Origin of the sequence: Clostridioides sp. ZZV14-6345 (assembly GCF_020657775.1) — a bacterium.
GTDB classification, from domain to species: Bacteria; Bacillota; Clostridia; order Peptostreptococcales; family Peptostreptococcaceae; genus Clostridioides; species Clostridioides difficile_D.
Genome location: NZ_JAGWCX010000031.1, coordinates 1 through 47306, shown reverse-complemented (window position 1 = coordinate 47306; position 47306 = coordinate 1). Strand labels below are relative to the sequence as shown.

General features: G+C 29.6%; 51 protein-coding genes. All 51 read right to left on the bottom strand.

Translation table 11 applies throughout. The features are described 5' to 3' along the window. Positions 1–58: 58 nt before the first annotated feature. Positions 59–1153 (bottom strand): hypothetical protein, encoded by a 1095-nt coding sequence (locus tag KGF39_RS10235; protein ID WP_227822227.1) that lies wholly within the window; start codon positions 1151–1153, stop codon positions 59–61. 424 nt (positions 1154–1577) lie between these two features. Continuing rightward, entirely contained in the window at positions 1578–2519 is a 942-nt protein-coding gene (locus tag KGF39_RS10230) for a transketolase family protein (protein ID WP_227822226.1), read from the bottom strand. Beyond that, positions 2512–3339, bottom strand: a complete 828-nt coding sequence (locus KGF39_RS10225) for a transketolase (protein ID WP_227822225.1) — start codon at positions 3337–3339, stop codon at positions 2512–2514. The genes KGF39_RS10230 and KGF39_RS10225 overlap by 8 nt, the downstream gene beginning before the upstream one ends. A 171-nt stretch (positions 3340–3510) precedes the next feature. Further along, entirely contained in the window at positions 3511–3894 is a 384-nt protein-coding gene (locus KGF39_RS10220) for a type II toxin-antitoxin system PemK/MazF family toxin (RefSeq protein WP_003421356.1), read from the bottom strand. Beyond that, positions 3863–4150 (bottom strand): ribbon-helix-helix protein, CopG family, encoded by a 288-nt coding sequence (locus tag KGF39_RS10215; RefSeq protein WP_054271906.1) that lies wholly within the window; start codon positions 4148–4150, stop codon positions 3863–3865. Before KGF39_RS10215 ends, KGF39_RS10220 begins: the two co-directional genes overlap by 32 nt. 32 nt (positions 4151–4182) lie before the next feature. Beyond that, positions 4183–5340, bottom strand: a complete 1158-nt coding sequence (alr, locus tag KGF39_RS10210; RefSeq protein ID WP_227822224.1) for an alanine racemase — start codon at positions 5338–5340, stop codon at positions 4183–4185. A gap of 14 nt (positions 5341–5354) precedes the next feature. After that, positions 5355–5945: a germination lipoprotein GerS gene (gene gerS, locus KGF39_RS10205; RefSeq protein ID WP_227822223.1), complete on the bottom strand. Its 591-nt coding sequence runs from the start codon at positions 5943–5945 to the stop codon at positions 5355–5357. A 20-nt stretch (positions 5946–5965) separates the two neighbouring features. Then, positions 5966–6427, bottom strand: a complete 462-nt coding sequence (locus KGF39_RS10200) for a CBS domain-containing protein (RefSeq protein WP_227822222.1) — start codon at positions 6425–6427, stop codon at positions 5966–5968. A gap of 14 nt (positions 6428–6441) precedes the next feature. Continuing rightward, positions 6442–6822 (bottom strand): holo-ACP synthase, encoded by a 381-nt coding sequence (gene acpS / locus KGF39_RS10195; protein WP_227822221.1) that lies wholly within the window; start codon positions 6820–6822, stop codon positions 6442–6444. Positions 6823–7281: 459 nt separating this feature from the next. After that, a complete protein-coding gene (gene atpC, locus KGF39_RS10190; RefSeq protein WP_054275322.1) occupies positions 7282–7542 on the bottom strand; it encodes an ATP synthase F1 subunit epsilon in 261 nt (86 codons plus the stop codon). Between the two features lie 2 nt (positions 7543–7544). Beyond that, entirely contained in the window at positions 7545–8939 is a 1395-nt protein-coding gene (gene atpD / locus KGF39_RS10185) for a F0F1 ATP synthase subunit beta (protein WP_227822220.1), read from the bottom strand. 12 nt (positions 8940–8951) lie between these two features. Beyond that, positions 8952–9830 carry an ATP synthase F1 subunit gamma gene (gene atpG / locus KGF39_RS10180; RefSeq protein WP_054275324.1) on the bottom strand — a complete coding sequence of 293 codons (879 nt, stop codon included), beginning with the start codon at positions 9828–9830 and terminating at the stop codon, positions 8952–8954. Positions 9831–9857: 27 nt separating this feature from the next. Next, positions 9858–11360 (bottom strand): F0F1 ATP synthase subunit alpha, encoded by a 1503-nt coding sequence (gene atpA / locus KGF39_RS10175; protein ID WP_227822219.1) that lies wholly within the window; start codon positions 11358–11360, stop codon positions 9858–9860. Positions 11361–11376: 16 nt separating this feature from the next. Then, on the bottom strand, positions 11377–11922 hold the full coding sequence (locus KGF39_RS10170; RefSeq protein WP_227822218.1) for a F0F1 ATP synthase subunit delta: 546 nt from the start codon (positions 11920–11922) through the stop codon (positions 11377–11379). After that, positions 11919–12416, bottom strand: a complete 498-nt coding sequence (gene atpF / locus KGF39_RS10165; protein WP_054275327.1) for a F0F1 ATP synthase subunit B — start codon at positions 12414–12416, stop codon at positions 11919–11921. Before atpF ends, KGF39_RS10170 begins: the two co-directional genes overlap by 4 nt. Before the next feature lie 122 nt (positions 12417–12538). Beyond that, on the bottom strand, positions 12539–12799 hold the full coding sequence (gene atpE, locus KGF39_RS10160; RefSeq protein ID WP_021386434.1) for an ATP synthase F0 subunit C: 261 nt from the start codon (positions 12797–12799) through the stop codon (positions 12539–12541). Positions 12800–12868: 69 nt separating this feature from the next. Further along, a complete protein-coding gene (locus tag KGF39_RS10155) occupies positions 12869–13573 on the bottom strand; it encodes a F0F1 ATP synthase subunit A (protein ID WP_054275328.1) in 705 nt (234 codons plus the stop codon). A gap of 2 nt (positions 13574–13575) precedes the next feature. After that, complete coding sequence (locus tag KGF39_RS10150; RefSeq protein WP_413927008.1) at positions 13576–13890, bottom strand: ATP synthase subunit I; 315 nt, start codon at positions 13888–13890, stop codon at positions 13576–13578. A gap of 76 nt (positions 13891–13966) precedes the next feature. Then, positions 13967–14194: an AtpZ/AtpI family protein gene (locus tag KGF39_RS10145; RefSeq protein ID WP_054275330.1), complete on the bottom strand. Its 228-nt coding sequence runs from the start codon at positions 14192–14194 to the stop codon at positions 13967–13969. Positions 14195–14378: 184 nt separating this feature from the next. Next, the gene (locus tag KGF39_RS10140) at positions 14379–14816 is read right to left on the bottom strand and encodes a deoxycytidylate deaminase (RefSeq protein WP_003421374.1); all 438 of its coding nucleotides are present in this window, start codon (positions 14814–14816) and stop codon (positions 14379–14381) included. Between the two features lie 225 nt (positions 14817–15041). Beyond that, positions 15042–15857: a selenium-dependent molybdenum cofactor biosynthesis protein YqeB gene (gene yqeB, locus KGF39_RS10135; protein ID WP_227822217.1), complete on the bottom strand. Its 816-nt coding sequence runs from the start codon at positions 15855–15857 to the stop codon at positions 15042–15044. A 308-nt stretch (positions 15858–16165) separates the two neighbouring features. Continuing rightward, complete coding sequence (gene upp, locus KGF39_RS10130) at positions 16166–16795, bottom strand: uracil phosphoribosyltransferase (RefSeq protein WP_003437840.1); 630 nt, start codon at positions 16793–16795, stop codon at positions 16166–16168. 35 nt (positions 16796–16830) lie between these two features. Continuing rightward, positions 16831–17283 carry a ribose 5-phosphate isomerase B gene (rpiB, locus tag KGF39_RS10125; RefSeq protein WP_227822216.1) on the bottom strand — a complete coding sequence of 151 codons (453 nt, stop codon included), beginning with the start codon at positions 17281–17283 and terminating at the stop codon, positions 16831–16833. Between the two features lie 16 nt (positions 17284–17299). Next, on the bottom strand, positions 17300–17749 hold the full coding sequence (locus KGF39_RS10120; protein WP_227822215.1) for a low molecular weight protein arginine phosphatase: 450 nt from the start codon (positions 17747–17749) through the stop codon (positions 17300–17302). A 16-nt stretch (positions 17750–17765) separates the two neighbouring features. Then, positions 17766–18806, bottom strand: coding sequence for an L-threonylcarbamoyladenylate synthase (locus KGF39_RS10115; protein ID WP_227822214.1), 1041 nt, complete (start codon positions 18804–18806; stop codon positions 17766–17768). Between the two features lie 28 nt (positions 18807–18834). Further along, on the bottom strand, positions 18835–19515 hold the full coding sequence (locus tag KGF39_RS10110) for a ZIP family metal transporter (RefSeq protein WP_227822213.1): 681 nt from the start codon (positions 19513–19515) through the stop codon (positions 18835–18837). A 128-nt stretch (positions 19516–19643) separates the two neighbouring features. Further along, complete coding sequence (prfA, locus tag KGF39_RS10105) at positions 19644–20708, bottom strand: peptide chain release factor 1 (RefSeq protein ID WP_107596175.1); 1065 nt, start codon at positions 20706–20708, stop codon at positions 19644–19646. Between the two features lie 43 nt (positions 20709–20751). Continuing rightward, the gene (gene prmC, locus KGF39_RS10100) at positions 20752–21603 is read right to left on the bottom strand and encodes a peptide chain release factor N(5)-glutamine methyltransferase (RefSeq protein ID WP_227822212.1); all 852 of its coding nucleotides are present in this window, start codon (positions 21601–21603) and stop codon (positions 20752–20754) included. Between the two features lie 17 nt (positions 21604–21620). Next, positions 21621–22514, bottom strand: a complete 894-nt coding sequence (locus KGF39_RS10095; RefSeq protein WP_227822211.1) for a DUF1385 domain-containing protein — start codon at positions 22512–22514, stop codon at positions 21621–21623. 144 nt (positions 22515–22658) lie between these two features. Beyond that, positions 22659–22859 carry a 50S ribosomal protein L31 gene (gene rpmE, locus KGF39_RS10090; RefSeq protein ID WP_003421397.1) on the bottom strand — a complete coding sequence of 67 codons (201 nt, stop codon included), beginning with the start codon at positions 22857–22859 and terminating at the stop codon, positions 22659–22661. A gap of 152 nt (positions 22860–23011) precedes the next feature. Beyond that, complete coding sequence (gene rho / locus KGF39_RS10085) at positions 23012–24616, bottom strand: transcription termination factor Rho (RefSeq protein WP_227822210.1); 1605 nt, start codon at positions 24614–24616, stop codon at positions 23012–23014. Between the two features lie 498 nt (positions 24617–25114). Further along, positions 25115–26080: a UTP--glucose-1-phosphate uridylyltransferase GalU gene (gene galU / locus KGF39_RS10080; protein WP_227822209.1), complete on the bottom strand. Its 966-nt coding sequence runs from the start codon at positions 26078–26080 to the stop codon at positions 25115–25117. A 113-nt stretch (positions 26081–26193) separates the two neighbouring features. Next, entirely contained in the window at positions 26194–28086 is a 1893-nt protein-coding gene (pepF, locus tag KGF39_RS10075; protein WP_054275341.1) for an oligoendopeptidase F, read from the bottom strand. Between the two features lie 350 nt (positions 28087–28436). Continuing rightward, a complete protein-coding gene (gene spoIIE, locus KGF39_RS10070; RefSeq protein ID WP_227822208.1) occupies positions 28437–30809 on the bottom strand; it encodes a stage II sporulation protein E in 2373 nt (790 codons plus the stop codon). 89 nt (positions 30810–30898) lie between these two features. Further along, complete coding sequence (locus KGF39_RS10065; RefSeq protein WP_227822207.1) at positions 30899–31819, bottom strand: Ppx/GppA phosphatase family protein; 921 nt, start codon at positions 31817–31819, stop codon at positions 30899–30901. Between the two features lie 111 nt (positions 31820–31930). Continuing rightward, the gene (locus KGF39_RS10060; RefSeq protein ID WP_227822206.1) at positions 31931–32215 is read right to left on the bottom strand and encodes a septum formation initiator family protein; all 285 of its coding nucleotides are present in this window, start codon (positions 32213–32215) and stop codon (positions 31931–31933) included. A 5-nt stretch (positions 32216–32220) separates the two neighbouring features. Beyond that, complete coding sequence (yabQ, locus tag KGF39_RS10055; protein ID WP_054275345.1) at positions 32221–32754, bottom strand: spore cortex biosynthesis protein YabQ; 534 nt, start codon at positions 32752–32754, stop codon at positions 32221–32223. Then, complete coding sequence (locus KGF39_RS10050; protein WP_054275346.1) at positions 32755–33009, bottom strand: YabP/YqfC family sporulation protein; 255 nt, start codon at positions 33007–33009, stop codon at positions 32755–32757. A 61-nt stretch (positions 33010–33070) separates the two neighbouring features. After that, positions 33071–33313 carry an RNA-binding S4 domain-containing protein gene (locus KGF39_RS10045; RefSeq protein ID WP_003421412.1) on the bottom strand — a complete coding sequence of 81 codons (243 nt, stop codon included), beginning with the start codon at positions 33311–33313 and terminating at the stop codon, positions 33071–33073. 71 nt (positions 33314–33384) lie between these two features. Further along, complete coding sequence (locus KGF39_RS10040; protein ID WP_003421415.1) at positions 33385–33663, bottom strand: HU family DNA-binding protein; 279 nt, start codon at positions 33661–33663, stop codon at positions 33385–33387. 88 nt (positions 33664–33751) lie between these two features. Continuing rightward, positions 33752–35200: a nucleoside triphosphate pyrophosphohydrolase gene (gene mazG, locus KGF39_RS10035; RefSeq protein WP_227822205.1), complete on the bottom strand. Its 1449-nt coding sequence runs from the start codon at positions 35198–35200 to the stop codon at positions 33752–33754. A 106-nt stretch (positions 35201–35306) separates the two neighbouring features. Further along, positions 35307–36920: a polysaccharide biosynthesis protein gene (locus tag KGF39_RS10030; RefSeq protein WP_227822204.1), complete on the bottom strand. Its 1614-nt coding sequence runs from the start codon at positions 36918–36920 to the stop codon at positions 35307–35309. A 119-nt stretch (positions 36921–37039) separates the two neighbouring features. Beyond that, a complete protein-coding gene (gene spoVT / locus KGF39_RS10025; protein ID WP_227822203.1) occupies positions 37040–37579 on the bottom strand; it encodes a stage V sporulation protein T in 540 nt (179 codons plus the stop codon). 122 nt (positions 37580–37701) lie between these two features. Then, positions 37702–38697: a peptidylprolyl isomerase gene (locus tag KGF39_RS10020; RefSeq protein ID WP_227822202.1), complete on the bottom strand. Its 996-nt coding sequence runs from the start codon at positions 38695–38697 to the stop codon at positions 37702–37704. Positions 38698–38727: 30 nt separating this feature from the next. Beyond that, the gene (mfd, locus tag KGF39_RS10015) at positions 38728–42114 is read right to left on the bottom strand and encodes a transcription-repair coupling factor (RefSeq protein WP_227822201.1); all 3387 of its coding nucleotides are present in this window, start codon (positions 42112–42114) and stop codon (positions 38728–38730) included. A 16-nt stretch (positions 42115–42130) separates the two neighbouring features. Next, positions 42131–42691, bottom strand: a complete 561-nt coding sequence (pth, locus tag KGF39_RS10010) for an aminoacyl-tRNA hydrolase (protein ID WP_054275351.1) — start codon at positions 42689–42691, stop codon at positions 42131–42133. A 13-nt stretch (positions 42692–42704) separates the two neighbouring features. Continuing rightward, positions 42705–43355 carry a prepilin peptidase gene (locus KGF39_RS10005; RefSeq protein ID WP_227822200.1) on the bottom strand — a complete coding sequence of 217 codons (651 nt, stop codon included), beginning with the start codon at positions 43353–43355 and terminating at the stop codon, positions 42705–42707. 103 nt (positions 43356–43458) lie between these two features. Beyond that, complete coding sequence (locus KGF39_RS10000; RefSeq protein WP_227822199.1) at positions 43459–44241, bottom strand: A24 family peptidase; 783 nt, start codon at positions 44239–44241, stop codon at positions 43459–43461. Then, a complete protein-coding gene (locus tag KGF39_RS09995) occupies positions 44222–45304 on the bottom strand; it encodes a type IV pilus twitching motility protein PilT (RefSeq protein WP_227822198.1) in 1083 nt (360 codons plus the stop codon). Before KGF39_RS09995 ends, KGF39_RS10000 begins: the two co-directional genes overlap by 20 nt. A 99-nt stretch (positions 45305–45403) precedes the next feature. After that, positions 45404–46942, bottom strand: a complete 1539-nt coding sequence (locus KGF39_RS09990; RefSeq protein WP_227822197.1) for a hypothetical protein — start codon at positions 46940–46942, stop codon at positions 45404–45406. A 20-nt stretch (positions 46943–46962) separates the two neighbouring features. Then, positions 46963–47178, bottom strand: coding sequence for a hypothetical protein (locus KGF39_RS09985; protein WP_227822196.1), 216 nt, complete (start codon positions 47176–47178; stop codon positions 46963–46965). Positions 47179–47306 lie beyond the last annotated feature (128 nt).

The window sequence follows — 47306 nt, the reverse complement described above, 5'->3', positions numbered from 1 at the left end:
CTATATGAAAACAATTAATTGTTTTCATATAGCTCTTTGGTTTACAATCTTAAAATATTTATTTGCCATTAACTCCTTCTTGATATCCAGATGTTTTTGTAATCTGTCTATAAAGAACACAAACCAGTATTATGACGCCCATATATCCAGTATATGGATATAAAATACCAACCAGCTTATCAAATGGTAGGAATCCACCTATAAGACCTAATATAGCTGTTATTAAAGTTATTAGCTTAAATTTAGGATGATTATCTTCTACAAATCTATTAGTTACTGACCATAATAAAGGTACAGCTGTTGTATATATACCTAATATAAGAATTATTGAGAATAAAACTCCAACTGTTGGTGAAATCTTATCAGCTAAGAATAATGAAGGTATTGCTTTTGAATATAAGCTTCCTATATCAGAAAGAATAGCTAAGTGCATCATTATAGCTGCTGCCATAAGTGCTACCCCACCTAATATACCACCACAAATAGCTTCTTTTTTATTAGCAGCACTTGCTCCTAATCCAGTTAAGAATGCCATAACAACAATTGTGTTATAAGTAGTATATATTACACCAGATAGGTAAGCATTTGGAACTGGTTTAGATATCTTCACAGTATTAAGAACTTGTGCAGCTTCTCCTATATTACCTATATTGTTAGCTAAACTTATACAACCAACTAAAAGTGTAAAGATTATTATTATAGGTCCTATTCCACCTAGTATCTTTGATAATTTATCAAGACCTAGTGAAACAGTTAATAATGCTACTATTGCCATACCTACTCTACCTACAAATGGGTTTAATCCATAGTATTCAGTTAAAGTTGCTCCTGCTCCTGAAATCATTACTACGAAAACACCAAATAAGAATAAAGGTCCAAACCACTCAAAGAATATTCCTAAATACTTACCACAATAAACACGATAAATTTTGATAGGTTCTTTAAGTTGAAGTTCTTTACCTTTTGACATAACTGAAGCACCCATCCATGAGAATAATACCATTGAAATTATCCCACCAATAATACCTGCAAAACCATAAAAAGAGAAGAATTGCATTATTTCCTGTCCTGTTGCAAATCCAGAACCGATTACTGTTGCTACATACGCACCTGCGAAACTGATGACTGTTTTAACATTTACTTTCTCTGACATATCTCAGTTACCTCCCCATGTGAAATTTTTTCATCTGCTTAAACAATTCGATAAACTACTTACAATTTCCTTTAACATAAAATACATGATACCTGTTTTATAGTTTTTTAGTATAATGACTTAAAACTTATAATATGTTTTTATACCACAAACCTCCTTTCATAATTTTCTTAGATTCTCTTTTATATAGGTGGTCATTATATATAAAATTAATTTCTCTATAAATTATATATTAGTCATATTTTTCTGAATAGTCAATATATATTTGAATATTTTCTCTATTTTTGTAAAAATTTGAATATTTTATTACAATTTTGATATATTGATATCATGTACAAAAAAGAGAGATATAAATTAATATAGTACTTTATACCTCTCCTTTAAATATATTATATTATTAACAAACATGAATAATTTACATCTCTTATATTCTTTTGGCAATAATAGCTTCTTTCACAACCTTTACTATGTCATCACAAGTTAATTCATATTTTTTTAACAATTCATTTGGAGCACCAGATTCGCCAAATGAATCTTTAATTCCAACTTTTTTTACGATAGCTGGATAAGACTCCCCTACTACCTCACTTACAGCAGAACCTAATCCTCCAATTATGCTATGTTCTTCTACAGTTACAATAGCATTCGTTTCTTTTGCTGATTTCAATATTAAATCTTTGTCTATAGGTTTTATTGTAGACATGTTTATAACTCTAGCACTTATACCTTCTTCTTGCAACTTTTCTTGTGCCAATAGAGCTTCATTTACCATAATTCCACAAGCTATAATTGATACATCCTTCCCATCTCTTAAGACTGCACCTTTTCCTATTTCAAATGTATAGTCTTCATCAAATAAAACCGGAACTGAACTTCTTCCTAGTCTAACATAAACAGGTCCATTATACTTAGCTATTTCAAAAATCATTTTCTCTGTTTCAACTCCATCAGCTGGAACAAGAACTGTCATATTTGGTATAGCTCTCATTATTGCAATATCTTCTACACTTTCGTGAGATGCTCCATCCTCTCCAACAGTAAGACCTGCATGAGTAGCACATATCTTTACATTTAGCTTTGGATAACAAACTGAATTTCTTATAATCTCAAAGGCTCTTCCTGTAGCAAACATAGCAAAAGTACTTGCAAAAGGTATTTTGCCAGCAGTCGATAATCCACAAGCAGCGCCTATTAAATTTTGTTCAGCTATACCCATATTAAAAAATCTATCTGGAAATGCTTTGTAGAAATCATGTGTTTTTGTAGATTTTGATAAATCTGCATCCAATACTACAACATTGTCATTTATTTGACCTAGTTTTACTAATGCTTTACCATATGCTTCTCTCGTAGCCATTTTACTCATTGTCAGCACCTCCTAATTCAAGTAATGCCTTTTCTAACTCCTCATCACTTGGAGCTGTCCCATGCCATCCTGCTTGATTTTCCATAAAAGATATTCCTTTGCCTTTTATGGTCTTTGCAATTATCATTGTAGGTTTTTTAACTGTTGATTTAGCCATATCAAGAGCAGCAAATATTTGGTCAAAATCATGCCCATCTATTTCAATTACATTCCACCCAAAAGCTTTAAATTTATCAACTATTGAACCTAAACTCATTACACTTTCTGTATCTCCATCTATTTGAAGTCCATTATTGTCTAAAAAAGCAATTAGATTATCAAGCTTATAATGTGCAGCACTCATAGCAGCTTCCCAAACAATCCCCTCTTGAACTTCACCATCACCAAGTAAAGTATATACATTCCATGGAGCATTATCCAGCTTTGATGCCATAGCCATACCACAAGCAACTGAAAAACCCTGACCTAAAGAACCTGTAGATATCTCTACTCCTGGTGTTACTTTCATATCTGGATGACCTTGTAACATCCTACCGATTTTCCTTAGCCCATTTAGTTCTTCCTTATCAAAATATCCTTTTTCAGCCAATGTAGCATATAATGCTGGTGCAGCATGTCCTTTTGATAATACAAATCTATCTCTATCCTCCATTTTAGGATTTGAAGAATCCACATTCATTTCATCAAAGTATAACGCAGTAAGTATTTCAACTACTGATAATGACCCTCCTGGATGTCCAGATTTGGCTCTATGTATCATTGAGACTATATCTCTTCTTATGATACGCGCAATCTCATTTAATCCTTTATGGTCTCTCATGCAATTACCTCCCTTGAGTTCGTAATTTTATATCAATTCCATATTATTATATCACTTTTATGCTATTTTTTTGCGTTATTTTTAATTTTATTAACATATCCCATTAAAATTAAACCCTAAGAAATATTTTCAAAGAAAAAAGGGATTGTCTAATAAAAGACAAATCCCTCTTTAAAAAGTAAATAATCCTAAACTTATTTGAAGTCCATCATCTACTTTTATCATCATATTTTCATCTAGACAACCAATTTTTTCCCTCAGCCTCTTTTTATCAATGGTTCTAATTTGCTCTAAAAGAATTACTGAGTCTTTATTAAGCCCATATTCATTGGAACTTATCTCTACATGAGTAGGTAATTTGGCTTTATTAATCTGAGATGTTATAGCTGATACTATAACTGTAGGACTATATTTATTACCTACATCATTTTGTATTATCAGAACAGGTCTAACGCCTCCCTGCTCTGAACCAACAACTGGACTTAAATCAGCGTAATATAAATCACCACGCTTTATTTCACAATTAGTACTCACCTTGGGCAATCTTCCCTTCATTTTTATCATCAGAAGATACTTCTTCAACTGTCATACCTAATTCAGCTAGTGACAGATTAATTTGACCCATTTCTCTATAACCCGTTTTCATAGATTCTTTAATATGAATTCTCTTTTTCTGAGTTATATAGAACTGAAAAGCAGCTTTTGCAAAATCTTCTCTGTTACTGTTCTCCATCTGAACTATACTATCAACTTCAGAAATCAGAGAATCTGGTAAAGTAACTTCTATTTTTTCTTTACTCTTATCGTACACAAAATCGCCTCCCAGATTATAATATCATGGTTTTATTTTAGCAAATAACTGTTTATTTGTACAAGCTCATTATTTTCCATATAAACACGGTCAACTCTTCTTGATATCATACATAACACTTCATAGTTTATAGTTCCTAAGTCTTTAGCTATACGCTCAGCTGTAACTTCGCCTTCTCCAAATAGTATAACCTCATCTCCAACTTTTATGTCTATATCTTTGTCAATTCTAACCATTATTTGATCCATACAAATTCTACCAACTACATCAAACACTTCTCCTTTAATAAGAACCTTAGGATTTTTTTGAATTCTAGTAAATCCATCTGCGTATCCAATTGGAACTGTAGCTATTGTTTCTTTACCAGTAGTTGTGTATTTTAGTCCATAACTTATTCCTACACCTGGTTCAACTTGTTTTATATGTCCGATTTTTGATTTTAATTTCATGGCTGGTCTTAATTCTAATCTATCTTTAAATACATCATCAGATGGATAATGACCATATAATATTATTCCTGCTCTTACCATATTTAATCTTAAATCAGGGCAATCCATAATGGCTGCACTGTTTGATACATGTTTTATAGCTATTTTTACACCAGCCTCATCCAACTTATCAGACATAAATTTATAATTATTAGCTTGTTTATAAGTGTACTCTTTACTTACTTCATCAGCTGTAGCAAAATGAGTAAACATACCTTCTAAATCTATATATTCTAATTTATTTAATTTTATTATTTCCTGTACTGACTCCTCATTAGGTTGGAAACCTATTCTAGTCATTCCTGAGTCTATCTTAACATGAACACAGGCTTTTTTCTCTAAAGATTTTGCAATTTCGTTTATCTTTTGTGCTGTTTCTAAAGAATAAACTGTCATAGTTATTTTATTTTTTATAGAATCTTCGAAAGCTTCGTCTGGAGTATATCCCAAGTTCAAAATAGGAAGTGTTATGCCATTTTGTCTAAGTTCAATTCCTTCAGCAGTTCTTGCCACTGCTAAATAATCTACCTTTTCTTTTTCTAGTAATTTTGCAACTTCTACTGCACCATGTCCATATGCATCAGCTTTTATTACTCCACAAACCTTAATATCTTCTTCTAATAAATTTTTAATATTGTTTAAGTTAAATCTTAAGTTATCTAGATTTATCTCTACCCATGTAGGCACTGTTATTTTTTGCATTTCTTTAGTCCCCCTTAGTTTCTGTATTCAAAATCTTTGTATTTTACTGTAAATCTTGGCACTCCCTCCTTATCCAATACTTCCATTTTTTCAGGACTTTTTGTGTCAGCATTTACATACAATACTTGCTTATTAAAATATTCATTATCCCCAGGAATAAAAGTCTCTAAAACCAAATGTCCTTTGGATAACTTTACTTTCATCTCTTCGTTTTGAAGATAGTTTTTTATAAAGTCTCCTATAAAAAGATATTGATTATTTTTTCCTGTATTAGGTAACTCCACTATATCACTAATATTTGGATTTTTAACTAATATTTTATCGCCTTGATACTCTATACTTTTCCCTTTTAAATGTTTTGGGGAAATTACTTCTAATTTATAGTTATCGGTTTTTTTATAAGTATGAATTAAAACATAATTGTGTGGGCTTCTATTTCCAACTACTTCTACTTCAGCTTTACAACTATAATAATTCATATCAGAAATCTGCTTTTGAAAATCTTTGTATACTTCTTCTTTTGTGGACTGTCGTTTTTGGCATCCTATTACAATTATAACCAGTGCCAAGAACATAATACATACTATGGTCCACTTTTTTCTCACATCACACCTCCTACTTCAGTTTATTCATTGTATAAAGCTTTTATTATATCATATCTACAAATTATACCTTTAAGTTTATTGTCATCATCTACTACAGGAACTCTGTTTATTGATTTTTTAATCATTATATTAGCTACATCATCAAACTTATCATCTTCATGAACCTTTATTATATCTTTAGACATAAGTTCTCCAACCTTATAAGCAGCTACTTGTTTTATATCTTTTTCTACCTTTTTTAAATCATCTAAGAAAATCAATCCTTGTAATAGATTTATATAGAGAGGTGCTTCTATATATTTTTCTTTTTTAAGAATATCTGTTTCAGAAATTATTCCAACAACTCTATTCTCTGAATCTACAACTGGCAGACCTCCTATTTTTTCTGCAATTAGCATATTGGCTACATCTGCTATACTATCATTTTGTTTTGCTACTATTACATCTGTTGTCATTATTTCTTTTGCTGTTTTATCCATCATAATGTAATCACTCCTTAGTCCTTAATTATGGTTATCGCATTTGCTACAGCATAATCTTTTGAATGTGATATTGAAACTTTTATTTCTAAAACATTATAATCTATGCACATTTTTGCTAGATTATTATAAGTTTTTACTATTGGTTTTCCCATCTCATTTCTGAGAACTTCTATATCTTTAAAGTTAAACACTCTAATCCCTGTACCTATAGATTTACTTATAGCTTCCTTAGCTGCGAAATTACCTGCTATACTTTCTGCTTTAAAATTCTTAGAATTAAAATACTCTATTTCTCTATATGTAAATATTTTCTCCAAAAACCTATTATTTTTTTCTACAGCTTTTCTTATTCTGTCAATTTCAATTATGTCTACACCAATATCAAATATATTCATTTTTCCTCCAGAAAATTTATAATACTTCTTTCAATAATTAATAATGAATTTATAAATTTACTATCAATAATACATATTATTATTTAGTTTATGTTACTTACCTTAATTTAATAATCATTATAATAAAACTGTAACTTTTAAAGTTATTTGTAATGAATATTATATACAAATCTATTATATTATTTATTATACTACACAACTAAGCAAATTTTTTAAATTTTATAAAAATTTTATATGTATTTCTTATATGAGGATATTTTCACTTGTATAAAAGCTATCTAAATCTTCTTTATCTTATTAATTACAACATAATTTTGCAGTAAATTCAAACATTTTGTGAATTTATTATCACTAAAAGATTACAATCTTATTGTTATTTTATTAACGCCGAAACGCAAAAAGTCATTTCACCCAAAATATTTTTGGTCAAAATGACTTTTTACATTCTAAATTAAATTACTAAATCCACTCAGCAGATTCTGTCAATATGACAGTTTTATCTTGAGCCACATTAACGAATCCTTCTGCTATTTTCGCCTCTTTAAAGCTTCCATCTTTTTTTATCTTTAAAGTTCCTACAGTTATACCTGAAACAAATGGTATATGACCTTTCAATACCCCTTTGTCTCCTTTTGTAGTTCTAACTACTATCATTTCAACGTCTCCATCATAAAAAGTATTATTTGGAGTTACAACCTTCAATGAAAATTCACTAGCCATGACTACATACTTCCCTTCGCTTTTTTAACAGCGTCTTCTATTGTCCCTACAAATAGGAATGCTGACTCTGGTAAGTCATCATGTTTACCTTCAAGAATTTCTTTAAATCCTCTTACAGTCTCTTTAACAGGAACATATTGACCTGGATTTCCTGTAAATTGCTCAGCAACTGTAAATGATTGAGATAAGAATCTTTGTATCTTTCTAGCACGTGCAACTATTAACTTATCTTCATCAGATAGTTCATCCATACCAAGTATAGCAATTATATCTTGAAGTTCTTTATATCTTTGAAGTATCGATTGTACACCTCTGGCTACTTCATAATGTTCTTTTCCTACTATACTAGGGTCAAGAATTCTTGATGTAGATTCAAGAGGGTCAACTGCCGGATATATACCCAATGATGATATTTGTCTTGATAAAACTGTTTTTGCATCTAAGTGAGAGAATGTTGTAGCTGGTGCTGGGTCAGTTAAGTCATCTGCTGGTACATATACTGCTTGAACAGATGTTATTGAGCCTTTTTTAGTTGACGTTATTCTCTCTTGAAGTGCACCCATTTCAGTAGCTAATGTTGGTTGATAACCAACAGCTGATGGCATACGTCCTAGAAGTGCTGAAACTTCTGAACCAGCTTGTGTGAAACGGAATATATTATCAACAAAAAGTAAAACGTCTTGTCCTTGCTCATCTCTAAAATGTTCTGCCATTGTAAGTCCAGTTAAGGCAACTCTCATTCTCGCTCCAGGTGGTTCATTCATCTGACCAAATACTAGAGCAGTTTTATTTATAACGCCAGACTCACTCATTTCTCCATAAAGGTCATTACCTTCTCTTGTTCTTTCTCCTACTCCTGAGAATACAGAAATACCACCATGTTGTTTAGCGATATTGTTTATAAGTTCTTGTATTAAAACTGTCTTTCCTACTCCTGCTCCTCCAAACAGACCTATTTTTCCACCTTTCAAATATGGCGCTAGTAAGTCAACTACCTTAATACCAGTTTCTAGTATTTCAGCTGTAGTTTCTAGTTCATCATATGCTGGTGCTGGTCTATGTATAGGTAATTTAGGTGCAGATTTTGGAGCTGGTTTTCCATCAACTGGTTTTCCAAGAACATTGAATATTCTACCTAAAGTTTCATCTCCAACAGGAACACTTATTGGTTCTCCTGTATCTACAACTTCCATACCTCTTACAAGTCCATCAGTTGCACTCATAGCTATACATCTTACAGTATCATCACCTATATGTTGAGCAACTTCTGCAACTATTTCTTTATCTCCTAACTTTATCACTAACGCATTTAATAAGTTAGGTAGGCTTTGTTCACTATCAAACTTAACATCTAGTACAGCTCCTACAATCTGTACTACTTTACCTACATTTGCCATTTCCTAACCTCCCTATTTTAGAGCTTCAACTCCGCCAACTATCTCTGTTATTTCTTGAGTTACAGCTGACTGTCTTGCTCTGTTATAACTTAACTCTAAATTAGATAGCATTTCATTTGCATTGTCTGTGGCCGATTCCATCGCAGTTCTTCGAGCACCTTGCTCTGAAGCAAAAGATTCCAAAATTCCACCATATACTGTACCTGATATAAACTGAGGTACAATATAACTTAAAACTGCTTCTGCTGATGGTATATATTGTACTTTTGATTTACTTTGTTTTTCTTCTTTTATTACAACGCCTTGTTCATCTGTATCTTTTTCAAAAACTAATGGAAGCAATTTTAAAATTTCAACTTCCTGTGATAAAGCTGACTTAAATTTTGTATAAGCAATATAAACCTCATCTACTTCACCTTTTTTATACAGGTCAATAATAGTTTGTGAAATTTCTATCGCATCTTCATATCCACAAGCTTCAACACTATTTATATCTTTTGCTATATTGTAGTTTCTTTTATTAAAAAATTCATGAGCTTTCTTTCCAACAGTAATAACTGTTTCCTTTTTACCTTCCATATGAGACACAGATTCCTTTAATACATTGGAATTGTATCCACCTGCAAGTCCTCTATCTCCAGCTACTACTATATAGCATTTGTTTTTTACTTCTCTTTCTTTTAAAAATTCATTTCTAACTCCACGTGTTGTTTGGGCAATATCTTTTACTGTATCGTACAAAGTATTAAAATATTCTCTTGAATTTTCAGCTTTTTCTTTTGCTTTTCTAAGCTTAGAAGATGCAACTAGTTCCATCGCTTTAGTTATTTGCTTTGTACTTTCAACACTTCCCATACGTGTTTTGATTGCTTTAATTCCAGCTCCTGCCAATTAATTTACCTCCTTTTTTAAAAAGGATTATACTTCAACAACAAACTTTTCTTTAAATTCATTTATTGCATCTGTTAAATCATGAGTGAAGTCATCTCCACTTAATATTTTTCTTGATATTTCTGGATAATTATTATCTACAAATGCATACAATTCTGATTCAAATCTAGCTATATTATCTATTGGAATATCCTCTAGATGATTATTTATAACAGCGTATATTATCATAACTTGATTTTCAACTTTTATTGGTTGATGCTCACCTTGTTTTAATATCTCAACGATTCTTTCACCTTGAGCAAGTCTCTTTTTAGTATCTTCATCTAAGTCAGAACCAAATTGTGAGAATGCTGCAAGTTCTCTATATTGTGAATATGCAAGTTTTAATGTACCTGCAACTTTTTTCATTGCTTTAATTTGCGCAGAACCACCAACCCTTGATACTGATATACCAGGGTCAACTGCTGGTCTTACACCTGAATAGAATAACTCTGGTTGTAAGTATATTTGACCATCTGTTATAGATATAACATTAGTTGGTATATATGCAGAAACGTCACCAGCTTGAGTTTCTATTATAGGTAAGGCAGTCATTGAACCTCCACCCAATTCATCAGATAACTTAGCTGCTCTTTCAAGTAATCTTGAATGTAAATAGAATACATCTCCAGGGTATGCCTCACGTCCTGGTGGTCTTCTAAGTAATAATGACATTTCTCTATATGCAACAGCTTGTTTACTTAAATCATCATACACTATAAGTACATGTTTTCCATTGTACATAAATTCTTCACCCATAGCTGCTCCAGCATATGGTGCTATATATTGAAGTGGTGCTGATTCAGATGCTGTTGCTGAAACTACTATTGTATAGTCTAAAGCTCCACCTTTTTCTAAAGAACTAACTAATTGAGCTATAGTAGAACGTTTTTGACCAATTGCTACATATATACAGATAACATCTTTTCCTTTTTGATTTAATATAGTGTCAATAACTATAGATGTTTTACCAGTTTGTCTGTCACCTATTATTAACTCTCTTTGACCTCTACCAATTGGTATCATTGAATCTATTGATTTAATTCCTGTTTGTAATGGTTCATAAACAGACCTTCTATCTATTATACCAGGTGCCTCAGATTCAACTGGTCTAGTTTTTGTATATGTTATAGGTCCTTTTCCATCTATTGGTTGACCTAGAGAGTTTACAACTCTACCTATTAAAGCTTCTCCAACTGGAACTTCAACTATTCTTCCAGTTCTCTTAACTATATCGCCTTCTTTTATTGTACTGTCATCTCCAAGTATAACAGCTCCAACTACTTCTTCTTCTAAGTTAAGTGCCATACCATATATTTCACCAGGGAACTCTAGTAACTCACCAGACATAGCTTTTTCTAGTCCATATACACTCGCTATACCGTCCCCAACTGTTAAAACACTACCTGTATCTGTCAACTCAACTTTATTCTCATAATTTTTTATTTGCTGTTTAATTATAGAACTTATTTCTTCAGGTTTTAAGTTCATGGGTTCACCACCATTCTTAAGATATTACTTCAGATAGCTTTTCTTTCATCTTATCTAGACGAGTTTTTACAGTGCCATCTATCTGCTCATTTCCAATTCTAACTAGAACTCCCCCTAGTATAGTCTTGTCAACGACATTTTCTATAGTAACATTTTTGTTGTATTGATTTGAAAGTTTAACTTCAAGTTCTTTAATATCTGTTTCACTCATTGGAATAGCACTTATTGCTACACCATCAATTACATTATTTTTCTTATTTAATAATTCTTTATAGGCTAATTCTATATCTTCTAAATATGATACTCTATCTTTGTCTACTAAAACTTTTAAAAAGTTTTTCATATTAAGACTTACTTCTTTACTAAAAATAATTTCTACCAAGTTTTTCTTCTCTGATTTTGAAACTAATGGTGATTTTAAAACTTTGTAGAAATCTTTACTAACTTTAGTCATCATATCTACTACTTTTTCTAATTCTTTAAATAATACATCAGTTGAATTTTCTTCTTCTCCTAATTGAAATAGGGCTTCGGCATATCTGTTTGCTATTACATTTATCATTTAGCTTCCCCTACCTCTTTTATAAAGTTTTCTATCAATTCCTCATGTTTAGATTTATCTAAATCTTTTTCAATAACCTTAGATGCTGCAAGTAGTGCTATGTTAGATATATCATTCTTGATTTCATTTATAACCTTTTGTCTTTCTTGTTCTATATCTTTGTTTGCTTTATTTTTTATATCAAGAGCATCTTTCTTTGCAGTATTTACTATATCATCTGATTTCTGCTCTGCTCTTATAGTTGCTTGTTTTATGATTTCTTGACCTTCATCTTTAGCAAAATTGATTTTTGACTCATATTCTTTTTTCAAAGCTAAACCTTCATTTTTTGCTTTTTCGCCTTCTGCCAAATCATTTTTAATATCATTTTCTCTTGATTCAATTATATTTAATACTGGCTTGAATAAAAGCTTTCTCAGAAGTAAAAATATTATAAAAGTATTAACAATTTGGAACACAAATTCCCATGTTATACCTACTAGTGCTTTTTCCATAATTATCCTCCTTTCCATAAATCATAACTACTTATAATCACGAGATGATAAAGTTCATCTCATGATTATAAGTTTGAGATGATTTACCTATAAACCTATCTCAAAATATTTAAGGACTAAATCTACATTCCTAAGTATTTAAAGAATGGATTTACGAATAGAAGTATTATTGATACAACCAAACCATATATTGCTGAAGACTCTGCTATAGCAACACCTAGTAATAAAGTTGAAGTTATATCACCTTTAGCTTCTGGTTGGTTTCCTACTGCTTCTGCAGCTTTACCTGCTGCTACACCTTGACCTATACCTGCACCTATACCTGTTGCAACTGCTATTCCTGCTCCTATTGCTGATGCTGCCGCTACTATTGCTGTTTCCATAATTATTTCCTCCTTAAAACTTTAAATTTTTAAATTATTTTATTTTTTATCTTAATATAAGTTGATTTCTTAATCTAGTTCTCCTGCACTTGATATAAACACCATTGTTAACATTATAAATATATATGCCTGTAACAATCCTGCAAATAAGTCAAAATACAAGTGTAATGGAACTGGTATTAATATCTGTCCAATTGGTATTGATAACCCTGGTATTAAACTAGATATAAAACCTAAAAGTTGATAAAACAGACCCATTATAATTGTTCCCCCTAAAATATTTCCAAATGGACGGAAACTTAATGATATTGGTCTAGCTAGCTCACCTATAATATTAATTGGCAACATTATGGCAAGTGGTTGAGCCAATTCTTTAAAGTATGATAACCCTTTAAATTTAACTCCTGCAAAATAAATCATAAAAAATGTAATCATTGCCCATGCAGCAGTTGTATCTAGGTCAGTTGTTGGTGATCTTAATCCAAGTAATGGGCTTAAATTTGAGCATGCGAAAAATAAAAACAAACTTCCTATGTATGGTATCATATATGGCATTCTTTTTATTGTATTCTTGCCCATAACATTTGTAACCATTTTAGCAAGACCACCTATTGCAAATTCTAAAAATATTTGGACTTTACTAGTTGGAACTTTTTTTAAGTTTCTAGTTAAAAAATAAGATGCTATCGCTAAAAAGGCCATTATTCCCCAACTTACTAGTATTGTTTCACTAATCTTAAAGTTTCCTATGAGATAATAATGCGCTTGATTCATACTTATGCCTCCTTCCTCTTTAATTTATTTATAAAGTTTTTTGATAATATGACAAACTTTGTACTCAATAATCCCAATGCTGTTCCGATTATATTTAAATGTGGTACCTTAGCTGAAGCAATTAGAACAACTGCCATTATAAATAACCTAATGGTATACTGTGCTGACGCATAAGCTTGTGCCTTTCCAGCAGGAAATGTCACTGATTTTTCCAGTGATATCGCCAATAACCTAAAATTTAACATAGCTATTATAGAGCCAAATATAAGTCCTAATAATACTGGTTTACTTAATGTTGATGTTATCAACATTAGCACAATTAAAACTACATCAAATATTACTATACCCTTTGTTACTGACCTTACCTGGTTAAGTAATTTTATATCCAATATATCACTTCCTTCGTGTATATACTATTAGAGTTTTATAAACACCACTAAAAGCACCTCCAACACCTAGCAATAAAAATATTATTGTCAGAACTGGAGTAGTATTTAATTTACTATCTAAAAATTTTCCTAAGAAAGTACATCCTAATATTGATATCACAATCATCAATCCTATTTGACTTATTAAACTAAACAACTTTGCAATTTCCATATGTGTATTTTTTTTACTCATAAATAGTATCCCTCATTATTACAAAATAAATAACATGTAATTAATCTATCTCATAAATTTATTTAATTATAAAATATATCTTACTACTAATTTGATGATTTTTCAAATACTTTCTTTTAACCATTTTATTTCAGTGTATTTCAGTGTCATAATTTGACATTTATTGTCACGCTAATTTTATCTACTAAAATTTTATGAGTTCTATCCCTGCTTCTTTTAATAATTCTGTAGACATATCATCTGGATAATCACCTTCATAAACAATTTTTAATATCCCTGCATTTATGCACATTTTTGCACACAAAACACAAGGTCTTGTAGTAACATACAAAGTTGCCCCATCCACACTAATACCATTATGAGCAGCTTGTATTATGGCATTTTGTTCAGCATGTAATGCTCTACACAATTCATGTCTTTCTCCTGAGGGAATATTTAATTCCTGCCTTTTACATCCAATATTTTCACAGTGTTCAAGATTTCTTGGGGAGCCATTATATCCAGTTGTTAATATTTGTTTGTCTCTTACAATGACAGCTCCTACTTGTCTTCTAATACAAGTTGAACGCTTTTTCACTACCTCTGCAATTTCCATGAAGTATTCATCCCATGATGGTCTCATAATTTACTTTTCTCCTCTTTGCTTATGTACTAGTCTTATATATTTATTAGATTTCAACCTAAATAAATACTTATTTTTATATTATATACACATGTTAATTGAATGTCCAATAAAAAAAGAGCATTTTTACCATTTAAATTTTAAATACCCGTTATATGCTCTCTTTAATCTATTAAATTTATTATATCATCTTAATAAAATATTAATAGCTTTATCTAATATAAATTAATTTTTTGGATAAATCCTACTGTTTAATATTGCTTCTAAAACCCCTCCAGCTATGCATCTAGCTTTATCTGATATTGTAAAAGCATTCTTAACTTCTTCTTTTCTAGGGTCTATGTCTAGTATTTTTAAATTTTTATTTACCTTTGCTCCATCTTTTAGTAATCCTCTAAGAACTCCAGATATTGTCGCTCTAACTTCATGTTTTTTTTCATAATCATTAATATAACAAAGTAAGTCTCCCTTTTCAACTACATCACCTATCTTACATACATTTTCTATTATTCCATTGTACTGTGAATGCATTACCCTCTCTTTTGAAAAACCTTTTATTGCTCCTGGTACTCCTGTATTTTCTTCTGCTCTTCCATTAGTTATTATTCTTCCTAGATTATGACCTCTCATTGTCTCTATAACAATATCTACATCTTCTCCTGCACAAAACCCAGGACCTAAGGCTATTGTAAGTGGTGCCATATCTTTAGTAGTACCTAAGTTTTTCTTAGCTAATATCCCATCAACCAAAACAATTGGATTTAGCTCAGATAATTTTTCTCCTTTGGGGTCTATAATCAATGCTACCTTACCTTGAGATAATGTTTCTTCTATTTCTTTTTCAGTATAGCAAAGTATACACTCTACGCCTTCAATGGTTACTTTTTTTTCATAAACAGCCTCACAAAAAGAAATTTGTCTTCTTATAGCTAATGGCTCTTCTATTTCTAAAGCAACTACTTTAAAACCACTGTTGTGTAATTTATGAATAACTGCTGTTGCTAAATCTCCAGCTCCTCTTACCACTATACAATTTTTCATGTATTACCACTCCCAATAATATTATTAATATTTCATTCTTAATTCAATTAATACATTTAACACATTTAATACATATCAATTTAATCGTAAGCAACTAACATGCCACATTAAAAAGAACTAATATTTTGTAGAATTCTATAAAATAGCTATTCTTTTTGAATTGGTAAAAACTTTTTATTCTCAATTCGAGAAATTTATCAATTCAAGAATTCCTATTTTGAGAAAAATACATAAAAAGGAACCTTCTTACATAAAATTATATACACTACATAAGAAAGTCCCTAATAAATATTTATGGTTATTTATTTTTATTTAGTTCCAAATAATCTATCTCCAGCATCACCAAGACCAGGAATTATATATCCATGTTCATTTAATCTTTCATCAACTGATGCAACATATATATCAACATCATCATGATATTTTTGTACTTCTGCTATACCTTCTGGTGCAGCTACTAAATTAGCTAATTTTATACTTTTAGCTCCTTTAGATTTAAGTAAATCTATAGCTGCTACAGCAGACCCTCCTGTTGCAAGCATAGGGTCAACTACTATTATATCTCTTTCTCCAATGTCTTGAGGAAGCTTACAATAATATTCAACTGGTTTTAATGTTTCTGGGTCTCTATATAGTCCTACATGTCCAACTTTTGCTGCTGGCATTAAGCTTACTAATCCATCTACCATTCCAAGACCTGCTCTTAAAATTGGAATTATTGCTAACTTTTTACCTGCAACTACTTTAGATGATGTTTTTTGAATAGGAGTTTCTATTTCTACATCTTTTAATGGTATATCTTTTGTTATTTCATATCCCATTAACATTGCAATTTCAGTTAAAAGTTCTCTAAAGTCTTTAGAACCAGTATTTTTATCTCTCATTAAAGTTAATTTATGTTGTATTAATGGATGGTTTGTCTCTACCACTTTACTCATTTTGATAATTCCTCCTGATAAAACTGTAATTTTTATTATTTATTGTGTTTTTCTTCTATTGATTTAATCATATTTACTCTTCTAGCATGTCTATCACCTTCAAAATCTGTATTAATCCATGCTTCAACTATTTCAAGTGCTAGACCTTTTCCTAAAACTCTTTCACCTAATGATAACATGTTTGCATCATTATGTGCTTTTGACATTTTTGCAGAAAATACATCTGATACAACTGCACATCTTATCCCAGGAACCTTATTAGCAGCTAGAGATATTCCTATTCCTGTACCACAACATAATATTCCATAATCTACTTCTTTATTTATAACTGCATTTGCAACTACTTCTCCATAAACAGGATAATCAACAGAATCTGTCGCATTATTAGTTCCATAATCTACACATTTTATACCTTTACCTTCTAAATAGTTTATTATTTCCTGTTTTAAATTATATCCTCCATGGTCACAACCTAATCCTATCTTCATTTGTTTATCCTCCGTTTTATATTTTTTTTACTATTTCGTTGACAGAATATATTATTTCTCTCATAGTATTTCTATAAGTATCTAAATTTCCTCCAAATGGGTCAGAAATATCTGACTCATTTTTATTTACAAACCCTTTAAAAGTATACACTTTTTCTCTGCATTTTGGAACTGCTTGTACTAAAATTTCTTTATGTGATTTAGTCATTGTTAGTATTATATCTGATTTATCGATTAATTCTTTGGTAATTACTTTACTTCTATGATTTGATAAGTCTATACCAATTTCTTTTAATGCGTCTATAGAATTTTTAGAAGCAGCCATTCCATCTACTGTAGATATACCTGCTGATGATATAGAATATTCTTCAATATTTTTTCCAGATTCTTTAATTGCTTTCTTTAATATAGCCTCAGCCATAGGACTTCTACAAGTATTCCCTGTACATACAATAAGTATATTCATATTTTACAACTCCCTTTTATGCCTTTATTACTCTGTATCCTGCTGCCTTCAGTAGTCTATTCATAATTGCTTGTCCAACACCAGTCTTAGGGAACTCCTCTGAGTATATGACATCAATACCCTTTTTATCCATTTCTATAAGGGCATCAAACAGATTACTTGCAACTTCCTCAAGAGAGCTTCCTAAATCTATTACTTCTCCATCATAAAACTCTCTGTTTCTACTAATACACATTACACCTGTCTTTAGACCTTTTTCTTTATTAGATTTTATCATATCATTAATCTTTGTTGCTACATTTTCTCTTTTTCCAGATATAATATATACATCTGCATTTGGAGAATAGTGTTTATATTTCATTCCAGGAGCTTTAGCTTTTTGATTATCTTCTTTTTTACTTAATGATGGGTCAAGCTTTACTTCTCCAAGAAGTTCCTCTAAAACTTCCTTGGTTATACTTCCTGGTCTCAGTATCATAGGAGTTTCTTCTGTTAGGTCTAATACAGTTGACTCCAAGCCAAAATTACAATCTCCTCCTAAAACTATTCCATCTACTCTTCCATTCATTTCTTCATATACGTGTTTTGCTTTTGTTGGAGATGGTCGACCTGATATATTTGCAGAAGGAGCTGCAATAGGTATACCAGATTCTTTTATTATTTCCCTGGCAATAACATTAGAAGGCATCCTTATTGCAACTGTATCAAGCCCACCACTAGTTCTATATGGAATTATATATTTCTTATTTAATATGATTGTTATAGGTCCTGGCCAAAGCTTTTCTATAACAAGCTTAGCTTTATCACTTATATCTTTGGCTAAATTATAGACCTCTTCTTTTTCATATATATGGACTATTAATGGATTATCACTTGGTCTCCCTTTAGCTTCATAAATCTTCTTTACTGCATTTTCATCTAACGCATTTGCACCTAGACCATACACTGTCTCAGTTGGAAAAATAACTGTTTTGCCCTCTCTAAGAAGTTTTGCTTGTATTTTTATTTCCTCATAATCAATATTATTTATATCAATATTACTTATAATAGTTTTCATCTTTTGTATGCCTGCTTTCATTTTAATTTTATATATAGTTTACAATCATTGTACCTAACAAAAAACCAATTATACAATACACACTTTTAGAATGTGGAAAAATTTCTTCCAATACAACATACATCATAGTACCTCCTGCTGTAGCAAGAAATACTCCTATAAGAGAAGTAAATACTCCTCCAAAATAAACACCTAAAAAACTTCCTAAGCCCATAGGCAATCCAGCTATTACAGTAAATAAAATAACTTTACTTAGTTTCATTTTATTACAAACTAAGCCCAATGCCATAGCCAATCCTTCTGGTATGTTATGTAGACCTATAACTATAGCAAGAGTAATACCCAAACTTTCAGTTGACATAAAAGAAGAACCAATGGCTAGTCCTTCTGGTAAATTATGTAGTAATATACTTATGAATATAAGATACCCAGATGCCATACTTCCAGATGCATCTAATTTTGTTTTTATGTACATAGTTATAAGAGCTCCAACAAATGTAAATATAACTGTGTTGATTATCCCCATTTTGTCCATTGATTCTTTCATCAAATCAAACACCACTACAGCCAACATTATTCCGCCAGATAATCCCATAAAGAAATTTAGATATTTATCAACTTCTCTTTTAAAAATAGCTGATATTACTCCTCCTAATCCTGTCCCTATAACACCTGCCAAAAGACCAATCATTGTTACTTTTAGTATCATATAACCCTCCTATACTTGTATATAACAATTATATACAGTAGAATATGATAACATGACCTAAAATGCAAAATAGCTGTTTCAAAATAGAAAATAATTTCTAGAAAGAAACAGCTTCTTTAAAACATTACTTATATTGCAGTCATTTTTTCTGTTTGGTCAACAGTAATTAAAGCATCTATCATTTCATCTATATCTCCATCTAAGAATGCATCTAGCTTATATAAAGTTAAATTTATTCTATGGTCACTTATTCTACCTTGAGGGAAATTATATGTTCTTATTCTTTCCGATCTGTCTCCTGTTCCAACTTGGCTTTTTCTTTCTGCTGCTATATCTTTGTGTTGTTCTGCCAATGCTTTATCGTAAAGTCTAGCTTTTAATATTTTTAAAGCTTGCTCTTTATTTTTTAATTGTGATTTTCCATCTTGACAAGATACTACCTCACCTGTAGGTATATGTGTTACCCTAACCGCAGAGTCAGTAGTGTTGACACTTTGCCCTCCATTACCTGAAGAACGGAAAACGTCTATTCTTAAATCATTTGGATTTATTTCAACTTCTACATCTTCAACTTCTGGTAATACTGCAACAGTAGAAGTTGATGTGTGTATTCTTCCACCAGATTCAGTTGATGGTATTCTTTGAACTCTATGAACTCCAGATTCATACTTTAATCTTGAGTAAGCACCTTTACCTTTTATCATAAAAGATACTTCTTTATATCCACCAACTCCAGTATCACTTGCACTTAATAATTCTATTTTCCATCTTCTTCTTTCAGCATATCTTGAATACATTCTAAATAAATCACCCGCAAACAGAGCTGCTTCATCTCCTCCAGCTCCACCTCTAATTTCAACTATAACGTTCTTGTCATCATTAGGGTCTTTAGGTAATAATAGTATTTTTATTTCGTCCTCTAGAGGTGCTACTTTTTCTTCCATCTCAGCTAACTCCATCTTAGCTAATTCTCTTAATTCCTCATCTGACTCTTCTTGTAAAATTTCTTTTGATTCTTTTATACTATCTAAAACACTTTTATACTCTCTGTATTTCATAACAATAGGCTCTAAGTCAGCATGCTCTTTTATATACTTTTGCCAAACTTTTTGATCATTTATTACATCAGGATCACCTATTTTTTCACTTAAGTCTTTATATGTATCTTCCAATACTTCTAATTTTTTTAACATACTTTCACCTCGATTAAATGTAACATATCAATTGTTGATTATATCATATATTGTAACCTATAACAACTCTATCAATGCCTTGAATATCCTTCTTTGTATATATTTTTTTATATCCATTACTTTTCATAATATTAATTACATCTTCAGCTTGATTATGACCAACTTCATATGCTAATATTCCACACCTATTTAAATATTTCTTCCCTTGTTCTGTTATTTTTCTATAAAAATCCAATCCATCTTCTCCACCTTCAAGAGCATTATATGGCTCATAATCTTTAACTTGTGTGTGCAGCGTTTCTATATCTTGTTTTTTAATATATGGAGGATTTGAAACTATTATATCAAATTTTATATTACTATCACTTATTGCTGTAAATAAATCGGAATTGATATACTTTATTTTTTCACCAACTTCATTTATAATAGCATTTTTTTTAGCTATTTCTAAGGCTATTTCTGATATATCAAAAGACATGATTTTAGAATTTTCAATGTACTTCGCCAAACTTACTGTAATAGCACCAGAACCAGTACCTATGTCTAGTATACTTACTTCTTTTCTTCCTTTACATATTTCAATTATTTCTTCTACTAAATTTTCTGTATCGGGTCTTGGAATCAATACACCTTCCTTAACAAAAAAGTCTAATCCCATAAACTCTCTATTTTCAACTATATATGCTATTGGTCTTCCATTTAATCTTTCCTTTGCAAAACCTATAAATTTTATTTCTTGTTCTTCAGTTAGCTCTTTATCCAGATTTAAGTGAATATATAGCCTGTCAACATCTCCTAATGCTTTTTGTAACAATAACTCTGTATCTAATCTTGGAGTGTCACTTATATCTTTAAATGTATCTGAATATTTAATAATTATATCTTTTATTGTCATAATAAATATCCTTTTCTTTAATCTACTACTGCCTTTAATGCTTCTAAGGCAACCTCTAATTGCTCATCATCAGGTTCTTTTGTTGTAAAATATTGCAACATCATTCCTGGATATGCAATAACTTTAGTAAATCCATTATCATATCTTCCAAGAATTCTAATTACTTCATAAGATAAACCTGCTACTATAGGCACACATATAATTCTCATAAATATTCTAAGGATTGGATTTGGCCAGCCGAAAAATGCAAACAATATTATTGATACAGCCATAACTATAAATAAAAAATTTGTACCACATCTAGGATGTAGCCTTTTAAATTTTCTAGCATTCTCTACTGTAAGTTCTAAATCATTTTCATAACAATATATAGATTTATGTTCTGCTCCATGATATTGAAATACTCTTTCTATATCCTTACTTCGTGAAATCAGTACTATATATGCAAATAATATAGCAATTCTTATGATTCCTTCTATTAAATTAAGCATAAAGTCATTAGGCATTACCTTAGAAAAAGCTCCTCCTACCAATGTAGGTATAAAAATAAATAATCCAGCAGAAAGTAGCATTGCTATGACTAATGAAAATATTATAATTATATCATTTGCCTTATCTTTAAAAATTTTCTTTATGAATAAATCAAATTTATCCTCTTCAGCCTCTTCCATAAAAAACTCTGAAGAAAAGTTTAAGCTTTTTATACCTTGAATCATTGTATCTATCATAACAAAAGAACCCCTAACAAAAGGTATCTTATCTATATTCTTATCTCTTACCCAACTTTTTATTCTATCTTCTTTTAATGCTATTTCTCCATCACTTTTTCTAACAGCTACTGCTCTTTTGTCTTTTGACTGCATCATTACACCTTCAATAACAGCTTGCCCACCTACAGCTTGTTTTGCCATCCACTCACCTCATTTTATTGTATTTAAAATACTCAATTTTACATATTTATTATTATAATACAAAAAGACAGTTTAAAGTAGAATATGAATGTTTTTTTGTAATAAAATAGGAGTTGGCTTCCTCCAACTCCACTTTTATAAAAATTAGTCCATTTTGAATCTTTTCTTGAATTTGTCGATTCTTCCACCTTTTTCTATGTTCTTTTGTTTTCCTGTATAGAATGGATGGCATTCTGAACATATTTCAACTTTTATTTCGTCCTTAGTTGAACCAGCAACAAATGTGTTCCCACAAGCACAACGCACTTCAACTGGATTGTATTTTGGTTGTATTTCCTTTTGCATTATAGTCACCTCTTCTCTTTATTTAAAAAAATTAATTATATTAACTTTCTTTTTACATTATCAACTACATTATTATAGCATAACTTATTATGCCATTCAAGTGATTTTTCTATTACTTTATATAATCTATATTTACATTTATATTACTGATTTTACAAATTCTTTATTGATTTTACAAACTCTTTATTGTCCTTAGTTCTTTTTATAAGCTCAATGACTTTGTCTGTAATTTCCATTACTGAATTATTACTCATTTCTCTTCTTAATCTCCAAAGAGCTGTCTTTTCTTCGTCATCAAGCAATAGGTCATCTCTTCTTGTACCAGACTTATAAATATCAATTGCAGGGAATATTCTTTTTTCAGCTAATTTTCTATCTAGGTGTAATTCCATATTTCCTGTACCTTTAAACTCCTCAAATATTACATCATCCATCCTAGAACCAGTTTCAACTAGTGCTGTTCCTAGTATTGTTAAAGAGCCACCTTGTCTAATGTTTCTAGCTGCCCCAAAGAACTTTTTAGGTCCATGAAGTGCACCAGGGTCAATACCTCCAGATAAAGTTCTACCTGTAGGAGATATTGTAAGGTTATACGCCCTTGCTAGTCTAGTTATACTATCTAGTAAGATTACTACATCTTTACCATGTTCAACTAATCTTTGAGCTCTATTTAGCACCATCTCTGCAACTTTGACATGATGACTTGATACTTGGTCAAAAGTAGAATATATAACATCTCCTTCAATCGATTCTTTCATATCAGTAACTTCCTCTGGTCTTTCATCTATAAGGAGTACTATAAGTTCAACATTTGGATGATTTTTGGCTATGCTATTTGCAACACTTTTTAAAAGAATTGTTTTCCCAGCTTTTGGAGGTGCTACTATCAATCCCCTTTGTCCTTTTCCTATAGGAGAAATTAAATCTATAATTCTTGTAGCTATTTCATTTCTATTAGTTTCCAATGTAAGTCGTTCTTCTGGAAATATTGGTGTCAGTGTCTCAAAAGCATTTCTTTGTATAGCTGTGTCAGGATTTTCGTCATTTATTTTTTGAACATATAAAAGTGCTCTAAATTTCTCTCCACTTTTTGGATGTCTAGTTATCCCCTTAATCTTATCTCCTGTCTTCATATTAAATCTTCTTATTTGAGATGGTGAAACGTAAACATCACCTTCAGTAGATAAATAATTTGAACCTCTTAAAAAACCAAATCCATCTGGCAAAATTTCAAGCACACCTACTACTTCATCTTCTTTTGATGTATTGAATTCATCTACTATCTTAGACTCATCAACTTGTTTAGGCATATAATAATTTTTATTATTATTTCTGACCATTCTATTAGATATATTTGATGCCTTATTACAATCATTCACATTTGTTGTCTTACTATAATCACTTCTTTGGCTTCTGTTTTCTTGGTTTTGGGAAATATTTTGAGTATCTATTTCTTTCTTGTTGTATGATTTGGTAGGGCTCTTATATTCAACTTCTTTTTCTATACTTTCACGCTCTATATTTTCTTTTCTATCTTTTATGTCTTCTTTAATATCTTCATTTTTTTCTTTACTATCTTCACTTATTTTTTCCTCATTTTTACTTTTAGAATTTATAATCTCAATTAACTCATTTTTCTTATATGTAGTAATTGATTTTATTTTTAATTCTTTAGCTATCTCTCGTAGCTCAACTAAGGTCTTACTACCTAATCCTTCTAATACTTTATCATCTAAAATCAAAAAAATCCTCCTCATCTATATATTCATTTATATACATACTTATTTTGAAAATTGAAGGCATGAAAAAGAAAAGTTTTATTTAAACAGTTAAGTCTAATAATATCACTATTTATACATTATGGTCAATAAATAAAATTTAAAACATTATTAACTATTATATTACTGTATCTCAAGTCCAATCTTAGCACGTTTTTATAAATTTATTACTATATTATATTTTATAATAATATTTTCCATCAAAATATTCAACTATTATAAAAATTTTTTTTACATTTATAAATTCTAAAAACCATATATAACTAAAATGTTGTAAGTTTTTAAATACATTAAGTTATATATGGTTTTTATATTTATGTATATCAACTTCAGTTATTTATCCATATTACATAGTTGCAATCATACTCAAAACAGCTGTTATGCTAGTTAATACAAGAATTCCCACGATTCCAACAGCTATTATTCTATTAATTTTTTTCTGACTTGATTTTGCCACCATACATCACCTTTCATTAATTATTTTTGAATTTCAAGTTCTCTAACTTCATTGACTTCATCTAAATTCATTTTTTCACCTATATTATTGTATAACACATCGTTATCTTTATCAAATTCATTACAAACATGTTTTAAATACTTTATAAAATCTTCCTTAAGGTCTTCCTTCTTTAGAGCGAAATCAACAGTAGCTTCTAAAAATCCTAGCTTATTACCAACATCATATCTCTTACCTTCAAAATTATACGCATACATAGCTTCTTTCTTAGATAATATTTTTAAAGCATCTGTCAGTTGCACCTCTCCACCTTTACCTGGTGGTAAATCCTTAAGAATGTCAAAGATTTCAGGGGTTATTATATATCTACCTAAAATAGCAATATTTGAAGGAGCTTTTCCTGATTCTGGCTTTTCTACCATATCTTTGACCTTATAAACTCTACCTTCTATATTTTTTGCTTCTATTATACCATATTTATTAGTATCTTCTTGATTCACTTTTTGAACACCTAATATTGTAGTTCTATACTCTTCATATGCATCTGTTAGTTGCTTTAGACAAGGTACATCATTGTCTACAATATCATCACCTAACATTACTGCAAAAGGCTCATCACCTATAAAATGCCTAGCACAATAAATTGCATCTCCCAACCCCTTTGGCTCTTTCTGTCTTATATAATGTATGTTAATCATGTTAGATATATTTTGTACTATCTCTAATAGTTCTTTCTTACCTTTTTTCTCTAAATCAAGTTCCAATTCTACGGATTTATCAAAGTGGTCTTCAATAGACTTTTTATTTCTACCTGTTATTATTAGTATTTCCTCTATTCCTGAGGCCACAGCTTCTTCTATTATGTATTGTAGAGTTGGTTTATCAACTATTGGTAACATTTCTTTTGGTTGTGCCTTTGTAGCTGGCAAAAATCTAGTTCCTAAACCTGCTGCTGGTATTACAGCTTTTTTAACTTTAACTTGCATAGAATCATCTCCCACTAATTAATAAATAAAAAGCCCTATCTTGATAGGACTTTAAACTTTTAGTATATTTTATCATTAATTCGATATATTTACCATGTGGATTATAATAATCTTTATAATAACTTTTCAAGTTCTGCTACTAAGCTGTCAAATTTTTTGATTGTATTTTCTATAGGTTTTGTATTAGTTAAATTTATACCACTTGATTTTAACAAATTTATTGGATAATCTGAACTTCCTTTTTTAAGAAAACTTATATAGTTATCTGAACCATTTTTTAATATGTCTTGGGCAAAACTTACTCCTGCACTACAACCTGTAGCATATTTATAGACATAGAAACTATTATAAAAATGTGGGATTCTCGCCCATCCGACCTTAGATAATTGGTCTAATTCATAGCTTTGTCCATAATATTTTTTAAGAAGTTGTCCCCAAACATCATTTAATACTAATGCATTTACACTTTTTCCTTTTTCTACTAACTCATGTATAGTTTTTTCAAATTCAGCATACATAGTTTGTGTATAAAGAGTGTCTTTTATCAAGTCTAAATATTGTGTTATATAATAAGCTTTTTCATCGTTACCTTTAGCCTCTCTTATAAGCATCTCATAAAGTAATGCTTCATTAGTTGTGGATGCAACCTCGTGAGTAAATATAGACGGATTTGAATTCAAATAATTCTGATTCTTAGAGCTTAGGTATTCGTATACAGCATGACCAAGTTCATGCGATAAAGTTGAAACTGAACCTAATGAATTATTATAATTTAAAAGTATATATGGATGATTTTCATAAACAGATAGGCAGTATCCACCACTTACTTTATTTTCATGTGAATAAACATCTATCCATTTTTCATTGAAAGCTTTATATACTACATCATTGTATTCTTTTCCTAAAGGTGATAATGCTGAATATACTATACTTTGTGCCTTTTCATAGTTAATATTATTATCAGCAGCCTTAACTATAGGCACAAACATATCATATGAATGAACCTTGTCTAACTTTAAGACTTTTTTTCTTAAATCTATATATTTGTGTAGACTGTCCATATTGCTATTTACAGTCCTTATTAAGTTATTATATACTTTTTCATCTACATTATCAGATTCCAAATACATCTCTAAAGAAGACTCATAACCTCTCTCCTGAGAATAAAAAATATTTTTTTTAACTTGACCAGTAATCAAACCTGCAATTGTATTTATATTATCATTGTAAGTTATGAGTTCATCTTGATAAGCTTTTTTTCTATTTTCTCTATCTGGCGATTCTAATTCGCTCGCATATTGAGCTGGTGTCAAATTAGTTTTTCTATCCATATTTCTAAATAACTCATATACTTGACTTGGAAGATTGCTTATTGAAGATACTTTACTTAGAATATCCTCTGATTTATCGTCTAAGTAATGTACTTTATTTCTTCTTATATCTCTTAAATATGCACCATATTTTCTATTTATATTTTTATTTGAAACAATTTTCTTATAATCTTTGTTTGATAATTTTAGTATTTCTAATTCTAAGTCTGAACAAATCCCCATATAATTACCATAAGATTTACTTATGCTATCACTCATATCTAAGTATTTGTATGAATTTTTATTAGTATCTTGTTTTAGTTTTACATAGGCAGAAAGCTTATTTAGTCTTATATCAAGTTTTTCTTTAATATTTAAGGCAAAAGACAAATGTGTTGGTGATTTTGTTACCTTACCTATGTAATTTTTCAACTCTTTAGTATCTTTATCAAAACTCTTAAGTTCTTTTTTCCATTGGTCATCACTTTTAAACAAAGATTGCAAGTTCCAACATGTTTTTTCATAATCTATTTCTTGTTTTTTTTCAGCATCATCTTCAGTATCATTATTATTCATGACAGTCATTGCTCCATCATTATTCTTTTGATATCCTTGGTCAGCTTTTATACTTATTATTAACATGCAAAAAATAGAAATAAATAAAGGTATTATTGCTTTGCACAATTTTCTATTCATAAAAAGCCATCCTTTCAATAAATTTACTTAATAATAGGATGGCTTTTTTTAGATATATTATTCAATTATTCATACTATATAAATAAATATCGAATTAATAGTTATCCACATAATAATCAACATATTCACAGGCTTTATTTACATAGAAATTTAGTTATTTCAACATGAATCTCTTTTAATAATAGCTTTTGTTTTTTCTTTTTTTACATTTTATTAACATTTATACCATACTTATCAACAAATTTTGTTGATTTATATGTTTTTTTTGTTAATAACTATACTTTTTTCAAAAGTCTATTAACATATTATACACAAGTTATCCACATCTTATACACAGAATTTTGTAAACTTTATTTTGTACATATTTTCGTAACTAAAACAGTCATGTCATCTTCGATTTGTAACGCTTGTAACTCTAATGCTCTATCTAATATTAAATTTGAAATTTCCTTTGGATTTGTAGTCTCTATATTCTTTAAGAAGTATATTAACCAATTATCTCCTAAATTGTTATTTCTTCCTGCATCTACAATTCCATCAGAAACCATTATAACATAGTCTCCTTCCTTAACTTTTACATTTTTTCTATCAATTTTTACATCTGATAATATACCCACAGGCAATGATGATGATGATATTAAATCGACTTCTCCATCTTCTCTTTTTATATAGGTAGAACACGCTCCCATCTTTATAGTTTCTAAGCAACCTCGTTTTAAATCTAAAATTCCCAAATCTAGAGTTGAAAACATCTCTTCTGAAGACTTTAATAACAACATATTATTTATAGTATCAATAACTATTTCGTCTTTAATTTTTGCATCTATCATCTTTTCCAATATATCAATAGTGGCAGAAGATTCTTCATATGCTTTTTTACCTTTTCCCATACCATCACTTATAGCCATCATATATTTACCATCATTTATCTCCATGTATGTGTAATTATCTCCACAAAGAATATGTCCATCCCTTGACATTGCTGAAACTTCTGTAACAGCCTTATATTTTTGGGATTTAACGAATGTTGCTTTACATTTACCTCCTAAACAATGACACCCTATTTTTCTAACAGACATACTCTCACCTACTAAGTCTGAAATTATGTTTACAATTTTATCTTCACACATACATCCATCATGGCAAGTTTTCTTTTCTATTGATATTTCAAATTCACTGTTACTCTTTGTTACATAACTTACTTTATCAACTGTTATGTCATATCTTTCTAATTGCTCATATATATTTTTTTCTTTTTCTATATCCAACATTATATCGCCCTCTAAATCCTGAGATAACGATTTAATTGATTTTGAAATACTTCTTATCTGATTTGCTATTAACTTTCTACTTTCTGAAAACTTCACACTCCAATCATAATCTAATACAAACATTTTGTAATAGTGATTTGATATTTTCACTATTGACTCTGGTTTCATACATTCCTTTCTAAAATTTTTAGGTATATCGTTTAGACTTAACTCTCCTTTCTCCTCAATTTTTTCAAGAATGTTATATATCATAGTGTATGTATGATTAAATCTTGATTCCCAGCACATTCTTCTCATACTACAACTTTTACATTCATCATTATGAATCATATCTATTACATTAGCTATATCCCTTTGGTCTAGCACCTTATCTTTTTCTCTTATCTTATCAAATGTATCTGCAAGGTCGTCATAAGTTTTATAAATACTGTTCAATCGACTATTAGTTAAGTTCTTGCTTCTCATAATATAATCGTATACGATTTCATTTGAAGCTACATTACTTTTTATTAATTTTTCAATCTTATTAAATAACCTCTCTGGCAACACTATAACTATTAAACAACCCAATAATATATCTCTTAATTGCATCATATTAGAAGCAATACCAGAAGTATATAGGTATATTATTGTCCAACTTAGAATATATCCTAGTATACAGAAATATTTATTTATTTTATTAAATGCACCACTTATTAATCCTGAAAAAGAATATATCCCCATATAAATAGCTGATGTCATATTATTTAAAATGGATGCTACTCCAATAATTACACCACTAGATGCTCCCATGGTAGCTCCACCTACTATTGAGGTCAGTAATATCAATACGGTCGATAAAATGGTCCTTATCGATATTCCAAACAAGGATATATCTCCTATCCCCATTATGCTAAAGGTTAGCAGTAAGCTTATTGATATAGCTTCTTCTGTCCGTACAGACATCCTATTGTTGACATTGGCCATTAAACCTATTCCATAAGAAAACACATATATAGATATAAACATTATTATTGCTTCTACTCCTGCTATAAGAAGACCATACACATACCTATTTGAAAAGAAAGCCTGTCCCATGGAGATTGGAAGTAGTATTATTGCACCTATAAATGCAACCTTAGCAATTGAATCTGATAATTTTAATTTTTTATTCATAGCCATAAATATTGTAAGACACACAGCATATTTTGCTACATTTCCAAAATCATTAGATGATAACAATATTCCTAATAATGTTGATATGAATACAGGTATCTTGTACTTATCAATCTTTGATGCACATATAAAAAAGGCAATTCCTAAGGGAGCTACAGAGTCTACTATAATAGACCTACTAAGTAAAAATCCCATTACAGCGAATGCCGCCGTAGTAAAATCAATATATCCGCTTATTAATTTTATGACATTTGGTTTTACAGTCTTATTCTTCACAACTGCTACACTTCTTTGCATAAAAAAACCTCCTCTTTTGTTTATATTAAGAATTGTAACAAAGAGGAGTAATTTTTTTTGTCATAATCGGTTTTAAAAATCAAAAAATATTAATACATTTTTTTTGACTTTTGACATATTAAGCCTTCCAAATTATCGTATTCACTTACGGTTATTTCTTCTATTTCTAATTTTTCCATTATTATATTCAATATTTTTACACCAGCAGTTATAATATCCGCACGTTTTTCTTGTAGCCCTTTTAAGTTCTTTTTATCACTTAATGTCATCTTTATTAATTTTTGTAGAATTTCTTCTATTTCTTTTTTGTGTATTTTACTGTTATGTATTTTTTCCATAGAGTAAATTTCTAATTCTTGATTCATTGCTGATAATGATGTAATCGTGCCACCTATACCTATAAGAGTTTTTAATCCTCTTTCTTTTATATAATTTAAAGTTTCATCAATCTCATTATATATAAATGAACTCATAGCCTTAAACCCTTCATCTTCAATAATATCATGTTTCAAAAATCTCTCTGTCATTCTAAGAGCTCCTACATTTTCACTTTTATTAAATTTAATTCCCTCTGAGTCACCTATAATAAATTCTGTTGAGCCTCCTCCAATATCTATAACAATAATAGTATCATCACCTTGTATTCCTTCTAAGACCCCCTTAAATCCCAAATTTGATTCTTCTATTCCTGTAACTATATCAATATCTATTCCAGTTTCTTCTTTTGCCAGTTTAACAAAATAATCTCCATTTTTACTATCTCTAAGAGCAGATGTCCCCATACAATAAATTTTTTCACACTTTTCATCATTACACTTATCAGAAAATTCTTTTAATGCTTTTATATTTCTTTGAATAGCATCTTCATTTATATATCCTTTACTATCTACACCATGACCAATTCTAGTTGTATTAACAAATTTTTTTCTATTTATAAGACTTCCTTCTTTATAATCTGCTATCAATAATCTCATTGAGTTTGTCCCAATATCTATAGCTCCTACTTTCATTATGAAATACCCTCCTCAATAAAACAAAAAGCCATCCTTAACTGAATGACTTTTTTATTAAATCTTAAATTTTAAAATCAATACATCTGTAAACTTATTAGCAAGTTTTAATCAACGATTTATATCTACATAAACTGTTTCATTAGGCTTTACCAGGTTTAATCTTTTTCTTGCTATGTCTTCTAAGTCTCCTTCATATGATTTTTCATCTTTCTTTAAGCTGTTTATTTGTATTTCAGTCTTTTTTAATTGTTTATTTAGACTTGCTATTTCTTTTTTATATTCCTTAGCTTTTGTGTACTCAAATACAAATCCTGTCATCATACTAAAAATTGATATTCCTAAAAATAAACTGATAACAACAATCTGTCCTGAAAATTTTTTTCTTAAGTTCATTTTTCCTACACCCTTTTTTTAGTTTTATTTTTTTTCTTCTTAGGTTTTGATTTTTTCTTGTTCTTTGATTTTTTACTTGATTTTCTTTTTATACTTTTTCTTGTTGCTATAAATATGTTTGGTATATAAAATATAATATCAAATAGTAGGTGTAGTGAATAGATTATAACGTAATACAAATTGTTTAAAAAACTGACTATGTAGTGTGTAACTTTTTTAAAAGAATTCCTCACAAAACGAATTATTTTATTGATAATTGATAAAACAATTTTACTTATGGTGTTGTAGTATAAAATAAAACCAATAAACAAAGCCACAAAATGGTAATATCTTAAATCAAAAAACTCTGTAAGGTTTATTGTCACGAATATTATAACTGTAGCTAGAAACCAAAACAATACATCAAATATTATCGCAAAATAATTGATGGATTTAAAATTTCCTCTTAACCCTCTATAAAAATCAAACAACACCCCTATGAGTATTCCACCATAAATAGTAGCATAAAAAATGCTTACATCTTGAGTGAAAGGTATCATCTATCTAAATACCTTTTTCAAGAAACTCTCTTGTGGCTTTTTAGGCTTTGCATATACGATAGAATTTATAGTTCCATCTATGCTAATTATATTTTCGTCTATACTTAGCTTGCTCATATCTAGGTTCTCGCCTTCAATTACCATCTCACCTACAGAAGTTTTAAGCTCTACTCTTTTGTCATTAAAAGAATATATGTGCTCAACTCCTGAAATAACCAGCTTTGATCTATCTTTCAAAGTTATGTTCTGTTCCATAATATCCCCCCAGTAAATATTTCACTAATACTACTATTAATATACTAGAGGACTATTAATTTTATTCTAAAATTTCGTACATTTCTTTTGCATCATTTTTTAATACATGCTCTTTTACTTCATTTATCTTAAACTTCATCTTCTTCTCTCCAAATTGTATTTCTAATGTGTCTCCAATATTTACTTCTGAAGAAGATTTAGCAACTTTTCCATTTATAGTGACAATTCCTTTATCGCATGCATCTTTAGCAACAGTTCTTCTCTTTATAATCCTAGATACCTTTAAAAACTTATCTAATCTCATAATTATCACCTTCCTTAGTTCTATAGAAAAAGTGTGGTAAATTTATCCACACTTTTTCACAAGATTTCTAATTATCCATTTATTATATCCTTTAATCCTTTTCCAGCTTTGAAAACTGGTGCTTTAGAAGCTGGTATATCTATAACTTGCTCTGGATCTCTTGGATTTCTTCCTTGTCTAGCAGCTCTTTCTCTTGTCTCAAATGTTCCAAATCCAACTAATTGAACTTTTTCATTATTTACTAGTGCATCTTGAACAGAACTCATAAATGCGTTTAACGCAGCTTCTGCTTCCTTCTTTGTTAATCCACTTTTTTCTGCCATCTTTGATACTAATTCAGCTTTATTCACGATATTTACCTCCTAAAAATGTTTATAATATAGACTTCTATCTTTGTGATAAAAGTTCTAGATTTTTGACAAATTTCCTTCCACAATTTTATTGTTTTTTAGCCTGATTCCAAAATTCATCCATCTCTTCAAGTGTCATGTCTTCTAATTTTTTATTTAAGTTCATTGCACTTTTTTCTACAAACTCAAATCTATTTATGAATTTATCTGTAGTACAGTTCAAGGCTTCTCCTGAGTCTATGTCTAAAAATCTAGCTAGATTTACTATCGAAAATAATAAATCGCCTAGTTCTTCCTTTATGTATTTTATATTCCCGACCCTGTGTTCGTCAAGTAATTCCTGATATTCTTCTTCAATTTTTTTAAATACATCTTCTACATTGTCCCAATCAAAGCCAACAAGTGCTGCTTTATGTTGAACTTTACTAGCCTTCATAAGAGCTGGTAAATGTTTTGGTATCCTTCTAAGACCATCTGTTATAGTACTTTCGCCTTTCTCTTCTTTCTTTAATTCTTCCCAAGTTTTTTCAAACTTAGACATATCTAATTTTACACCACTAAATATATGAGGATGTCTATGAATTAATTTTTTACATATTTCATTTACTACTTCTTTTAAATCAAAGTAGCCTTCCTCATTTCCTATCTGACAATGGAATATAACTTGTAAAAGAACATCTCCTAGTTCTTCTACCATTTCATCTATATCATTATTATCAATTGCATTACAAAGTTCATATGCTTCCTCTATAACAGAGTTTTTTAATGATTGATGTGTTTGTTTTTTATCCCATTCACATCCAGATGGACTTCTAAGTGTATTAACTATTATTTCTAAGTCATGTACTGTATTATACATCTTTTTAGAACTTTTGGGTATATATAAGCTAGTTAAATAGTCAAAAAAGTTTTCATTTCTGTCTAATTCGCAAAGCTTTATAAACTTTTTACTTTCTAAATCTTTGACACCTGCTCCATTTACTATACATACTTCTTGATTATAGTCATAGTATTCCATAAGCTTTAATTTTACATTAGATGCTATAAATTTATCATATACTTGAGTTATTATCATGCTCGTATCTAAATCTATATATGAATTTTCTATTTCAAAAGCATCTATCAATTTAAATCCCTCAGATGGGTCTATAGCCAAATAGTTAAACATAGCGTCTACAAAGCTCATAGAAGGCAATATTTCTACTGCTATGTATTTTTCATTGGCTAATCTCTCTATTATACTTACAGTCTTTTCTGCGACTCTTGGATGACCAGGAACAGCATACACTAAATCACCCTTTTTAGATTCTTCTATAATAAATTCAGATATTTTTAAATAAACATTATCAAAATTTTCCTCTTTTTCATAAAAGTAGTCTAAGGAAGTGTATTGTATAGTTTCTTTAAGTTTATCAATTATTGGATGTTTCTCTGTTCTAAAAAAAACTCTAGGGCTATTTTTTAAAGATTCTAACACACCTTGGCTTATAAGAGAATAATCTCCTGGCCCAAGACCTACAATACTTATCTTACCCATAACATCACTCCTATTAGCAAATTTCACTTTATTTTTATATTATTATACAAATAAGGAGATTTACTATTTGTATAGTATTTCCTTTATTTGCATATATATTCCTATATTATCTTATAAGTTTAACTTTTTTTAACAATTTATATAATTTATCACCTTTTGGCATAGTCAAAATTTCTTCTTTTTTAATTCCACCTATCCCAAGTATTACTACTACATATACAATTCCACCAACACATATTGCAATTATTGTAGATATGCTATTTCCCAAGAATCCAACTAAAGCACCATAACTCAACTTAACCATTATAAACATTGTCATAACTGTTATAAATGGCTTTATTATAAATTCTTTTTTAGGAAAGTTTACATTCATGTGTTTTTTAACATATAATAAGTTAATCATGGCTGCTACAAAGTACGCTGTAACTGTACCAAAGGCTGAACCCAATACATTAATGTCTGGTATACCTGTTAAAGTATAACTTATCACAATTTTACATAGCATACCAATACATAAAGCAATTACAGGTACTATTGGTTTTCCCATTCCTTGAATTATACCAGTCAAGGTCTGTATTAAACCCAAAAATAATACACATGGAGTAAGAGTAAACAAAATAGTTCCTACAGAAGATGGTTCATGTGGAAACAAAAGACCCATTATTGGTGTCGCTAAAGAAGCCATTCCAAACGCACAAGGTAATACTATAAGTAAAGTTACCTTAACTGCACTCTTAGTATCTTTTCTAGCTTTTGACTTATTTCCTAATGCATATGCTTTAGAAATTGCTGGAACTAAGCTCATACTCATTGCTGTTGTTATGACTGCTGGTAAATTTATTGTGGCCATTGCCATACCTGTTAATTGACCAAACATTGAATTTGCTACTTTGTATGTAAAGCCTGCTTCCATAAGTCTTCTTATTACAATAACATTATCTATCATATTGACAAGTGGCATTACTGATGCTCCTATTGTTATAGGAATAGCAACAGTTAAAAGCTTTTTAAAAATATAAGAAACTCTCTCATCTTTAAATCTTTGACTTGCATCTATCTCTACTCGACGCTCTTTTCTCCCTAGCATATAAGCAAACACCAAGTAAAGCATAGATGCTATTGAACCTATTGTAGCTCCTGATATAGCACCAGCTGCCCCAAAAGTCTGACCTAGACTCTTCATAAGCAAGTAAGCCAAAGTAAGACCTAATACAACTCTAAAAAATTGCTCTGCAACTTGAGACACAGCAATCTTAGTCATATCTTGTCTCCCTTGAAAATATCCTCTATATGCAGACATTGCAGGAACAAATAATAATGCTGGAGCAATGGCCTTCATAGAGTATAATGCACCTGGATTTTTCATTATGTTTGTTACTATGTAGTCGGCTCCAAAAAATAATATACAAAATGATATTATTCCAGTAATGAATAAAACTGTATGTGATACCTTAAATATCTTGTTTGCACCTTTAAAATTTCCAATGGCAACTTTTTCCGAAACCAGTTTTGCCACGGCTGTTGGAAATCCAGCAGTAGCTAATGTTAAAAATAGAGTATACACAGGATAAGCAGCCTGATAGTATCCCATACCTTCTGAACCAATCATGTTTCCAAGTGGAATCCTAAAAAATCCACCCATTATTTTTACGATTACACCTGCTAGCCCAAGTATAAGGGCTCCTTTTAGAAAGGAGTCTTTATTTTTGTTATTGTTCATAACATAACCTCCACACTGTTTATATAACAAACTTTAATATACCATATTTTTAATGCTATATTCAATATTTTACACAAAAACTTCAAAAGACCTTCATGTAAAAGGTCTTTATGATAAAATTATTGAACTTGTTTTCCTAAAAAGTTAGCAGCAATTTTTAAAGATTTTTCTTCACTTTCTGCAATTGTATCTTTGTCTCTCGAAACAACTACAATTGAACCTATACAGTCGCCAGATGCACTAATTATAGGCATAATAACTTGACTAGTATATTCTTTTTGGTCTTCTTTGAATAAAGGTAAAATGTTTTTATCTTTTGAATATTTTACTGTTCTTTCACTTATTATTGCTTCTAACTCATCACTTATACTTTTTTCTTTATAATCTTTTTTAGGAAGTTTAGATACAGCTATTATAGAATCTAGGTCTGTTATCAATACACCATATCCTAGTACTTCAGCTAATGTTTCAGCATATTCTTGTGAGAATTCATTTAATTCTCCTATTGGAGAGTATTTTTTAAGTATGACTTCTCCATCTTTTGCTGTGAATATCTCTAAAGGGTCTCCTTCTCTAATTCTTAATGTCTTTCTTATCTCTTTTGGGATAACTACCCTTCCAAGATCATCTATTCTTCTAACTATGCCTGTTGCTTTCATATTTTTTAATCCCTCCATAAATTACTTTAAGTTTATTTTTACCATTGTTAAGAAAAATATACAAAAAAAGCTATATCTTATCTAGATATAGCTTTTTTAAGCATATTACTCTTTTTTAGGTTTTAAATTGTGATTTTATTTATTACTTTTTCATCTTTTTCTACTTTAGCTTCTTTAATTAATTTTTCTATTTGCTCTTGATATTTATTTTTTAACAATTGGTCTTTTATAGTTTCTTTAGCATCTTCAAATGATGTTTGCTCATTTATCCTGTCTGTTACTTTAATTATATGGTATCCATATTGAGTTTCAACTAAATTAGATATTTCACCTTTTTTCATAGAAAAAGCAGCATCTTCAAACTCAGCAACCATTTGTCCTCTTGAGAAGAATCCTAATTTACCACCATCACTTGCTGAAGCATCTTGTGAATATTTTTTTGCCACTTTTGCAAAATCTTCACCTGATTTAACTTCTTTAAGAGCCTCTTCAGCCTTTTTCTTAGCTTCAGCCTTTTCCTTATCTGAAAGTGGCTTGTTATTATCATCTACTGTCTTCAATAATATATGAGAAGCTTCTACCTCATCTTTTTTGAATTCATCTTTATGTGTATTATAGTATTTTTTCATTTCTTCGTCTGATATTTTAGTCTTTTTAGTAAAGTTACTTTGATAGCTTTGCATTGCTAAATCTTTCTCTTGTTGGTCTTTTAAAAACGCATCATCTATTCCTAACTTTTCAAGCTGTTCTTTATATTTTTCATCTTTACTCATAGCATCTTTTAAATCTTTAAAACTTTTTTCAACATCTTCTTTTTTAGGAAGTAAGTTGTCTTTTTTAGCTTGAGAATATATTACTTCTGTAGTTATAAGTTGATCAAGAATTAAATCCTTAAACTTGTCCTTATACTTTACACCCTTTTCAATTTCCTTATCCCATATATCTTTTCCATAAGTTTGTTCCATAGAATCTTTATAAAGAGCTATAGTCTTTTTAAATTCATCTGATGATATCTTTGTCCCTTCAACTGTTGCCACAGTCTCTCCTTTACTAGAACCACAGGCAGCCGTAGATACTACCAAAATCATAGCTATTGCCAATATTATTACTTTTTTCAAATTTAAAACATCCCTTCTTAAATTTACAAGCTATTTTACCTTGCACATTTTTTCTAATAATTCTTCCAATTCTGTAACTATATTATAACCTATTTTCTGTTTAGTTCTATACTTTGTTATTGGAACTAATAATATTTCATCTTTTAGTTGTCTTATTTTTTCTATTTTCAATATCTTACACAATGATTTTATATAAGCTATTGTAAGAAGTGTTTGAACTGGTTTAGGTATATCAGAGAATCTATCTTCAAGTTCTTCCTGTATATCCAACATATCTTCTTTATTTTCAATAGAAGCTATTTTCTTATACATTTCAATCTTAATCAATTCATCTTTGATATAATTACCTGGAATGTATGCATTTACACTTAAATCTATTTCAACATCAATTTCTTCCACAATAGGCTCACCTTTAACCTTTTTAATTGCATCATTAAGCATTTTAACATACAAATCATAACCTATAACTGCCATATGACCATGTTGCTGAGAACCTAAAATATTTCCAGCTCCTCTTATTTCAAGGTCTCTCATTGCTATTTTAAAACCTGAACCAAACTCTGTAAATTCTCTAATGGCTTTTAACCTTTTCTCTGCTATCTCACTTAGAGTTTTATCTTTTTCATATAAAAGATATGCATATCCTTGTCTTGAGCTTCTTCCAACCCTACCTCTTAATTGGTAAAGTTGAGCTAATCCCATTTTATCTGCATCATATATAATCATTGTATTTGCATTGGATATATCCATACCAGTTTCAATTATTGTAGTACAGACTAATACATCATAATCTTTATTTAAAAATCCTAGGATTATATTTTCTAATGATTTAGAAGTCATTCTTCCATGAGCAACAGCTACTCTAGCATCTGGTACGAGCTTTTGAATCATACTTGCCATCTCTTCAATGTGTTCAACTCTATTGTATACAAAAAATACCTGTCCACCTCTACTTAACTCTCTCTCTATCTCATCTTGAATTACACTTTCCTTACTCTCTGTAACATATGTTATTACAGGATGTCTTTCTTGTGGAGGTTCTTCTATAACACTCATATCTCTTATTCCACTTAAAGACATATGTAAAGTTCTTGGTATAGGAGTTGCTGAAAGCGTAAGTACATCTACTGTAGATTTAATTTTCTTTAGGGCTTCCTTATGTTTTACCCCAAATCTTTGCTCTTCATCAATGACTACAAGACCTAAGTTTGGTAAATTTATATCTTTGGATATTATCCTATGTGTTCCAATTAAAATATCTACTAATCCTTTTTTAGCGTCTTCAATAATTTGTTTTTGTTGTTTTGGAGTTTTAAATCTACTTAAAACTTCCACTCTCAAAGGATAATTTTCAAACCTCTCTTTAAACGTATTATAATGTTGTTGGGCTAATATTGTTGTTGGAACCAATACAGCAACTTGTTTTTGATCCATACAAGCTTTAAAAATACTTCTAATCGCCACCTCTGTTTTTCCATAACCAACATCCCCACATACAAGTCTATCCATTACCTTGCTTGATTCCATATCTTTTTTAGTTTCTTCTATTGCCTTCAATTGGTCTTCTGTTTCTTGATATGGAAATAACGATTCAAACTCTGCCTGCCAAGGTGTATCTTTTGAAAACTTGTATCCTTGTATTTTTTCACGTTTTGCATAAAGTTCGATTAAGTCCTTTGTCATATCTTCAATTTCTTTTTTAACTTTTGCTTTTGCCTTTGTCCATTCGTTTGTTCCAAGCTTATTTAACTTAACTTTTTCTACCTCTGCACCAATATATTTTTGCACTTTATCCATCTGGTCTATTGGCACATATAGGTTATCTCCACCTTGATATACTATTTTCATATAATCTTTTTTAATAGCATTGACTGTAATTTGCTCAATTCCTGTGTATCTACCTACACCACTATTTTCATGTACTACATAGTCTCCAACACTTAAATCTAAAAATGATTCTATCTTCTTTCCTTTTTTAACCTTTTTATTGTTAGTCTTAGATGCTCTTTTATAAACACCTATCATTTCATTGTCTGTTATAACAACAAACTTTATAGATTTATATTGGAAGCCACTATTTATATGTGCAGGCACAATCACAACTTGAGAAGATTTAATTTCAATGTTTCTATCTTTAGAAACAGTCGTTTCTAAACCTTTATCCAATAAATCTTTTCCTAATTTATTTGCTCTTTCTAATGTATTTGTTGCTAAAATTATTTTGTATCCATTATATTTCAGCCGATTTAATTCTTCTACAATCAAATCTACTTTTCCATTAAATGTAGGAACTTCTCTGCTTTCAAAGTTGATTATAGATTTTATGGAAAAGTTGTTTATAGACTTTGGCAATAGTGAGTTTAATACTACAGACTTGTCTTTTACTAGATACTCTAAATCTGTATAGTGATACAATAGTTTTCCTTGATTTTTAATAGCCAGACCTCTTTCAAGATTCAGTTTATAATTTTCCCTAAACTCATTTATATAATTTTCGCATCTTTCTTTAAGTCTTGTTATATCATTGATAAATACTATTGCATCATCTGATAGATAAGTAAATATGCTTTTATTTTCTTCTGGATAAATATAATCTATATAATTCTCTACACCTTCAAAATAAGTCTTACTAGATATATAATCTATATTTTGAAATGTACCTTCATCAGTACTTTTAGTTGTTTCTTTTTTTAGTTTAACTAATGCATCTGTAGTCTTCTCTGGATAAATAAATTCCCTAGATGGAGTTATAGAAAACTGTTGCAATTTATCAATTGATTTTTGTGAATATACATCAAAAGTTCGTATGGAATCTATCTCATCATCAAATAATTCCATACGAATTGGATTTGTATATTCAAGTGAAAATACATCAATAATTCCACCCCTTATACTAAATTGACCAAACCCCTCTATTTTTGAAACTCTTTCATATCCTAATGAAACTAATTTCTCAGTTAATTTTTCTAAATCTAAGCTATCTCCCACTTTATAGTGAGATACACTATCAAGTAAAACTTGTTTTGGTATGTATTTTCTTAAAACAGCCTCAATAGAAGTTACTAAAATTATCTTTTCCTTATTTGCTAGTTTTAACAATACCTTTAATTTCTTTGCTTCTTCGTTTCTGTCCTTTGCATCTAAGTGATAAAAATAAATATCTTGAAATCCTAAATATTCAACTTTATCTTCAATATAAAAACTTAAATCTTCATATACTTTCTTTGCTTCTAAATCACTACTAGTTATAAAAATCATTTGTCGTGATAAATCATTAAATATAGAATACGATATATGAGGTTTTTGTACTGGTAAAAGTCCATTAACCAATAATGAGCCTTTTGTATTTTTTATACAGTTTATTATATCTTTATACTCTTTTGAATTTTGCAAAGGATATAAAAAAACATCATTCATTTAAATCTCCCTCTCACTATCCATTGTATTTGTTCATAGACATATCTATATTTTCTCTTATTATTGAGTCAATAGCACATGCCGCTTTTTCTAGTGCTTCATTTATATTATCAGATTCTTCTTTTCTAAATCTAGAAAGTACAAAGTCTGCTAAGTCTTGACCAACTTCTGGCTTAGACACACCTACTCTTACTCTTGGAAAATCATTTGAACCTAGGCATTTAGTTATGGATTTCATACCATTATGAGTTCCTCCACTTCCTTTTTTTCTTATGCGTATCTTTCCAACATCTAAATCTATATCATCATATACTACTACTATATTACTTAAATCAACCTTGTAATATTTATATATATCTATTAATGTTTCTCCACTTAAATTCATATAAGTTTGTGGTTTTACTAATAGTACTTTTTCAGTTCCTACTCTACCTTCACCAATTAAGGCTTTATGCTTTATCTTAGTAACACTAATGCTGTATTCTTTTGCAAGAATATCTATGACATCAAATCCAACGTTATGTCTAGTCTTCTCATACTTCTTCCCTGGATTACCTAACCCTACTACTACGTACATTTCTTACCTCCTGTTATATAAATTTGTATAACAAACTATAATAAAAATTAAATATATTATACTCTGTAAATATTATTATAATTGTCGCTAGAGAAATAAAAGGTGTAAAAGGAATTTGCTTTGTTATATTTATACCTTTAAATATTTTAGTTATGTATAAAATAACAAAAAACAAAAACGCTAAAATAAATGATAAAACTATCACATAAAACCCATAATTATTTCCCAATGCAAAGCAACATAAGCTATAGAGACCTACATCTCCATAGCCTAATCCTTTTGTTAATTTAGCAATAATATAAGGTATAATAAAGCCTATCGCTAGTCCAATTATATGATTCATATAGTCAAATTGCACAATATTACAAAAGACCAAAAAAATTATACCTTGAACTATTATACCACTAACTATTGTTATATCATATACATATATTGTGTAGTAATCTATAATGGATACAATTATTAGAAATGGAATTAATACCACATATTGTACACATTCTACACTAATTCCAAATTTTAGATATATTAATACAGATAAAACTACAGTTATTATGTAAATAAAAAACATATTATATAGATTTTTCTTTTCTCTATCACAAAAAATAGATAGAGATTTATTTATCAAATGTGCAAAAAATAAGGAAATTATTATTATATACTCCATAGTCTACAGCACTTTAGTAATAGGGTTAATAATAATATTGTCCTTATTAAATACTTTAATTCACTTTTATAAAAATTAAAACTTGCTTAAGTTTAACTATTGTTTACATAATCATAGAAAAATAAAGTTCAAGTAATTGTCTTCCACATAAGATTGTTATTAATGTTCCAATTGATATAAACGGACCATATGGCATAACAGAATTGTATTCCTTTCCCTTTATCTTACTTAGAATTATCACACAAATTCCATATACTGCTCCCACATAAACACTTAGTAGGGCTGTAAAAAGACCATTTTTGGCACCCATGTAAAGACCTATCATTGCAAATAGTTTAATATCTCCTCCGCCCATACACTCTTTTTTTATTATAAATTCAATCAGAAGCACTATAAGCCAAACGCTTCCTCCACAAATAAAAGCTCCTATAATTGAATTCTTAATTGGGATTTCTTTAAAAAGAAGATTAAAAATTATAGCAAATATAGCTCCAAAAACCAGTATTTTATCTGGTATTATAAAGTGGTCAATATCTATAAATGTTATTATAATCAGTAAAGATACAAGAACTAAATAATAGATGGTTGCTGTGGATATTCCATATATTATAAATACTGTTAAAAATAAAATTCCTGTAATTAATTCTACTATAGCATACCTACTAGAAATTTTCTCACAACAATATCTACACTTTCTTCCACTCATTAAATAGCTTAGTACTGGTATTAAGTCTATCGGCTTTAGTCTAGTATTGCAACTCATACAATGGGATGGAGGTCTAGAAATAGATATACCTTCTGGAATCCTAAAGATGCAAACATTGAAGAAACTTCCAAACACTAGACCTACCATAAATACATACAAATTAACGATTATAATGTTCATTATAATTTACTCCACCTATCATTCTTGTCATAAACTCTTGGTCAGTACATCTACTAATTGCCATATCTTTTGTAATCCTTCCATTTTTATAAAGTTCCATTAAATCTTGGTCCATAGTTTTCATACCAGCTTTAACTCCAGTTTGTATCATGTTTGGAATTTGATATGTTTTGCCTTCTCTTATCAAATTTTTTATTGCTGGAGTAGCAAACATCAATTCAATTGCAGCTATTCTACCTTTTCCATCTGCTGTAGGAAGTAGTTGCTGTGATACTACACCTTCACAAACTGTAGATAGCTGTGTTTTTATTTGTTGTTGTTGAGATGGTTGGAACATGTCCACTATTCTATCGATTGTCTTGGCTGCCCCAACCGTATGTAGTGTTGAAAATACTAGATGACCTGTTTCTGCTGCTGTTAATGCTATTGATACAGTTTCAGGGTCTCTCATTTCTCCTATTAGTATTACATCTGGGTCTTGACGTAAAATAGCTCTAAGAGCTGAGTGGAAACTTTCTGTATCAGTTCCTACCTCTCTTTGATTTACTAAACTTTGTTTGTGGTGGTGTACATATTCTATTGGGTCTTCAAGTGTAATTATATGTTTTTGTTGTGTTTCATTTATTATATTTATCATACTCGCAAGTGTTGTACTTTTACCACTTCCTGTTGGACCTGTAACTAAAACTAATCCTTTGTGCTTTTCAGTAAATGATTTTATATTTTCTGGAAGACCCAATTTTTCAAAAGTAGGTATTTCTGCTGTTATAGTTCTTATTGCTATTGCATAATTTCCTTTTTGTCTATATGCATTTACCCTAAATCTTTCACCTGTTTTTAGTGAAGCTGAAAAATCAGCTTCTCCATGTTCTTTTATTACTTTAAACATAGATTCCCCTGCTATATCTTTTGCCATTTGCATTGTTATCTCTGGTGTCAGTATCTGTTCACTTAGTTTTACAAATCCGCCTTTTACTCTAGCCACAGGATTTGTTCCAACTGTTATGTGTATATCTGATGCGTTTAGTCTTATACCTTGCTCCAATAAATCATAAATATACATAATATTTACTCTCCATATCTTCTATTAGTTTGCTTACTATTTTAGTAATAAATAATAAAATTATTTTATTATTTGTTTATACTAAGTTACTTTTTATGTTTAGTTTACTTTTTTGTACGAACTTATATCATGATTAATTAAAATTTTATCTTTTATATCATAATTCCCAGATACATTTGTATCTATATTTAGATTAAAGTTTACAATAGCCTCAACTTTATATTGTGAATCTGAATTTTCTTCAACACCTAAACCAATAATATTTTTTTTGCCATCTGTAAGTTCTACTTCTTTTATTCCATCTTTGTCACCAGTTACTATTAAACTTAACTCTGTCCCTGAACCATTTTCTTTTAATTTTGGCCATTCTTCTTTTGTCATGTCGTAGTCAGCCCTATAAAAAGGTACTTTTATAGTAATATCTTCTGTTTTATCAACTTCTTGGGGTTTTAATTCTTTCAGTCTACATTTTATCTCTGCTAAAAGCTCATTTTGTATATAATCAAAGGTTGTTATTAAAGCCATATTATCATATTCAACAGGTATTTTCTCATAAGACATACTTTTTAACTTATTACATTGGTCTGATATTTCATACAATAACTCTTTATACTTTAAGAAATCTTCTGCTGTATCTTTTTTATCACTAGATATATTATCGCTTAACTTCTCAAATTTTCTTACATTATTTCTCAGATGAACTCTTAAAGAATTAAATCCTTGAGTTTGATTTGGTAAAATTTTTAATAGATTTTCTAATGCGTCCCATTTACTATTCCAACTATACTCTGTACTATTTATTATAGGATTTTGTATTAATTCATAATATTGTTGAGAATTTGGAATTCCATCAGATACTTCTACTTTTGGCTCACCTACATGAAATGTATGTCTATACTCAATCATATTTTGCATCGCCAAAGAAATGTTATCTAACGACCTATAAGTGTATGAAAATGCCGAATTTAAATGTTCATTTTCGACTTTATTTTCTTCTAAAAACATTTTTAAAAGAATATCATTATTTACTAACTTTGCCCCAATCAATGTAGTTGAATCTATATCTCTATCCAAAATTTTTTCATTTATTTTACTAATATCTCCATAAGTATAATTCTTACAAATGTTTAATATAGAATCTCTATGTGAGAGAATATTTGCATCTACATATTCAATATCTCTGTCATCTAATATATTTAAATCATGTAATTTTTTTAATTCCATACTAGCTTTTTCTAAATGTGAGGAAGCCTTATCCAAATAGAAATTTATATTATTCATATAGCCTAGTCTTTCTGCTTCAAGATTTTCCTCATCTTGATTATTAAAATCTTCATCTGATATGTTTCTTAATTTTGACCTAGATATCGATTTTTCTTGATTTTCACTTTTAAACTCATTATCCATTTTTTCAAGCTCACCATATAATTTTTCATATGCTTTATCAATACTATTTTCCACACATGTTTCTGCTAAATACTTTGCTTGTATACCCTCATTAGTCGTCTTTGTAGATTTTATTCTATTAGCTATCTGATTCGAAAATGTCAATCCAACAATAGAAAGCAATGCTACTACAACCAAAACTAAAACTAAAGCTGCCCCTCTCTCACTTTTAAATTTATTCCACTTCCTCAAAATCTCACCCCCAAGTAAAATTATTTATCTTTAAATATTTCAGTTACAATTTTAACTTCTTTTTTACTTGAATAGTCATTCATGCTTTTTCCAGTTACAGTTATTTTATATATCTTACCATTTTTATCTTCTACAATAATCTTTATCTTATTTGTAATATGTTCTTTATCGATTAAATTACCATCTTCATCTTCTGTTGTTGTAATCTTTTCATATGGAGTATCATATAGACTCACATTACCCTCACTAAGCACTTTATCATATACAACTTTTTTTGACTTATCTATTAGTTTTTCATATATGACAGTTCCATCTTCTCTTTTATCTAGACTCTGAACCTCCCATGACTAAAGTCACAGGGTTC

What these genes read in the sequence shown, in the direction of transcription:
- upp (WP_003437840.1), bottom strand. Translation starts at nt 16,795, where the DNA reads ATGAGTAAAGTGGTAGAGACAAACCATCCATTAATACAACATAAATTA.
- KGF39_RS10045 (WP_003421412.1), bottom strand. Translation starts at nt 33,313, where the DNA reads ATGAGATTAGATAAGTTTTTAAAGGTATCTAGGATTATAAAGAGAAGA.
- pepF (WP_054275341.1), bottom strand. Translation starts at nt 28,086, where the DNA reads ATGAATAGAAAATTGTGCAAAGCAATAATACCTTTATTTATTTCTATT.
- atpE (WP_021386434.1), bottom strand. Translation starts at nt 12,799, where the DNA reads ATGGAAACAGCAATAGTAGCGGCAGCATCAGCAATAGGAGCAGGAATA.
- atpD (WP_227822220.1), bottom strand. Translation starts at nt 8,939, where the DNA reads ATGGCAAATGTAGGTAAAGTAGTACAGATTGTAGGAGCTGTACTAGAT.
- KGF39_RS10120 (WP_227822215.1), bottom strand. Translation starts at nt 17,749, where the DNA reads ATGAATATACTTATTGTATGTACAGGGAATACTTGTAGAAGTCCTATG.
- rpmE (WP_003421397.1), bottom strand. Translation starts at nt 22,859, where the DNA reads ATGCAAAAGGAAATACAACCAAAATACAATCCAGTTGAAGTGCGTTGT.
- KGF39_RS10110 (WP_227822213.1), bottom strand. Translation starts at nt 19,515, where the DNA reads ATGATACTAAAAGTAACAATGATTGGTCTTTTGGCAGGTGTTATAGGG.
- KGF39_RS10050 (WP_054275346.1), bottom strand. Translation starts at nt 33,009, where the DNA reads ATGGAACAGAACATAACTTTGAAAGATAGATCAAAGCTGGTTATTTCA.
- pth (WP_054275351.1), bottom strand. Translation starts at nt 42,691, where the DNA reads ATGTACGTAGTAGTAGGGTTAGGTAATCCAGGGAAGAAGTATGAGAAG.
- prfA (WP_107596175.1), bottom strand. Translation starts at nt 20,708, where the DNA reads ATGTTAAAAAAATTAGAAGTATTGGAAGATACATATAAAGACTTAAGT.
- acpS (WP_227822221.1), bottom strand. Translation starts at nt 6,822, where the DNA reads ATGAATATATTTGATATTGGTGTAGACATAATTGAAATTGACAGAATA.
- KGF39_RS10235 (WP_227822227.1), bottom strand. Translation starts at nt 1,153, where the DNA reads ATGTCAGAGAAAGTAAATGTTAAAACAGTCATCAGTTTCGCAGGTGCG.
- KGF39_RS10060 (WP_227822206.1), bottom strand. Translation starts at nt 32,215, where the DNA reads ATGAACTTAAGAAAAAAATTTTCAGGACAGATTGTTGTTATCAGTTTA.
- yqeB (WP_227822217.1), bottom strand. Translation starts at nt 15,857, where the DNA reads ATGAAAAATTGTATAGTGGTAAGAGGAGCTGGAGATTTAGCAACAGCA.
- KGF39_RS10005 (WP_227822200.1), bottom strand. Translation starts at nt 43,355, where the DNA reads ATGGAGTATATAATAATAATTTCCTTATTTTTTGCACATTTGATAAAT.
- alr (WP_227822224.1), bottom strand. Translation starts at nt 5,340, where the DNA reads ATGCAAAAAATAACAGTGCCTACATGGGTAGAGATAAATCTAGATAAC.
- KGF39_RS10230 (WP_227822226.1), bottom strand. Translation starts at nt 2,519, where the DNA reads ATGAGTAAAATGGCTACGAGAGAAGCATATGGTAAAGCATTAGTAAAA.
- KGF39_RS10065 (WP_227822207.1), bottom strand. Translation starts at nt 31,819, where the DNA reads ATGAAAGTAGGAGCTATAGATATTGGGACAAACTCAATGAGATTATTG.
- mfd (WP_227822201.1), bottom strand. Translation starts at nt 42,114, where the DNA reads ATGAATGATGTTTTTTTATATCCTTTGCAAAATTCAAAAGAGTATAAA.
- yabQ (WP_054275345.1), bottom strand. Translation starts at nt 32,754, where the DNA reads ATGATACCTTTCACTCAAGATGTAAGCATTTTTTATGCTACTATTTAT.
- atpC (WP_054275322.1), bottom strand. Translation starts at nt 7,542, where the DNA reads ATGGCTAGTGAATTTTCATTGAAGGTTGTAACTCCAAATAATACTTTT.
- KGF39_RS10220 (WP_003421356.1), bottom strand. Translation starts at nt 3,894, where the DNA reads ATGAAGGGAAGATTGCCCAAGGTGAGTACTAATTGTGAAATAAAGCGT.
- KGF39_RS10155 (WP_054275328.1), bottom strand. Translation starts at nt 13,573, where the DNA reads ATGAATCAAGCGCATTATTATCTCATAGGAAACTTTAAGATTAGTGAA.
- spoVT (WP_227822203.1), bottom strand. Translation starts at nt 37,579, where the DNA reads ATGAAAGCAACAGGCATAGTTAGAAGAATAGATGATCTTGGAAGGGTA.
- spoIIE (WP_227822208.1), bottom strand. Translation starts at nt 30,809, where the DNA reads ATGCAAAGAAGTGTAGCAGTTGTGAAGAATAAGACTGTAAAACCAAAT.
- KGF39_RS10095 (WP_227822211.1), bottom strand. Translation starts at nt 22,514, where the DNA reads ATGGCAAAACAAGCTGTAGGTGGGCAAGCTGTTATTGAAGGTGTAATG.
- KGF39_RS10170 (WP_227822218.1), bottom strand. Translation starts at nt 11,922, where the DNA reads ATGATAAATGTAATAGCAAACAGATATGCCGAAGCCCTATTTCAATTA.
- KGF39_RS10145 (WP_054275330.1), bottom strand. Translation starts at nt 14,194, where the DNA reads ATGAGTAAAAAAAATACACATATGGAAATTGCAAAGTTGTTTAGTTTA.
- KGF39_RS10115 (WP_227822214.1), bottom strand. Translation starts at nt 18,806, where the DNA reads ATGAAAACTATTATAAGTAATATTGATATAAATAATATTGATTATGAG.
- atpA (WP_227822219.1), bottom strand. Translation starts at nt 11,360, where the DNA reads ATGAACTTAAAACCTGAAGAAATAAGTTCTATAATTAAACAGCAAATA.
- mazG (WP_227822205.1), bottom strand. Translation starts at nt 35,200, where the DNA reads ATGGGTAAGATAAGTATTGTAGGTCTTGGGCCAGGAGATTATTCTCTT.
- KGF39_RS10030 (WP_227822204.1), bottom strand. Translation starts at nt 36,920, where the DNA reads ATGAACAATAACAAAAATAAAGACTCCTTTCTAAAAGGAGCCCTTATA.
- rho (WP_227822210.1), bottom strand. Translation starts at nt 24,616, where the DNA reads ATGAGGAGGATTTTTTTGATTTTAGATGATAAAGTATTAGAAGGATTA.
- KGF39_RS10000 (WP_227822199.1), bottom strand. Translation starts at nt 44,241, where the DNA reads ATGAACATTATAATCGTTAATTTGTATGTATTTATGGTAGGTCTAGTG.
- KGF39_RS10140 (WP_003421374.1), bottom strand. Translation starts at nt 14,816, where the DNA reads ATGAGACCATCATGGGATGAATACTTCATGGAAATTGCAGAGGTAGTG.
- galU (WP_227822209.1), bottom strand. Translation starts at nt 26,080, where the DNA reads ATGCAAGTTAAAGTTAAAAAAGCTGTAATACCAGCAGCAGGTTTAGGA.
- KGF39_RS10200 (WP_227822222.1), bottom strand. Translation starts at nt 6,427, where the DNA reads ATGATGGATAAAACAGCAAAAGAAATAATGACAACAGATGTAATAGTA.
- KGF39_RS09995 (WP_227822198.1), bottom strand. Translation starts at nt 45,304, where the DNA reads ATGTATATTTATGATTTATTGGAGCAAGGTATAAGACTAAACGCATCA.
- prmC (WP_227822212.1), bottom strand. Translation starts at nt 21,603, where the DNA reads ATGACAATAAAAGATATAATTATTAAATATTCAGATACATTTAAAGAT.
- rpiB (WP_227822216.1), bottom strand. Translation starts at nt 17,283, where the DNA reads ATGAAGATAGGATTAGGTTGTGACCATGGAGGATATAATTTAAAACAG.
- KGF39_RS10225 (WP_227822225.1), bottom strand. Translation starts at nt 3,339, where the DNA reads ATGAGAGACCATAAAGGATTAAATGAGATTGCGCGTATCATAAGAAGA.
- atpF (WP_054275327.1), bottom strand. Translation starts at nt 12,416, where the DNA reads ATGGAAAAAGCACTAGTAGGTATAACATGGGAATTTGTGTTCCAAATT.